General features: G+C 73.7%; 63 protein-coding genes, 4 tRNA genes and 1 pseudogene (1 of these 68 only partly in view). 40 read left to right on the forward strand and 28 right to left on the reverse strand.

What is annotated here, in order from left to right; all coding sequences use genetic code 11:
• The coding region (locus PKE99_RS11705; RefSeq protein WP_271214875.1) for a hypothetical protein at positions 1-269 on the reverse strand (269 nt) is incomplete at its 3' end.
• A gap of 312 nt (positions 270-581) precedes the next feature.
• Here PKE99_RS11705 and PKE99_RS11710 point away from each other — a divergent pair.
• Positions 582-704, forward strand: coding sequence for a hypothetical protein (locus PKE99_RS11710; protein ID WP_269322992.1), 123 nt, complete (start codon positions 582-584; stop codon positions 702-704).
• 62 nt (positions 705-766) lie between these two features.
• Here the strand turns inward: PKE99_RS11710 and PKE99_RS11715 are convergent, their stop codons facing one another.
• Positions 767-1,258, reverse strand: coding sequence for a YajQ family cyclic di-GMP-binding protein (locus tag PKE99_RS11715; RefSeq protein WP_037046008.1), 492 nt, complete (start codon positions 1,256-1,258; stop codon positions 767-769).
• Positions 1,259-1,349: 91 nt separating this feature from the next.
• Between PKE99_RS11715 and PKE99_RS11720 the strand changes: the two genes are divergently transcribed.
• Positions 1,350-1,431: transfer RNA gene (locus tag PKE99_RS11720), tRNA-Tyr, on the forward strand.
• Positions 1,432-1,564: 133 nt separating this feature from the next.
• Positions 1,565-1,924, forward strand: a complete 360-nt coding sequence (locus PKE99_RS11725; protein ID WP_037046010.1) for an MmcQ/YjbR family DNA-binding protein — start codon at positions 1,565-1,567, stop codon at positions 1,922-1,924.
• A 19-nt stretch (positions 1,925-1,943) separates the two neighbouring features.
• Here the strand turns inward: PKE99_RS11725 and PKE99_RS11730 are convergent, their stop codons facing one another.
• The 3 genes from PKE99_RS11730 to PKE99_RS11740 all read right to left on the reverse strand — a co-directional run bounded on the left by PKE99_RS11730 (position 1,944) and on the right by PKE99_RS11740 (position 3,964).
• Entirely contained in the window at positions 1,944-2,606 is a 663-nt protein-coding gene (locus tag PKE99_RS11730) for a VC0807 family protein (RefSeq protein WP_037046011.1), read from the reverse strand.
• A complete protein-coding gene (locus PKE99_RS11735; RefSeq protein ID WP_197040647.1) occupies positions 2,603-3,199 on the reverse strand; it encodes a TetR/AcrR family transcriptional regulator in 597 nt (198 codons plus the stop codon). The genes PKE99_RS11730 and PKE99_RS11735 overlap by 4 nt, the downstream gene beginning before the upstream one ends.
• 264 nt (positions 3,200-3,463) lie before the next feature.
• Positions 3,464-3,964, reverse strand: coding sequence for a GNAT family N-acetyltransferase (locus tag PKE99_RS11740; RefSeq protein ID WP_037046014.1), 501 nt, complete (start codon positions 3,962-3,964; stop codon positions 3,464-3,466).
• Positions 3,965-4,006: 42 nt separating this feature from the next.
• On the opposite strand from PKE99_RS11740, the gene PKE99_RS11745 reads away from it, so the two are divergent.
• Together PKE99_RS11745 and PKE99_RS11750 are read left to right on the forward strand one after the other, a co-directional pair.
• Positions 4,007-4,720 carry a carbon-nitrogen hydrolase family protein gene (locus PKE99_RS11745; RefSeq protein WP_051737474.1) on the forward strand — a complete coding sequence of 238 codons (714 nt, stop codon included), beginning with the start codon at positions 4,007-4,009 and terminating at the stop codon, positions 4,718-4,720.
• Positions 4,721-4,762: 42 nt separating this feature from the next.
• Positions 4,763-5,161 (forward strand): TOBE domain-containing protein, encoded by a 399-nt coding sequence (locus PKE99_RS11750; protein ID WP_037046016.1) that lies wholly within the window; start codon positions 4,763-4,765, stop codon positions 5,159-5,161.
• Here the strand turns inward: PKE99_RS11750 and PKE99_RS11755 are convergent.
• A complete protein-coding gene (locus tag PKE99_RS11755; RefSeq protein ID WP_037046018.1) occupies positions 5,121-5,921 on the reverse strand; it encodes a putative protein N(5)-glutamine methyltransferase in 801 nt (266 codons plus the stop codon). The two genes, PKE99_RS11750 and PKE99_RS11755, sit on opposite strands and share 41 nt — an antisense overlap.
• Positions 5,922-5,940: 19 nt before the next feature.
• Here PKE99_RS11755 and PKE99_RS11760 point away from each other — a divergent pair, with 19 nt between their 5' ends.
• Positions 5,941-6,384 carry a protein-tyrosine phosphatase family protein gene (locus PKE99_RS11760; protein ID WP_037046019.1) on the forward strand — a complete coding sequence of 148 codons (444 nt, stop codon included), beginning with the start codon at positions 5,941-5,943 and terminating at the stop codon, positions 6,382-6,384.
• A 5-nt stretch (positions 6,385-6,389) separates the two neighbouring features.
• Here PKE99_RS11760 and PKE99_RS11765 read toward each other — a convergent pair whose 3' ends face one another.
• Genes PKE99_RS11765 through PKE99_RS11775 form a run of 3 tightly spaced genes read right to left on the reverse strand, consistent with a single transcriptional unit; the run spans position 6,390 to position 8,113 of the window.
• A complete protein-coding gene (locus tag PKE99_RS11765) occupies positions 6,390-6,659 on the reverse strand; it encodes a hypothetical protein (protein ID WP_037046021.1) in 270 nt (89 codons plus the stop codon).
• A 46-nt stretch (positions 6,660-6,705) separates the two neighbouring features.
• The gene (locus PKE99_RS11770; RefSeq protein WP_037046023.1) at positions 6,706-7,011 is read right to left on the reverse strand and encodes a cupin domain-containing protein; all 306 of its coding nucleotides are present in this window, start codon (positions 7,009-7,011) and stop codon (positions 6,706-6,708) included.
• 19 nt (positions 7,012-7,030) lie between these two features.
• Positions 7,031-8,113: a patatin-like phospholipase family protein gene (locus tag PKE99_RS11775; protein ID WP_081924159.1), complete on the reverse strand. Its 1,083-nt coding sequence runs from the start codon at positions 8,111-8,113 to the stop codon at positions 7,031-7,033.
• Positions 8,114-8,159: 46 nt separating this feature from the next.
• Here PKE99_RS11775 and PKE99_RS11780 point away from each other — a divergent pair, with 46 nt between their 5' ends.
• From PKE99_RS11780 to PKE99_RS11805, 6 genes are all read left to right on the forward strand, one after another.
• Complete coding sequence (locus PKE99_RS11780) at positions 8,160-8,936, forward strand: enoyl-CoA hydratase/isomerase family protein (protein ID WP_063739763.1); 777 nt, start codon at positions 8,160-8,162, stop codon at positions 8,934-8,936.
• Positions 8,937-9,072: 136 nt separating this feature from the next.
• Complete coding sequence (gene lipP1 / locus PKE99_RS11785; protein ID WP_037046024.1) at positions 9,073-9,996, forward strand: LipP1 family hormone-sensitive lipase; 924 nt, start codon at positions 9,073-9,075, stop codon at positions 9,994-9,996.
• Entirely contained in the window at positions 9,993-11,450 is a 1,458-nt protein-coding gene (locus tag PKE99_RS11790) for a flavin-containing monooxygenase (protein ID WP_037046026.1), read from the forward strand. The genes lipP1 and PKE99_RS11790 overlap by 4 nt, the downstream gene beginning before the upstream one ends.
• Before the next feature lie 122 nt (positions 11,451-11,572).
• A complete protein-coding gene (locus tag PKE99_RS11795) occupies positions 11,573-12,853 on the forward strand; it encodes a PucR family transcriptional regulator (protein WP_156067621.1) in 1,281 nt (426 codons plus the stop codon).
• 21 nt (positions 12,854-12,874) lie between these two features.
• The gene (locus tag PKE99_RS11800) at positions 12,875-14,110 is read left to right on the forward strand and encodes a serine hydrolase domain-containing protein (protein ID WP_037046031.1); all 1,236 of its coding nucleotides are present in this window, start codon (positions 12,875-12,877) and stop codon (positions 14,108-14,110) included.
• 73 nt (positions 14,111-14,183) lie between these two features.
• Complete coding sequence (locus PKE99_RS11805) at positions 14,184-14,603, forward strand: phage holin family protein (RefSeq protein WP_051737476.1); 420 nt, start codon at positions 14,184-14,186, stop codon at positions 14,601-14,603.
• Between the two features lie 48 nt (positions 14,604-14,651).
• Here the strand turns inward: PKE99_RS11805 and tenA are convergent, their stop codons facing one another.
• Positions 14,652-15,320, reverse strand: coding sequence for a thiaminase II (tenA, locus tag PKE99_RS11810; protein ID WP_037046033.1), 669 nt, complete (start codon positions 15,318-15,320; stop codon positions 14,652-14,654).
• 244 nt (positions 15,321-15,564) lie between these two features.
• Between tenA and PKE99_RS11815 the strand changes: the two genes are divergently transcribed.
• A complete protein-coding gene (locus tag PKE99_RS11815) occupies positions 15,565-15,783 on the forward strand; it encodes a hypothetical protein (RefSeq protein ID WP_037046035.1) in 219 nt (72 codons plus the stop codon).
• 15 nt (positions 15,784-15,798) lie between these two features.
• On the opposite strand, the gene PKE99_RS11820 is transcribed toward PKE99_RS11815, so the two are convergent.
• From PKE99_RS11820 to PKE99_RS11850, 7 genes and pseudogenes are all read right to left on the reverse strand, one after another.
• The gene (locus PKE99_RS11820) at positions 15,799-16,017 is read right to left on the reverse strand and encodes a hypothetical protein (protein ID WP_156067624.1); all 219 of its coding nucleotides are present in this window, start codon (positions 16,015-16,017) and stop codon (positions 15,799-15,801) included.
• 278 nt (positions 16,018-16,295) lie between these two features.
• Positions 16,296-17,486 carry a vWA domain-containing protein gene (locus PKE99_RS11825; protein ID WP_037046038.1) on the reverse strand — a complete coding sequence of 397 codons (1,191 nt, stop codon included), beginning with the start codon at positions 17,484-17,486 and terminating at the stop codon, positions 16,296-16,298.
• Positions 17,483-18,406, reverse strand: coding sequence for an AAA family ATPase (locus PKE99_RS11830; protein WP_037046501.1), 924 nt, complete (start codon positions 18,404-18,406; stop codon positions 17,483-17,485). Before PKE99_RS11830 ends, PKE99_RS11825 begins: the two co-directional genes overlap by 4 nt.
• Before the next feature lie 195 nt (positions 18,407-18,601).
• Positions 18,602-19,303: pseudogene (locus PKE99_RS11835) on the reverse strand (XdhC family protein); the annotation flags it as partial.
• Complete coding sequence (locus PKE99_RS11840) at positions 19,300-21,666, reverse strand: aerobic carbon-monoxide dehydrogenase large subunit (RefSeq protein ID WP_037046040.1); 2,367 nt, start codon at positions 21,664-21,666, stop codon at positions 19,300-19,302. The pseudogene PKE99_RS11835 and the gene PKE99_RS11840, both read right to left, overlap by 4 nt.
• Positions 21,663-22,157 carry a (2Fe-2S)-binding protein gene (locus PKE99_RS11845; protein WP_037046042.1) on the reverse strand — a complete coding sequence of 165 codons (495 nt, stop codon included), beginning with the start codon at positions 22,155-22,157 and terminating at the stop codon, positions 21,663-21,665. Before PKE99_RS11845 ends, PKE99_RS11840 begins: the two co-directional genes overlap by 4 nt.
• A 1-nt stretch (position 22,158) precedes the next feature.
• The gene (locus tag PKE99_RS11850; RefSeq protein WP_037046044.1) at positions 22,159-23,034 is read right to left on the reverse strand and encodes an FAD binding domain-containing protein; all 876 of its coding nucleotides are present in this window, start codon (positions 23,032-23,034) and stop codon (positions 22,159-22,161) included.
• Between the two features lie 124 nt (positions 23,035-23,158).
• On the opposite strand from PKE99_RS11850, the gene PKE99_RS11855 reads away from it, so the two are divergent.
• On the forward strand, positions 23,159-24,106 hold the full coding sequence (locus PKE99_RS11855) for a LysR family transcriptional regulator (RefSeq protein ID WP_037046045.1): 948 nt from the start codon (positions 23,159-23,161) through the stop codon (positions 24,104-24,106).
• A 91-nt stretch (positions 24,107-24,197) separates the two neighbouring features.
• Here PKE99_RS11855 and PKE99_RS11860 read toward each other — a convergent pair whose 3' ends face one another.
• From PKE99_RS11860 to mrf, 5 genes are all read right to left on the reverse strand, one after another.
• The gene (locus tag PKE99_RS11860; RefSeq protein WP_037046046.1) at positions 24,198-25,835 is read right to left on the reverse strand and encodes a class I adenylate-forming enzyme family protein; all 1,638 of its coding nucleotides are present in this window, start codon (positions 25,833-25,835) and stop codon (positions 24,198-24,200) included.
• A complete protein-coding gene (locus PKE99_RS11865; protein WP_037046047.1) occupies positions 25,832-27,124 on the reverse strand; it encodes a cytochrome P450 in 1,293 nt (430 codons plus the stop codon). The genes PKE99_RS11860 and PKE99_RS11865 overlap by 4 nt, the downstream gene beginning before the upstream one ends.
• Positions 27,125-27,176: 52 nt before the next feature.
• A complete protein-coding gene (locus PKE99_RS11870) occupies positions 27,177-30,308 on the reverse strand; it encodes a helix-turn-helix transcriptional regulator (RefSeq protein ID WP_425566513.1) in 3,132 nt (1,043 codons plus the stop codon).
• Positions 30,309-30,366: 58 nt separating this feature from the next.
• Positions 30,367-30,552 carry a hypothetical protein gene (locus tag PKE99_RS11875; RefSeq protein ID WP_037046049.1) on the reverse strand — a complete coding sequence of 62 codons (186 nt, stop codon included), beginning with the start codon at positions 30,550-30,552 and terminating at the stop codon, positions 30,367-30,369.
• 129 nt (positions 30,553-30,681) lie between these two features.
• A complete protein-coding gene (gene mrf, locus PKE99_RS11880) occupies positions 30,682-31,941 on the reverse strand; it encodes a ribosome hibernation factor-recruiting GTPase MRF (protein WP_037046050.1) in 1,260 nt (419 codons plus the stop codon).
• A 100-nt stretch (positions 31,942-32,041) separates the two neighbouring features.
• Here mrf and rpmG (PKE99_RS11885) point away from each other — a divergent pair, with 100 nt between their 5' ends.
• From rpmG (PKE99_RS11885) to PKE99_RS11930, 10 genes are all read left to right on the forward strand, one after another.
• Positions 32,042-32,191 (forward strand): 50S ribosomal protein L33, encoded by a 150-nt coding sequence (gene rpmG / locus PKE99_RS11885; RefSeq protein ID WP_269323010.1) that lies wholly within the window; start codon positions 32,042-32,044, stop codon positions 32,189-32,191.
• A gap of 8 nt (positions 32,192-32,199) precedes the next feature.
• On the forward strand, positions 32,200-32,499 hold the full coding sequence (locus tag PKE99_RS11890) for a bS18 family ribosomal protein (protein ID WP_037046053.1): 300 nt from the start codon (positions 32,200-32,202) through the stop codon (positions 32,497-32,499).
• Between the two features lie 4 nt (positions 32,500-32,503).
• Positions 32,504-32,740, forward strand: coding sequence for a 50S ribosomal protein L28 (gene rpmB / locus PKE99_RS11895; protein WP_037046054.1), 237 nt, complete (start codon positions 32,504-32,506; stop codon positions 32,738-32,740).
• Entirely contained in the window at positions 32,740-33,045 is a 306-nt protein-coding gene (gene rpsN, locus PKE99_RS11900; RefSeq protein ID WP_037046056.1) for a 30S ribosomal protein S14, read from the forward strand. Before rpmB ends, rpsN begins: the two co-directional genes overlap by 1 nt.
• Before the next feature lie 390 nt (positions 33,046-33,435).
• Positions 33,436-33,511, forward strand: a tRNA-Thr gene (locus PKE99_RS11905).
• Positions 33,512-33,538: 27 nt separating this feature from the next.
• Positions 33,539-33,611: transfer RNA gene (locus tag PKE99_RS11910), tRNA-Met, on the forward strand.
• A gap of 48 nt (positions 33,612-33,659) precedes the next feature.
• A complete protein-coding gene (rpmG, locus tag PKE99_RS11915; protein ID WP_037046058.1) occupies positions 33,660-33,827 on the forward strand; it encodes a 50S ribosomal protein L33 in 168 nt (55 codons plus the stop codon).
• Between the two features lie 5 nt (positions 33,828-33,832).
• On the forward strand, positions 33,833-34,270 hold the full coding sequence (locus tag PKE99_RS11920; RefSeq protein ID WP_037046059.1) for an FAS1-like dehydratase domain-containing protein: 438 nt from the start codon (positions 33,833-33,835) through the stop codon (positions 34,268-34,270).
• Positions 34,267-34,698, forward strand: a complete 432-nt coding sequence (locus PKE99_RS11925; protein ID WP_037046061.1) for a MaoC family dehydratase — start codon at positions 34,267-34,269, stop codon at positions 34,696-34,698. Before PKE99_RS11920 ends, PKE99_RS11925 begins: the two co-directional genes overlap by 4 nt.
• Before the next feature lie 97 nt (positions 34,699-34,795).
• Positions 34,796-35,005, forward strand: a complete 210-nt coding sequence (locus PKE99_RS11930) for a hypothetical protein (protein ID WP_037046063.1) — start codon at positions 34,796-34,798, stop codon at positions 35,003-35,005.
• A gap of 59 nt (positions 35,006-35,064) precedes the next feature.
• On the opposite strand, the gene PKE99_RS11935 is transcribed toward PKE99_RS11930, so the two are convergent.
• On the reverse strand, positions 35,065-36,303 hold the full coding sequence (locus tag PKE99_RS11935; protein ID WP_037046064.1) for a pyridoxal phosphate-dependent aminotransferase: 1,239 nt from the start codon (positions 36,301-36,303) through the stop codon (positions 35,065-35,067).
• Between the two features lie 199 nt (positions 36,304-36,502).
• On the opposite strand from PKE99_RS11935, the gene PKE99_RS11940 reads away from it, so the two are divergent.
• The 5 genes from PKE99_RS11940 to rplA all read left to right on the forward strand — a co-directional run bounded on the left by PKE99_RS11940 (position 36,503) and on the right by rplA (position 39,249).
• Positions 36,503-36,578 (forward strand) — tRNA-Trp (locus PKE99_RS11940).
• A 61-nt stretch (positions 36,579-36,639) separates the two neighbouring features.
• Positions 36,640-36,990, forward strand: a complete 351-nt coding sequence (secE, locus tag PKE99_RS11945) for a preprotein translocase subunit SecE (RefSeq protein ID WP_037046065.1) — start codon at positions 36,640-36,642, stop codon at positions 36,988-36,990.
• Positions 36,991-37,056: 66 nt separating this feature from the next.
• Positions 37,057-37,971, forward strand: a complete 915-nt coding sequence (gene nusG / locus PKE99_RS11950; protein WP_081924160.1) for a transcription termination/antitermination protein NusG — start codon at positions 37,057-37,059, stop codon at positions 37,969-37,971.
• Positions 37,972-38,036: 65 nt separating this feature from the next.
• Positions 38,037-38,468: a 50S ribosomal protein L11 gene (gene rplK / locus PKE99_RS11955; protein ID WP_037046066.1), complete on the forward strand. Its 432-nt coding sequence runs from the start codon at positions 38,037-38,039 to the stop codon at positions 38,466-38,468.
• A gap of 64 nt (positions 38,469-38,532) precedes the next feature.
• A complete protein-coding gene (gene rplA, locus PKE99_RS11960; RefSeq protein WP_037046067.1) occupies positions 38,533-39,249 on the forward strand; it encodes a 50S ribosomal protein L1 in 717 nt (238 codons plus the stop codon).
• A 61-nt stretch (positions 39,250-39,310) separates the two neighbouring features.
• On the opposite strand, the gene PKE99_RS11965 is transcribed toward rplA, so the two are convergent.
• Together PKE99_RS11965 and yczR are read right to left on the reverse strand one after the other, a co-directional pair.
• Positions 39,311-40,405 carry a CaiB/BaiF CoA transferase family protein gene (locus tag PKE99_RS11965; protein WP_231498214.1) on the reverse strand — a complete coding sequence of 365 codons (1,095 nt, stop codon included), beginning with the start codon at positions 40,403-40,405 and terminating at the stop codon, positions 39,311-39,313.
• Between the two features lie 88 nt (positions 40,406-40,493).
• Positions 40,494-42,002 (reverse strand): MocR-like transcription factor YczR, encoded by a 1,509-nt coding sequence (gene yczR / locus PKE99_RS11970; RefSeq protein ID WP_051737478.1) that lies wholly within the window; start codon positions 42,000-42,002, stop codon positions 40,494-40,496.
• A gap of 33 nt (positions 42,003-42,035) precedes the next feature.
• Between yczR and PKE99_RS11975 the strand changes: the two genes are divergently transcribed.
• Positions 42,036-42,260 carry a hypothetical protein gene (locus tag PKE99_RS11975; protein ID WP_156067626.1) on the forward strand — a complete coding sequence of 75 codons (225 nt, stop codon included), beginning with the start codon at positions 42,036-42,038 and terminating at the stop codon, positions 42,258-42,260.
• Here PKE99_RS11975 and PKE99_RS11980 read toward each other — a convergent pair.
• From PKE99_RS11980 to PKE99_RS11990, 3 genes are all read right to left on the reverse strand, one after another.
• Entirely contained in the window at positions 42,229-42,540 is a 312-nt protein-coding gene (locus PKE99_RS11980) for a hypothetical protein (protein WP_037046070.1), read from the reverse strand. The two genes, PKE99_RS11975 and PKE99_RS11980, sit on opposite strands and share 32 nt — an antisense overlap.
• Before the next feature lie 109 nt (positions 42,541-42,649).
• A complete protein-coding gene (locus PKE99_RS11985; protein WP_037046071.1) occupies positions 42,650-43,060 on the reverse strand; it encodes a sterol carrier protein in 411 nt (136 codons plus the stop codon).
• A 101-nt stretch (positions 43,061-43,161) separates the two neighbouring features.
• Positions 43,162-43,821 carry a response regulator gene (locus tag PKE99_RS11990; protein ID WP_037046072.1) on the reverse strand — a complete coding sequence of 220 codons (660 nt, stop codon included), beginning with the start codon at positions 43,819-43,821 and terminating at the stop codon, positions 43,162-43,164.
• A gap of 232 nt (positions 43,822-44,053) precedes the next feature.
• Between PKE99_RS11990 and PKE99_RS11995 the strand changes: the two genes are divergently transcribed.
• From PKE99_RS11995 to PKE99_RS12040, 10 genes are all read left to right on the forward strand, one after another.
• Complete coding sequence (locus PKE99_RS11995; RefSeq protein WP_231498215.1) at positions 44,054-45,400, forward strand: sensor histidine kinase; 1,347 nt, start codon at positions 44,054-44,056, stop codon at positions 45,398-45,400.
• Between the two features lie 114 nt (positions 45,401-45,514).
• Positions 45,515-46,621: an NDMA-dependent alcohol dehydrogenase gene (locus PKE99_RS12000; protein WP_037046073.1), complete on the forward strand. Its 1,107-nt coding sequence runs from the start codon at positions 45,515-45,517 to the stop codon at positions 46,619-46,621.
• A gap of 43 nt (positions 46,622-46,664) precedes the next feature.
• On the forward strand, positions 46,665-47,621 hold the full coding sequence (locus PKE99_RS12005; RefSeq protein WP_037046074.1) for a R2-like ligand-binding oxidase: 957 nt from the start codon (positions 46,665-46,667) through the stop codon (positions 47,619-47,621).
• Positions 47,618-48,577, forward strand: coding sequence for an oxygenase MpaB family protein (locus PKE99_RS12010; RefSeq protein ID WP_063739764.1), 960 nt, complete (start codon positions 47,618-47,620; stop codon positions 48,575-48,577). The genes PKE99_RS12005 and PKE99_RS12010 overlap by 4 nt, the downstream gene beginning before the upstream one ends.
• Positions 48,578-48,834: 257 nt before the next feature.
• Entirely contained in the window at positions 48,835-50,028 is a 1,194-nt protein-coding gene (locus PKE99_RS12015; RefSeq protein WP_271214876.1) for an ABC transporter ATP-binding protein, read from the forward strand.
• 112 nt (positions 50,029-50,140) lie between these two features.
• Positions 50,141-50,932 carry an MlaE family ABC transporter permease gene (locus PKE99_RS12020; RefSeq protein WP_051737480.1) on the forward strand — a complete coding sequence of 264 codons (792 nt, stop codon included), beginning with the start codon at positions 50,141-50,143 and terminating at the stop codon, positions 50,930-50,932.
• Between the two features lies 1 nt (position 50,933).
• Positions 50,934-51,761, forward strand: a complete 828-nt coding sequence (locus PKE99_RS12025) for an MlaE family ABC transporter permease (RefSeq protein WP_037046075.1) — start codon at positions 50,934-50,936, stop codon at positions 51,759-51,761.
• Positions 51,758-53,152: an MCE family protein gene (locus PKE99_RS12030; RefSeq protein WP_037046077.1), complete on the forward strand. Its 1,395-nt coding sequence runs from the start codon at positions 51,758-51,760 to the stop codon at positions 53,150-53,152. The genes PKE99_RS12025 and PKE99_RS12030 overlap by 4 nt, the downstream gene beginning before the upstream one ends.
• Positions 53,149-54,330 carry an MCE family protein gene (locus tag PKE99_RS12035; RefSeq protein WP_037046078.1) on the forward strand — a complete coding sequence of 394 codons (1,182 nt, stop codon included), beginning with the start codon at positions 53,149-53,151 and terminating at the stop codon, positions 54,328-54,330. Before PKE99_RS12030 ends, PKE99_RS12035 begins: the two co-directional genes overlap by 4 nt.
• Positions 54,330-54,447, forward strand: the beginning of a protein-coding gene (locus tag PKE99_RS12040; RefSeq protein ID WP_037046079.1) for an MCE family protein. The gene runs 854 nt beyond the window's last position; 118 of the gene's 972 nt are visible here — the first part of the coding sequence; the start codon lies at positions 54,330-54,332; its stop codon lies off the right edge, out of view. The genes PKE99_RS12035 and PKE99_RS12040 overlap by 1 nt, the downstream gene beginning before the upstream one ends.

Raw genomic sequence — 54,447 nt, forward strand, 5'->3', positions numbered from 1 at the left:
GCGCGGCGGGTCCAGGCCAGGGCGGCGCGGACTTCGTCGGACCAATCGCGTTCGCTCCAGCCGGGTTGGGTGGGGTCGTCGGTGCCGAGGGCGACCAGGGCCCGGTAGAACCCGGCCCGGGAGTGGCTGTGCTGGCGGTGCCAGGCCTCGACCACGGTGAGCCGGTCGGGCAGCGGCAGGGTGATCGGGTCGATCGCGGCGAGGGCAGCGGCGAGCGCGGGGCCGGGCGGGAGGTCCGCCAGGTCCTGGATCAGCTCGGCCTGCTGCACGCGTCGAACATACATTCGACCACCGACAAGATCGGGTCCTCTGCGGGCGTCTCGATGAACTTGTTGCCTCATCTGCGCAGATCGGTGAAGCAGTGGGCGTGGAGATGCCGGCGTGGTGGCGACCGGAGTACGCGACGTGCGGCCTCGGCTCAGAGAGTCGCGGTGCCGAAGCTGGTCTTGGCTGAGCTCGTCCGCATCGTCACGAATCGGCCTCCTCGGTCCGAGCGATGTGCCGCGGGCTCGTCAAGTGGGGCGGCAGCCCGCATACGCCAGGTCTACGACTGGTCGGCCGCCGAGCGGGGCCTGCCCGGCGTGCGCGACCTCCTGACCGACGGCAGCCCGTACTACGCCTGGCCCGCCGACGACCGCCGGCCCTGGTTCCCGAGACCGGGCGTCCTGGCCCGGGCGGGACGACGGGCCCTGCCCCCACCCTGAGGCCGGACAGGGCCGACTCCGCCGCTGAGGCCGGACGGGGTCGACCCCGTCCGGCCCGACCCTCAGCGGTAGTTCGTGAACTGCAGGGCGATGCCGAAGTCCTTGCTCTTCAGCAGCGCGATGACGGCCTGCAGGTCGTCCTTCTTCTTGCCCGAGACGCGCAGCTGGTCGCCCTGGATCTGGGCCTGCACGCCCTTCAGCTTCTCGTCGCGGATGGTCTTGCTGATCTCCTTGGCCTTGTCCGAGGCGATGCCCTGCAGGATCTTGCCGGTGACCTTGTAGATCTTGCCGGACGGCGCGGGCTCGCCCACCTCGAACGCCTTCAGCGAGATGTTCCGCTTGATCAGCTTCTCCTTGAAGACGTCGACCGCGGCCTTCAACCGCTCCTCGGTCCCGGACTCGAGGGTGATCGCCTCCTCACCGGCCCAGCTGATCGAGGTGTCGGTCCCCCGGAAGTCGAACCGCTGGGAGAGCTCCTTCGCGGCCTGGTTGAGGGCGTTGTCGACCTCCTGCCGATCGACCTTGCTCACCACGTCGAACGACGGGTCGGCCATGGGCTCCTCCTTGCTGGCGGCCCCCCTCGTGGGGGCCGGATCTCGCTGTCGTATCCTTCTCCCTGCACGTCGGCGAGGCCGACGGCACCCCGGCAGGTTGCCCGAGTGGCCAAAGGGAGCGGACTGTAAATCCGTCGGCTTAGCCTACGAAGGTTCGAATCCTTCACCTGCCACACCCTCGGGGTACGGCCCCTGACCAGCGGAGACGCGGGTCAGGGGCCGTTCTCGTATGCCGATGTCCTCCGACGGTCGATGACTCCCGCCCGCCGCCGCGGTCCTGTGTAGGCGACGCAGGGAGGCGATTCCGTGGCGGTGATCGAGGACGTCCGGTTGCTGGGCACCGAGCTGGAGCGCTCGTACCAGGTGTACGTGCGCGGCCGATTGAAGTTCCGCGTCAAGCAGATCGTCTACGTGGCGTTCTCCCTCGACGAGCGCGAGATGGGCTTCGCGTTCCCCAAGGAGGAGCGGGCGGCGCTCGTCGCGAGCGAGCCGCACAAGTTCCGGCTGCCGTCGGCGTCGGACATGCGCTTCAACTGGGTCCACGCCGACCTCGCGGCACTGGACGCGACCGAGGCCCGGGAGCTCGTCGTCGACGCGTGGCGGATGGTCGTGCCCAAGAAGGTCTCGCGGGCCTACGACCTCACCCATCCCGGCGGCCCGGGCTGACCCGGCCCGGGCACCGTGCTCACGCCTCCAGGCCCTCCTTGCGCAGGTACCAGACGTGCCAGGCGATCAGGCCGGCCAGCGCGGCGAACCACACGACCGTGGTGACCAGGGCGATCAGGTCGATCGGCAGGGTGTAGACGAGCACGACGTGCACCACCGCGTTCGCCAGCAGCACCGCCCCCCAGGCGGCCGTGTCGATGCGCAGCCCGCGCCGGAACCGCGCGTCGGTGTCCCAGCGGGCCGCCCAGGTGGCCGCGCCCTCGGCGCCGCGCTTGATCTCCGCGATCGTCCGGCCCAACGTCAGCTGGGCCGGCCTGCCGACGACGACCGACACCAGCATCCAGAGCCCGAACAGCCCGCCGAGGGCGGCGGTCCAGCCCTCGCGGATCGCGAGCGTGCGGGGGTCGTCCGACAGCAGGCCGAGCACGACGGACAGCACCAGGACGCTCAGCGTGACCAGCGCGACGAGGTCGATCCGGCGGTTGCGGACGACCGTCCACGCCACGTACGGGGCCGCCACGAGCACCCCGGCCATCAGCGCCCACCACTGGCTCACCCCCGCCGCGCGCAGCCCGTAGAAGAGCGCCATCGGCACGAGGACCTCGAACACCACGGTCAGCACGTTGGCCCGGACCACCCGGCGCAGGCCCGCGTCCGAGGCAGGCCTCCCCTCGACCGTCACGCCGATTCCCCTTCGGATGTGGTCGCGCGGACGTAGAGGTCGGCGAGCTCGCGGCCCAGGCGGGCGAGCTCCGCGGGGCCGGGCGGGTCGGCGGCCGCGGTGGCGACGACGGCGTCGAGCCCACTGGTGAGCGCGATCGTCACGGCCCGGACGTCGAAGGGGCGGAAGACGCCCGCCTCCTGCCCGGCGCGGAAGTGCTCCTCGAACACGGCCGGGCGGCCGCTGACGCCCGGGCTCGTCGCAGCGCCGTTCCGCACGATGTCGATCAACGCCCGGACGGCGGCGGGGTGCTCGCCGACGAGCGCGACGTTCGACTCGACGTAGGCCCGCAGCTGCGCGACGTGCCCGTCCGCGCCCTCGAGATAGGGCTCCATGAACGACCCGGTCACCCGCTCGATCTCCGCGACGCAGGCCGCGAGCAGGTCGTCCTTGCCCGCGAAGTGGTAGCTGATCATGCCGGTGCTCGACAGCCCGGCGTGCGTCGCGATCCGGCTGAACGACGCCTTGGCGTAGCCGACCTCGGCGATCACCTCGATCGCCGCCGTGACGATCTGGGCGCGCCGGCTCGTCTCCGTGAAGGTCCTTGCTCGCACGAGCAAAAATTAGCTCGGCCGAGCAAGTCGCGCAAGGGTGGGGCTACGGCAGGAGCACGAGCGTGCCCGTGCCGGCCGTCCGTTCCAGGAGCTCGTGGGCGCGGCGGGCCTCGACGAGCGGCAGCCGCTCCGCCACGACCGGGATGGATCTTGTCGGCGCGCAGAGCTCGAGCAGCGTGCGGACGTCCTCCCGGAACGCGTACGGATCGCGAGGATCCCGCCGCCGCGCGCCACGACGGGACGCGGCCCGGGATCGAGCCGGAGCTAGATGCCGAACGGCGCGGCGTACCTGACCGTCCCCGCCGGCAGGGGGTCGTCGGTGAGGGAGAGGGCCATGAGCGCCTCGTCCGGTACCTCGGCGGGGAGCCGGATGCCGTGGGTCGATGCCCGGCCGAAGCCGAAGCGCGGGTAGTAGTCCGGGTGCCCCAGCACGATCACGAACCGCTCGCCCCGCTCCCGCGCCGCCGCCAGCACCGCACGGACGGCGGCGGACCCGGCGCCCGACCGTTGGTGGACGGGCAGGACGGAACAGGGGGCGAGGCAGAGTGCCGGGACCTCGTCGACGTGACAGCGGGTCAGCAGGGCGTGCCCGACGATCTCCCCGTCCGGCGACTCGGTGACCACCGACAGCCCGTCGATCCATGCGGGATCGGTGCGGAGGGCGTCGACGAGGTCGGCCTCTCCGGGGGCGTCGAAGGCGGCCAGCACGACCCGTCGCACCGCGGGCGCGTCCTCGGGTGCCTCCGGCCGCGTGGTCCAGTGCATGCGGTGATCCTCCCAGCGGGGGCCACCGGATACCGTGCGGCCGTGCCTCCGAGGCTGCCCCTGACCGTCGTCGCCGCCCAACCGCCCTGCACCGCGCGGGACGTCGCGGCCAACGTCCGCGCCCACGCCGACACGGTCCGCCGGGCCGGCGCGCGGCTGGTCGTCTTCCCCGAGCTGTCGCTGACCGGCTACGAGCTCGACGCCCCCGCCCTCGATCCCGCCGATCCCCGGCTCGCGCCGCTGGTCGAGGCGTGCGCCGACAGCGGTGCCCTCGCCCTCGCCGGCGCCCCGCTGCCCCTCGGGGGCGGCGGCCGCTCGCTCGGTGTGCTGGCCGTCGACGGCGCGGGAGCGCGGATCGCCTACCGCAAGATGTGCCTGGGCGGGGCGGAGCCGGCGCACTTCACCGCCGGGGCCGGACCCGGCGTCGTCGAGGTCGACGGCTGGCGGCTCGGTCTCGCCGTCTGCCGGGACATGGGCGTGCCGGAGCAGGCCGCGCGCACGGCGTCGCTCGGCATGGACGCCTATGTGGCCGGTGCCGTGGACACCCCGGACGACGCCGCGGTGCAGGAGGAACGGGCCCGGCGGATCGGGCGCGACCACGGCGTCCCGGTCGTCGTGGCCAGCTTCGCGGGTCCCACCGGGGGTGGCTACGACCGCACCGCGGGCCGCTCCGGGATCTGGGCGGCGGACGGCACGGTGCTCGCGCGGTGCGGGTCCGGGCCGGGTGAGACCGCCCGCGCCGTGCTCGTCGCCTGACCGGCGGAGACGCGGCGGCCGGGCCGCCGTAACATCCGCGCGGTGGCGGAGTACAGGATCTCGGAGGTCGCGGGCCTGCTCGGGGTCAGCGACGACACGGTGCGCCGGTGGATCGACGCCGGCACGCTCCCGGTGCACCTCGACGCCTCGCGACGCAAGGTCGTCGACGGGGCCTCGCTGGCGGCGTTCACCCGGGAGCACGCGACGGCGGCGCCGGACCCGTCGGACGTGCACACCTCCGCCCGCAACCGCATGGTCGGCCTGGTGACCGAGGTTGTCACGGACAAGGTCATGGCCCAGGTCGAGATGCAGTGCGGGCCGCATCGGGTGGTGTCGCTGATGAGCCGGGAGGCGGTCGAGGAGCTCGGGCTGCAGCCCGGCTCGCTCGCCGTCGCGGTGATCAAGTCGACGAACGTCGTCGTCGAGACACCCCGACGCTGATCCCGATCACGACGGTGGCGTCGAGCTCCTCGGAGCGGGTCATCGCGGTGCCCATGCCGTGCACGACCATCGCCGCCGCGGTGCCCGGCGCCTGCCGCCGGGAGGTCTCGATCAGCAGGTACCCGCCCGGGCGCAGCCACCGGGGTGCGAGCGCGGCGATCCGCCGGTGCAGGTCGAGGCCGTCGGCGCCGCCGTCGAGGGCGGTGAGCGGCTCGTGGTCGCGGGCCTCGGGCGGCATCAGCGGGACCTCCGCCGTGGGCACGTAGGGCGCGTTGGCGAGCAGCAGGTCGACGCGTCCGCGCAGTTCGGCGGGCAGGGCGGCGTCGAGGTCGCCCTCGTGGACGTGCCCGCCGCGCGGTTCCAGGTTCCGGCGTGCGCAGCGCACCGCCGCGGGGTCGACGTCCGCGGCGTGCACCTCGGCCCCCGGCAGTTCCGCGGCCAGTGCGGTCGCCACCGCCCCCGACCCGCAGCAGAGGTCCACGACGACGGCGTCCCGAGGAGCCAGCGCCAGCCCCTGCTCCACGAGCAGCTCGGTCCGCCGGCGCGGCACGAAGACCTTCTCGTCGACGACGATCCGCAGCCCGCGGAACTCCGCCCACCCCACGACGTGCTCCAGCGGGACGCCCGCGACGCGCCGGGCCAGCATCGCCTCCAGCTCCTCCGCGGACCCCGCCGACGCCGCCAGGACCTCGGCCTCCTCCTCCGCGAACACGCACCCCGCGGCGCGCAGTGCCCCGACCAGGGCCTCGCTCGATCCCACGGAGGGGCATTATCACGGAATGATCCAGCTGGACGGCGCGGTCCTGCTCCCCGACGGCACCCCGGTCCGCGGCCGGGGCCGCCGTGACCCCCTGCCGGACGGGCCGCTGCCCGAGTTCTCCCTCTGCCTCGGCCGCCCCGGGCACGACGACGAGCCGGACTGGCCCGCGGCCTGGATCGTCTGGCCGGACTTCCGCGTGCCCCGCGACCGGGACGGCGCCACCGCCGCGATCGTCGACGCCTACGAGCGCGCCCGTTCGGGCGTGCGGGTGGAGGTCAGCTGCACGGGCGGGACCGGCCGCACGGGCACGGTGATCGCGTGCATGGCGGTGCTGGCCGGACATCCCGGCGCCGAGGCCGTGGCCTGGGCCCGGGCGCACTATCGGCCCCGGGCCGTCGAGACTCCCTGGCAGCGGCGGTGGGTCCGGGCGTTCGCCGAACGGGTGGCCCGGCGCGCGAGCTGAGGTGCTCACCGCGGACCGGCGGTGAGTCCGCGTTCAGCAGCACCGGGGAGTCGGGTCCGGCGCCGCCCGTAGTCCGAGGCCAGGCGGGTGCGGGCGGTGAACAGGTGCCGCGCCACCTCGGCGGTGATGCGGTCCGCGTCGGCGGAGCAGCGCCCGGCCCATTGGTCCTCCGGCAGCCCGCGGTAGGCCGAGGTGAGCTCCTCCAGCGCGCCGAGCAGGTCGGCGATCGCGGCGGACCGCGACTCGGCCTGAGCGACGGTCAGGTCGATGGTCATGCCGCCCAGGGTCGCGCGTGCAGGTGTCCGGCGTGGTCCCTCGACGTCACGAACCCGTGACCTCCGCCGCGCACCCGTCTCCGCGCGAGACGGCGAGGATCACCGCCGGGACCGCGCCCGGGTTGTGCACCGTGCGCAGGTTCAGCCCGGTGAACCACAGCACCGAGCCCGCGGCGAACCGCCGGCGCCCGCCCGCGTGGCAGCGCAGTTCGATCTCCCCGGCCTCGAGGACGACGAGTACGCCGCGCCACTCCGCCTCCACGTGCGGTCGCGACTCGCCCGGGGCGATCTCGATCCGCCGCCGGCCGAAGCGGCGGCCGGGTGACTGCGTCGCACCGCCTCTGCCACCCATGCCGCCTCCCCCCCACGACTCACGCGGGCCGGTCGCTCCCGGTCCGTCGTGGGGTGGACCGCAGTGCGTCCCGGAAATCATCGGGGGCGGCCGGATCGTCCGGAACGCCGCTGCGCTGGTGGGCGAGGACGAGCCCGGGGTCGACCGTCCGCAGCACGGCCGCGGCGGCGTCGTGGCCGAGCCGGGAGGCGAGCTCGACGCGCGGGACGTCGATCGTCAGGCCGCGGATGCCTGCCGACCGCTCCGGTGAGATGGCGAACAGGTGGCTGCCGGACCGGCCGGGGTGGGCGGCGTCGGAGAGCAGGTCGAGGCTGTCCGCGTGCCGCCGGACGTCCTGGGTCATCGCGCCGAGCCCGGGGGCGAGCAGGTCGATCGACCGCGCCCACCACGGCGTGCGGCCGGTCGGGTCGGAGCGGCGCAGCTCGGGGACGGTGCGGGTGAGCAGGACCAGGACGTGCGTGGCCCCGTCCCGCAGGGCCCGCGCCACCGGCAGCGGGTCGCCGATCGAGCCGTCGATCCAGCGCCGCCCGTGCAGCTCGACCGGCGGCCCGGTGAGCAGCGGGATCGCCGCCGTCGCGCGCATGGCCAGCCGCCAGTCCGCGGCGGTGGTGAGCCCGCCGAGGGCATGCGGCGTCATGTCGTCCGCGTCGGTGACCAGGACCCGCAGCGGGGCTGGGCTGTCCCGCAGCGCCTCCCAGTCGGTGGGCTTGCTGTGCACCAGGATCTCGTCGATCAGGTGGTCGAGCGAGACCATCGGCCGGCGCGTGCGGAGCCGGCGCGGGTCGACGAAGGCGCGGGTGGCCATGTCGTCGGGGAAGATCCGGGAGGCCTCGTAGCCGTGCCCGAGCAGCAGCGCGGTGGCCACGAAGGCGCCGGCGGAGCTGCCGTAGGCCACGTCGAAGGCCGGGGCCAGTCCCGCCTGCTCGAGGGCCCACACCATGCCGCCCGCGTAGGCCCCGCGCATCCCGCCGCCGCCGACGACGAGGGCGATCCGGTGCCCGTCCGTCCGGGCGCCGGGGCGGCTGCCGGAGTCCCGGCGGCGGAACAGGGCGTGCAGGACCTCGGCGTCGCCCTGGAGATCCCCTTCGGGCAGGTCCCCCATGACCCTCATCATGACCCGGTGGGAGCGCCGCGGTCAGGATGACCGGATGAACGTCACCGACGACGGCCCGGTGCGCCGGATCACCCTCGACCGGCCCGAGGCGCGCAACGCCCTGACCGCGGGCGACGTCCGCGACCTGCACGCCGCCCTCGACCTCGGCCCGGACAGCCGGGCCGTCGTGGTCGACGCCGCCGGTCCCGTGTTCTCCGCCGGCATGCACGTCGACGAGTTCCTGGCCCTCTCCTCGGTCGCCGACGCGGAGGCCTTCATCGCGCGGCTGCGCGACCTGCTGCGGGCGGTCCGGACGGCGCCGGTGCCGGTGCTCGTGGCCGTCGACGGGCCGTGCATCGGCGCGGCGTTCGAGCTCGCCCTGGCCGCCGACCTCCGGGTGGCGACCACGCGGGCGGCGTTCGGGCTGCCGGAGGTGAAGCTGGGCATCCCCTCGGTGGTCGACGCGGCGCTGCTGCAGCAGCACGTCGGGCTGGCGTTGGCCAAGGAGATCGTGCTGACCGGGGACCTCTACCCGGTCGAGCGGCTCGGCACGCTGTGCAACGCGGTCGTCGAGCCGTCCGGGCTGGCCGGTGCCGTCGAGGAGCTGCTCGCCAAGGTCCGCGGGCACACCCGCACGGTGCTCGCGGCACAGAAGCGCCTGTTCGAGACGTGGCAGAACACCGGGCTGGCCGAGGGCGCCGACCGGAGCGTGCAGGAGTTCGCCGGCGTCTTCGCGGAGGAGGAGACGCGGGAGGTGCTCGCGGCCTACCGGGCCCGGCTCGGCCGGCGGGGAGCCTCCCGCGACGGCTCAGGCAGGCGTACCGACGGCTGAGGCAGGCGTATCGACGTGCCGGGGAGACGAAGACGGCGGCGGGTTTCGTACCCCCGGCACGAAGGTCGATCGCGTGACCGATGTCACGGTGCAGGGGACACCCCGAGCCCGTCCGCATCGGACCCAGGAGGCAGCGTTGCCCGTCCACCCCGAAGCCCAGACCCTGCTCGACGCCCTCGCCGAGCAAGGCATGCCGCCGTTCCCGCAGATGACGGTGCCGATGGCCCGCGCCGCGGCGAAGGGCTTCCTCGACCTGCAGGGCGAGCCGGAGTCGATCGCGGTCGACGAGCGCCGCATCACGGGGCCCGCGAGCCAGATCCCGGTCCGGATCTACACCCCCGACGGTGACGGCCCCAAGCCGCTGGTCGTGTACTTCCACGGCGGCGGCTGGGTGATCGGCGACCTGGACATCGTCGACCGCCCGCTGCGCAGCATCGCCAACCGCAGCGGCGCCGTGATCGTGTCCGTCGACTACCGGCTGGCGCCCGAGCACGTCGCGCCCGCCGCGTTCGACGACTGCTACGCGGCCACCGTGTGGGCCGCCGAGAACGCCGCGGAGCTCGGCGCCGACCCGGACCGGCTGATCGTCGCCGGCGACTCCGCGGGCGGGCACCTGGCCGCGTCCGTCGCCCAGGCCGCGAAGGACCGCGGCGGCCCCGCGATCGCCGCGCAGCTGCTGCTCTACCCGGTGACCGACTTCGACTTCTCGACGCCGTCGTACGAGGAGAACGCCGACGGCTACCTGCTCACCCGCGGCGCGATGGAGTGGTTCTGGGCGCACTACCTGGGCGCGCAGAGCGACGACCTCGACTACCTGTGCCCCGGCCGCCGAGAGGACGTCTCCGGCCTGCCGCCGGCCTACGTCGCGACGTCGGAGTTCGACCCGCTGCGCGACGAGGGCGAGAACTACGCCCGCAAGCTCGAGGCCGCCGGCGTGCCCGTCACCCTGAAGCGGTTCGACGGCATGCTGCACGACTTCCTGTGGACCCTCGGCGCCACGCCGTCGGGTGCCGGGATCATCGACGAGATCGCCGACGCGGTGCGGAAGGCCGGCGCGTGACGCAGCGGGTCGAGGTCGCCGTCCTGGGAGCGGGACTCGGCGGCCTCGGGATGGCCGAGCGGCTGCTGCAGTCCGGCGAGGAGTCGTTCGTGCTGCTCGAGAAGGCGGGCGACTGGGGCGGCACCTGGCGGGACAACACCTACCCCGGCGCCTCCTGCGACGTGCAGTCGCACCTGTACTGGTTCTCCTTCGACGAGCAGCCGGACTGGAGCCGGGTGTTCGCGTTCCAGCCGGAGATCAAGGCGCACATCGACCGCCTCGTGAACCGGCTCGGCCTCGCGCCGCGCATCCGGCTCAACACCGAGGTGACGGCGGCGCACTGGGACGAGGCCGAGGGCGTCTGGCGGATCGCGGTGTCCGAGGGCGAGGACGTCGTCGCCCGGGCCCTGGTCACGGCGTGGGGCCAGCTCAACCGGCCCACCTTCCGCGACATCGCCGGCCGGGAGACCTTCCGCGGCGAGTCGTGGCACTCGGCGCGCTGGAACCACGACGTCGACCTGCGGGGCAAGCGCGTCGCGTGCATCGGCAACGGGGCCAGCGCGGCGCAGCTCATCCCCGAGGTGGCCGAGGTCGCCGGCGAGCTGCTCGTGTTCCAGCGGACGCCGAACTACGTGGTGCCCCGCGAGGACCGCCCGTACGACCCGGAGGAGCGCGCACGGTACCGGCAGCGGGAGTTCCTGCAGGAGAGCCGCGACGGCTTCTACTGGGAGCACGAGGGCTGGATGGGGGCGATGAAGCAGGGCACGGACGTGGCCGCCGAGTTCACCGCCGCCGCCCGCGCCCACCTCGAGGCCCAGGTCCCGGACGAGGAGCTGCGCGCCAAGCTCTGGCCGGACTACCCGATCGGCTGCAAGCGGATCATCATCGCGGACACCTTCTACCCGGCGCTGGTGCGCGACAACGTGCAGCTGGTGACCGAGAAGCTCGAGGGCGTGGAGCCCGAGGGCGTGCGGACCGCCGACGGCGTGCTGCACGAGGTGGACGTGATCGTCTACGCCACCGGGTTCGAGACGCTGTCCTTCAACTGCGCGCTCGACGTCCGCGGCCGCGACGGCCTGCAGCTCGCGGAGGCCTGGCGGGACGGCCCGCAGGCCTACCTCGGGATCACCGTCACCGGCTTCCCGAACCTGTTCATGCTCTACGGCCCGAACACGAACCTCGGCCACAACTCGATCATCGCGATGCTCGAGTGCCAGTTCGAGTACGTGCTGCAGGGCCTGGCCGTGGGGAAGGAGAAGGGCGCGGCACTCGCGGTCCGGGCCGAGGCGCAGGACGCGTACAACGCCGAGCTGCAGCGCGAGCTGCGGGACAGCTCCTTCGCGGGCAGCTGCAACAGCTGGTACAAGACGGCCGACGGACGGATCACCAACAACTGGAAGGGCAGCGTGGAGGACTACCGGGCGGCCACCCGGGAGCTCGACGTGGCGGACTACGACCTCGTGCCCACCCCCTGACCAGGGCACTCCGCACCGACCTCCGGCCGGGTGCGACGCGGGCAACGGCGCCGGCGTCGCACCCGGCCGGGCTCGTCCGTGCGGAGACTTGTCAAACGTTCGGCAGAACGTACTGTGTGGGGGTGCCGCCATCGTCGACGGACGTCTCCCCGGCCGGTCTCGCCCAGGTGGGCGGCTGCGTCCGGGCGATCGCCGTCGCCCTGGGCCGGCGGGTCGTCGAGATCGCGCTCGACCTCCGCCAGCTGATGGCCACCGAGATCGCCGAGCTCGACGGCGACCCCCGGATCGTCGAGCTGCTCGGCGCCTCCGTCGAGGGCAACGTCGAGACGATCCTGCACATGCTGGCGCACGAGATCCCGGCCGAGCGGATGGAACCGCCGTCGGCCGCCTTCGAGTACGCCCGCCGGCTCGCCCAGCGCGGGGTCCCGGTCAACGCCCTGCTCCGCGCCTACCGGGTGGGCCACGACCGGCTGCTGCGCTGGATGTTCGCCGAGCTCGACCGGCGCCGGGAGGACCCGGTGGTGGCGCTCGGCGTCGCGCGGCGGATGGTCGGCGACACCTTCGGCTACGTCGACTGGATCTGCCAGCAGGTCGCCGAGGTCTACGAGGAGGAGCGCGAGCGCTGGCTCGCCAACCGGGACACGCTGCGGGCGGGCCGGGTCCGGGCCCTGCTCGACGGCGACGGCCCGGCCGACCTCGACGCCCTCGAGACCACCCTGGGCTACGGGCTTCGCGGGCGGCACCTCGCGCTGGTCGCCTGGTCCGGCGAGGGGGAGGGCGCGGCCGTCGTCCGGCTCGTCGGGACGCTGGCCGACCGGACCGGCTGCCGCGGCCGCCCGCTCTGCGTGGCCTACGACCATGCGACGACCTGGGCCTGGCTGCCGCTCGGCCGGGACTCCTCGGTGGGGGACCTGACCAAGGCGGTCGAGGCGCTCGTCGAGGAGAACGGGCAGGCCGTGCGGATCGCCGTCGGCGAACCCGGGACCGGGGTGGCCGGGTTCCGGGAGAGCCACCGCCAGGCCGTCCGCGCGCAGACCGTGGCCCTCGCCGCGGGCGACGACGCCCGGACGATCACGACCTTCGCCGACGTCGGCGCCGTCGCCCTGCTCTGCGCGGATCTCGACGCCGCGCGCATCTGGGTGGCGGACACCCTCGGCGGTCTCGCCGCCGACGACCCGCAGCGCGCCCGGCTGCGCGAGACCCTGCGCGTGTTCCTCGCGGCGGGCGGCAGCTACACCACGGCGGCCGATCACCTGACCATGCACAAGAACTCGGTGCGCTACCGGGTGAGCCGGGCCGAACGGGAGCGCGGGCGGCCGCTGACCGAGGGCCGGATCGATCTCGAGCTGGCGCTGCTGGCCTGCCGCTGGCTCGGCCGCGCGGTGCTCACACCCGCCCGGTGATCGTGGGTAGTGTCTCTGGTCGTGAGCGCTCTGAAGACCGAGGTCGAGCCGGACGAGGTCGGGCTCGACGCGCAGCGGCTGGACCGCATCGAGTCGCACTTCGCGAAGTACGTCGACGCCGGCAAGCTCGCCGGCTGGTCCGTCGCCGTCGCCCGCCGCGGGAAGGTCGCGTACGTCGCGCACCACGGCCTGCGGGACGTCGAGGCCGGGCTCCCCGTCACCGACGACACGATCTGGCGCATCTACTCGATGACCAAGCCGATCACCTCCGTCGCCGCGCTGATGCTGTGGGAGGAGGGGGCGCTCGAGCTCACCGACCCGGTCTCGCGTTACATCCCGTCCTTCGCCGACACCCGCGTCTACCGCTCCGGCTCCGCGCTCAACCCCGGCACCGAGCCCGTGGTCGAGCCGGTCCGGGTCCACCACCTGCTCACCCACACGTCCGGGCTCACCTACGGCTTCCACCACGCCCACCCCGTCGACGAGATGTACCGCGGCAAGGGCCACGAGTTCGGCGCCCCGCGCGGGCACGACCTCGCCACCGCCTGCGACACCTGGGCGAGCCTGCCGCTGCTGTTCCAGCCGGGCAGCGAGTGGAACTACGGCGTCTCGACGGACGTGCTCGGCCGGGTCGTCGAGGTCGCCTCCGGCATGTCGCTCGACGCCTTCTTCCGCGAGCGGATCCTCGACCCGCTCGGCATGACCGACACCGGCTTCCACGTCTCCGGCGAGGAGGACCTGGCGCGGCTCGCCACGCTGTACGTGCCGAAGCCCGGCGGCGGGCTGGTCCGCAGCGGGGCGATGGCCGAGGCGATCACCCGCGAGCCGACCTTCCTGTCCGGCGGGGGCGGGCTGGCGTCGACGCTGCACGACTACCACCGCTTCACCCAGATGCTCGCGCGCGGCGGCGAGCTCGACGGCGTGCGCCTGCTCGGCCCGCGCACCCTCGCCTACGCCACGCGCAACCATCTGCCCGGCGGCGCGGACCTGGAGACCGTCGGCCGGCCGATCTTCGCGGAGTCCACCTACCAGGGGACGGGCTTCGGGCTGGGGTTCTCGGTCGTCGTCGACCCGGCGGCGGGCAAGCAGCTGCAGGGGCTCGGGGAGTACGGCTGGGGCGGGCTGGCCAGCACGGCCTTCTACATCGACCCGGTCGAGGAGCTCTCGGTGGTCTTCATGACCCAGCTGATGCCCTCGAGCACCTACCCGATCCGCCCGCAGCTGCGGGTGCTGGTGTCGCAGGCGGTGGTCTCGTGAGCGAGCTCGCGAGCTCATCGTTCCCCACCGCAGCGCCGCGAACGCGACCGACGAGCGCCGGCGAGAAGGGGTCATGAGCTGGGTGGACGAGCGCGAGGGCTCGTGGGTCCTCGCGTTCGTCATCCGGGTGGTCGTGGTCGCGATCGCGCTGTGGGTCGCCACCTGGCTGGTCGACGGCATCGAGCTCGGCGGGACCACCACGGGAGCCCGGGTGGGCACCCTGGTCGTGGTCGCGCTGATCTTCGGCCTGGTCAACGCCTTCCTCAAGCCCGTGATCAAGATCCTCAGCTGCCCGCTGTACATCCTCACGCTCGGGCTGTTCGGCCTGGTGATCAACGCCCTGCTGTTCTGGCTGGTCGGCTCGTTCGCCTCGCGGATCGGCCTGCCGTTCGTGGTCGACGGCTTCTGGCCGGGCTTCTGGGGCGCCATCGTCGTCGCGATCGTCGGCTTCGTCCTGCACCTGCTGATCCCGGACCGCTTCGACCAGCGCTGACGTGCGGGGTGAGTGGTGCCGGAGCACCGCTCACCGCGCACGGCGGGCTCAGACGGGCCAGGTCTCCTCGCGGTAGCCGCCGTCCCAGAACATCCACTCGTACCGGCTGGTCGTGGTGAAGTGCGCCCGCATCCGGGCGAGCTCGGCCTCGGAGACCGACTCGCCGATCCGGTCGGTGGCGGCGAGCACGGCGTCGACGACGGCCTGGAACTCCTCGCCGCCGTAGGTGGCGATCCAGCGGGCGTAGAGCGGGTCGGGGGAGCCGGCCTCGAGCAGGTGCTCGCCGACCTTCGCGTAGATCCAGTAGCAGGGGAGCACCGCCGCGACCGCCTCCGCGTACGAGCCGGAGTACGCGGTGGCGAGCAGGTAGCTCACGTACGCCTGGGTGGCGGGCGCGACCGGCAGGGCCGCGGCCTGTTCGGCGGTCAGATCCAGCTTGCCGAGCAGCTCGGCGTGCAGCTCCTGCTCCGCGGCGATCGCACCGGCCGCGTGGGCGCAGAACATGGCGAGGTCGTCCTCGTCGGGCGCCTTGGCCGCGCACAGCGCGAGCGCGCGGGCGAACCCGCGCAGGTAGTGCGAGTCCTGGACGATGTAGTGCCGGAAGGCCGAGTGCGGCAGCGTGCCGTCGGTCAGCCCGGTGACGAACGGGTGGGCGAGGATCGCGGCGTGGACGCCCTCGACGTCGCTCCACAGGACGTCGGTCGTGCGGGTGCTCATGCCCGGAACCGTAGGGCCCGCGGAACGACCGTCGGTGTGGCGTGGACCACCCATGGAGTGATCATGTGCGCGAGGGGTAGTCGCGTTCTGACAGTTCGTGCGCTCAGAGTGAGACACTGGTCACTCTTCGGGTAGGATGACACCTGCCGGTAAACGGGGTGAGTCACGATGGAACACCACGGATGGCGACTCAGCGCTGAGCGCGCGCCGGCCCGCACGTCCTTCCTTCACGGAGGTGAGTGGAATGAGTCCCGTCCCCATGGACCATCACGAGAAGATGCGGCTGCGCGCTGCCGCGTTCCGGGTCACCCGCCTGTACCCCGGTCCCGTCGGTGAGGTGCTCTCCCGGGAGCTCCTGACCTGGGAGGAGTTCGGGTACCGGCTCGGCGGCGGTCAGCTCGTGATGCGGCTGGTCGACCACGTGCTCAAGACCCCGCTCAACCAGGACGGCGTCGCCGCCTGACTCCCCGGGCCCGTCCTACGGGGCGGGCTCCTGCAGGGTCGTCACGGTCGTCGCCGCCGGACCGCTCGGCACCGTGCCGTCGGCCGACGCGGCCACGGCACCGCCCAGCACCAGCATCGCCGCGAGTGTCGCGAGGCTCCCCGCCCGTGCAGCGACCGTGTAGGCCGCCGAGGCGGCGCCGTGCAGCGCCGGGGAAACCCGGCGGTGCCCCCGTTCGACCTGCTGTGCCGGCACGCGGCGCAGCACTTCCTCCACCGGTGCCGCCGGGATGCGGTCGGGCCGGTGTACGCCCTGGGTGTGCGAGCGGCCAGGGTGCGCTCGGCGGTTCTCACCGCGACCCCCACCGTGCCGCGGACCGTGCTGACCCGGAACCGCCGGAAGGGCGACGGTCCGCTCCTCCGGTCCGCCGCCGCGCGGAACCGGCACGGGGCGAAGGGCCGGGGCGGCGGGGAGCACGGTCACGCCCGGTTCATCGTGACGTCACACACCTCCGTTAACGGACCCTGCCCGCCTCACCCGATCGGAGTCCTCGCACCGCGGACGACCGGCGGACCCGGCCGACCGGCGAGGGCGGCCAGCAGCGCGTCGAGCGCGTCGAGGCTGTGCGCGCTGACGACCGCGTCGCAGTAGGGCCAGGCGGCGGCCATCCCGCCGGTGAGCGGGCGGAAACCGGCGTGCCGGGTCCGTGGGTTGGCCCAGACGATCCGGTGGGCGCGTCGGCGGAGCCGGGCCATGGCGCGGGTGAGCACGGCCGGGTCGCCGGTGTCCCACCCGTCGCTGACCACGAGCACGACCGCACCCCGGCCGAGCGCGCCGCCACGCACCGTGAGGAACCGCTCCAGCGACTCACCGATCCGGGTGCCGCCGGACCAGTCCGGGGCCAGTCGTCCGGCGCGTTCCAGCGCGAGGGCGGGGCCGGTCCGGGCGAGGGCGCGGGTCAGCCGGGTCAGCCGGGTGGCGAAGGTGAACACCTCGGCGCGCTGCGTGCCCGCGGCGCAGTAGAGCAGCTGGAGCAGGGCGCGGGCGTACGGCTCCATCGATCCGGAGATGTCGCAGAGCACGACGAGCGGGCGCGGACGTCGGTGCCGGGCCCGCCGGGCCAGCCGGACGGGTTCCCCGCCGGTCCGCCTGGCCTCGCGGAGGCTGCGGCGCAGGTCCACCCCCGGACCGTGGGACGCCCGGCGGGTTCGGCGGGTGGCGCGCAGCGGGGTGGCGATCCGCAGCCGTCGCATGGCCTCCACCAGCAGCGCGAGCTCGGCGGGGCTGAGTGTGTCGAAGTCGCGCCCGCCCAGCCGTTCGGTCGCGGAGGCGACGGCGGGGGAGGGCACGGCGCGCCCGGCCCCGTTCGCCGCGCCGTCACCCCGTGGCGGCCCCCCGCCCGCCGCGGCGGCCCCGGCAAGGCCCGTCGTCCGGCCGGTGGGCGCGGGGTCCGACCCGCTCGTCGTCGGACCGCCGCGGCGCGCTGCGGCCGGATCGGTCACCCCGGTGAAGACGGCGGCGAACACCCGCTCCAGGGCGGGGAGCTGGGCCGGGTCCGAGACGAGCGTCGCCTGCGCGCACGCCCGGAGCCTGTCGAGCCCGGCCGGTTCGACGGCGACGATCGCCCGGGCGAACCGCTCGGTGCGGTCCGGGTCGACCGCCAGCCCCGCCGTCCGGCAGGCCTCGGTGAACCGGGCGACCAGGACGGCCAGATCGGCCTTCACGGCGACGCGAGCAGGGTCGCCAGGCCCGCGGCCCGGACGGCCTGCACGTCCTCGTCGTACTTCAGCACGGCTCCGAGGCTGCGTTCCGTGGCGGCGAGCAGGGCGGGCTCCGCCCCGGACCCGTCCGTGCCGATCTCGTCCGCGTCGACGCCGAGCACGTGCAGCGCGTTCGCCCAGCTGATCGCCTCCGCCACCCCCGGCGCCTTGAGCAGCTCCAGGCCTCGGATCCGCTGCACGCTCCCGGCGACCCGGGCTGCCAGCCAGTCCGCGGCCTCGGGCACCCGGCGCCGGACGATCTCCGCGACCCGGTCCGGGCCGGGGTGCGCGATCCAGTGGTAGAGGCAGCGCCGTTTGAGGGCGTCGTGCAGGTCCCGGGTGCGGTTCGAGGTCAGCACCGCGACGGGCGGGACCGCCGCACGTCGCGTGCCCAGCTCGGGGATGGTTACCGCGGATTCGGCGAGCAGTTCGAGCAGGAACGCCTCGAACTCGTCGTCGGCCCGGTCGATCTCGTCGACCAGCAGCACCGCCGGGCGCGGGCCCGGATGCTCGATCGCGGCGAGCAGCGGCCGCGCGAGCAGGTGCTCGGGCGTGAACAGGTCCGCGTCGGAGAGCTCCGCGTGGCGGGACTCCGCGAGCCGGATCGACAGCAGCTGCCGCGGGTAGTTCCACTCGTAGAGCGCCTCGGCCGCGGTGATCCCCTCGTGGCACTGCACCCGCAGCAGCGGCGTGTCGAGCACCTCGGCCAACGCCTTCGCCGCCTGCGTCTTCCCGACCCCCGGCTCGCCCTCCAGCAGAATCGGCTGGCCCAGCCGGACGGCCAGGAACAGCGCGGTGGCCAGGGCGTCGTCGGCGAGGTAGCCGGTCGCGTCGAGCCCCGCACGCAACGCGTCGACGTCGACCGGCAGCCCCGGCGCGGTCATCCGGCGCAACCTCGCCGGGTCGGCGAGGAAGGCGTCCCGGCAGCCGGTGCCGCAGAAGTGGACCGTGCGGCCGTCGTGCACGAGCGGGACCCCCGCCGGGCCGGTGGCCACCGCCATCCCGCAGACCGGGTCCGTGGCCGTCGGTACCGCCGCCTCCGCCTCTCCGGCCGGCCGGCTCTCGACGAGCTGCGCGTAGATCGACAGGGCGATCTCCGCCGGGGTCCGGGCCCCGATGTCCAGACCCGCCGGCGCGTGCACCCGGGCGACGTCCTCGGCGGGGACACCGCGTGCCGCGACCTCCGCCAGCACCCCGGCCGCGCGCCGCCTGCTCGCGACCAGCGCCACGTAGGGCACCCCGGCGCGCAGCGCGGCGGTCAGCACCTCGGGCTCGTCCCGCCCGTGGGAGGCGACGACGACCGCGGCGGTGTCCGGCGGCAGCGGCGCGGCCGGATCGGTGACGACGCGGACCTCGTGGTCGGCCGCCGCGCCGATGCGCACCAGGGCCCGGGCCACCGGCGCGTCGCCGAGGACGAGGACCAGCGCGGCCGGCAGCACCGGCTCCAGCAGGAGCTCCAGCGCGCCGCCCGACAGGCACGGGTTGTCCACGGTGCGCACCCCCGGTGGCGCGGGAACCCGTGCGCCGCCCGGCCTGATCCAGAGCAGCCCCGGCTCGCCGCTGGCGAGCACCCGCAATCCCTCGACCCGCGTGGTCGACTCCGCGCAGGTGCCCCCGACGAAGCCCTCGATCGTGCCGTCCGCCAGCACCAGCGCCCGGTCGCCCGGGCGGGCGCTGGCCGGGCGTTCCACCCGCACCACGGTCGCGAGCACGTAGGGCGTCCGTCCGGCCCGCAGCTCGTCCGCCCGGCCGAGGAGCTCCGGGTCGCCCACGGCGGTCACGTGACCGACAGGTCGGTGCGGAGCGGTCTGCCCTGCATCGCCCGCCAGACCTGGGCCGGGGTGAGCGGCATGTCGGCGTGCCGCACCCCGATCGCGTCCAGCACGGCGTTGACCACCGCCGGCGGCGAACCGACCGTCGCCGACTCCCCGACGCCCTTCGCGCCGATCGGGTGGTGCGGCGACGGGGTCACCGTCTCGCCCAGCTCCCAGGACGGACACTCCAGCGCGGTGGGCAGCAGGTAGTCCATGAACGACGCGCCCAGGTGGTTGCCGTCCGGGTCGAACGCGAGGGCCTCCATCAACGCCATCCCGATGCCGTCGGCGAGGCCGCCGTGGATCTGCCCCTCGACGACCATCGGGTTGATCCGCACCCCGCAGTCGTCGACCGCGACGAACCGGCGCACCGTCACCTGCCCGGTGCCCGGGTCGACGTCGACGACGCAGACGTAGGCGCCGCACGGGTAGGTCAGGTTCGGCGGGTTGTAGACGCACGTGGCGTCCAGGTGGCCCTCCACGCCCTCGGGCAGTTCGAGGGCCGAGTGTGCGGCCATCGCGATCTCGGCCATCGACGCCGACGCCGCCGGGTCCCCCCGGACCTCGAACCGGCCCTTGACGAACTCCAGGTCCGACGGCGCGACCTCCAGCATCGCCGACGCCACGATCCGGGCCCGTTCCCGGACCTTGCGCGCCACCAGCGCGGTCGCCGCCCCCGAGACCGGGGTCGAGCGGGAGCCGTAGGTGCCTAGCCCGAACGGCGTCTGGTCGGTGTCCCCCTGGACGACCTCGACGTCGTCCGGCGAGATGCCCAGCTCCTCCGCGACGATCTGGGCGAACGTCGTCTGGTGGCCCTGGCCCTGGGTCATGCACGACAGCCGCAGCACCGCCTTGCCGGTGGGGTGCACGCGCAGCTCGGCGCCGTCCGCCATGCCGAGGCCGAGGATGTCCATGTGCTTGCGCGGGCCCGCGCCGACGGCCTCGGTGAAGAACGAGACGCCGATGCCCATCAGCTCGCCGCGGGCCCGCTTCTCGGCCTGCTCGCGGCGCAGCTCGGCGTAGCCGGCCAGGTCCAGCGCGGTGCGCAGGGTCTTCGGGTAGTTCCCGGAGTCGTACTCCCAGCCCAGCGCGGTCCGGTACGGGAACTGCTCGGGCCGGATCAGGTTCTTCATCCGCAGCTCCGCCGGGTCCCAGCCCTGGTCGCGGGCGAGCACGTCCACCAGCCGTTCGATCAGGTAGACGGCCTCGGTGATCCGGAACGAGCAGGCGTAGGCCACCCCGCCCGGGCACTTGTTGGTGTAGACGCCGGTGACGGAGCAGTGCGCGGCGCGCAGGTCGTAGGACCCGGAGAAGACGTGGAACAGCCCGGCGGGCAGCTTCGACGGTTGCGCGGTGCCGTTGAACGCCCCGTGGTCGGCGAGCACCTTCACCCGCACCCCGAGCAGGGTGCCGTCCTTCGTGGCGGCGATCTCGCCGTGCATGTGGTAGTCGCGGGCGAAGGAGGTGCTCATGAGGTTCTCGGAGCGGTCCTCGACCCACTTGACCGGCCGGCCGGTGACGATCGACCCGACGACGGCGCACACGTAGCCGGGGTAGATGCCGACCTTGTTGCCGAAGCCGCCGCCGATGTCCGGCGCGATGACCTGGATCTTGTGCTCGGGGATCCCGGCCACCAGGGCGTAGACCGTGCGGTGGGCGTGCGGTGCCTGGGTGGTGGTGTGCACGGTGAGCTTGCCGCTGACCGGGTCCATGCTCGCGATCGAGCCGCACGTCTCCATCGGGGCGGGGTGCGAGCGCGGGTAGAGCAGGTCGCACTCGGCGACGACGTCGGCACGGGAGAACACCTCGTCGGTGGCGGCGGCGTCGCCGGCCTCCCAGTCGAAGATGTGGTTGTCCGTGCGGTGCAGGTCGTCACGGATCACGGGCGCGTCGGGATCGAGGGCGTGGGTGGCGTCGACGACGGCGGGCAGCGGCTCGTACTCGACCTCGATGAGCCCCAGGGCGTCGCGGGCGGCGTAGCGGTCCTCGGCGACGACGAAGGCGACCTCCTGGCCCTGGAAGCGCACCTTGTCCGTCGCCAGCACGGCCTGCACGTCGTGGCTCAGCGTCGGCATCCAGGCGAGCCCGAGCCCGGCGAGGGTCTCGCCGGTGATCACGGCCTCGACCTTCGGATGGGCCTCGGCCGCGCTCGTGTCGACGGACACGATCCGGGCGTGCGCGTACGGGCTGCGCAGGATCGCCGCGTGCAACATCCCGGGCAGCACGATGTCGTCGAGGTAGCGGCCCGCGCCGCGGAGGAAGCGGGCGTCCTCCTTGCGCCGCATGGAGCCGAAACCCAGGGGCGTGCTGGCCGCGGCGTGGGTGGTCATGACGTCACCGTCCCGGCTGCTGTCCCCGCTTCCGCGGCTCGGTCGGCGGCCGCCCGGACGGCACGCACGATGTTCTCGTAGCCCGTGCACCGGCAGACCTGGCCCGAGATCGCCTCGCGGATCTCCGCGGGCGACGGGTCCGGATTCCGGTCGAGCAGGGCCCGGCTGGTCAGCAGCATGCCCGGCGTGCAGAACCCGCACTGCAGGCCGTGCATGTCGCTGAACGCCTGCTGCACCGGGTCCAGCCCGTCCGCACCGGCCAGGCCCTCCACCGTGCGCACCTCGTGCCCGTCGGCCATCACGGCCAGCACCGTGCACGACTTGGCCGGCAGCCCGTCGAGGAGGACCACGCAGACCCCGCAGTTGGAGGTGTCGCAGCCCCAGTGGGTCCCGGTGAGCCCCAGTTCGTCGCGGAGGAAGTGCACGAGCAGCAGCCGGGGCTCGACGTCACGGGTGTACTCGACGCCGTTGACGGTGACGGTGATCTGCATGTCAGGCCTCCCGACCGCGGGCGCGTGCGGCGGCCCGGCGCAGCGAGCGGGCCGTCAGCTCGCCGGCGAGGTGCCGCTTGTAGTCCTCCGGTCCGCGCTGGTCCGCGACGGGCCGGCAGTGCTCGGCCGCGATCCGCCCGGCCTCGGCGAAGTTCTCCTCGGTCGCCGGCGCGCCGCGCAGGAACTCCTCGGCCTGCGGCGCCCCGAAGTGGTCGGCCCCGACGGCGGTCAGCCCGAGCCCGACGTCGGCGACCCGCTCGCCCTCCAGCCAGAGCGCCGCCCCCGCGGCCGCGACGGCCCAGTCCCCGGCGCGGCGCTCCACCTTCGTGTACGCGCTGCCGCCGCCGGGCCGGACCGAGACCCGGATCTCCACGAGGATCTCCGTGTCCCCGACGACCGTCTGGTACGGCCCGACGTGGAACTCGCGGACGGGCACGGTCCGGCGGCCGTCCACGCCCTCGATCACCGCGACGGCCCGCAACGCGGTGAAGACCGCCGAGAGGTCCTCGTTCGGGTCCGCCTGGCAGAGCGAGCCGCCGACCGTCCCCCGGTTGCGCACGACGGGATCGGCGATGACGCGCTCGGCGTCCCGGAACATCGGGAAGTGCTCGCCCGCCACGGCCGAGGCCATCAGCTCGGCGTGCCGGACCAGCGCGCCGAGGCGGAGCTCACCGCCCTCGAGGCTGATCGTCCGGAGCTCGTCGAGCCCGTTGATGTCGATCAGCGTCTCCGGGTTGGCGAGGCGCAGCTTCATCATCGGGATGAGGCTGTGCCCCCCGGCGAGCAGCCGCGACTCCGGTCCGTACCGCTGGAGGAGCGCGACGGCGTGGGCGACGCTCGTCGCCCGCTCGTACTCGAACTGCGCAGGCACCTGCATGGCGCCCCCCGAAGTCGGACGTCCGAGGTGGACGTGAGCCATGGTGGCGGATCATTGTGAGGTCAATCACAATCAGGCGGCAACGGCGGATTAAGCGTTCGCTTAGGGGACGGGGGGCCTCGCGATGACGCTGACCCAGTTGAGCGTGTTCGTCCTCGCGGCCCGCCTGGGGTCGGTCAAGGCCGCCGCGAGCACCCTCGGGGTGAGCGAACCGGCCGTCTCCCAGGCGCTCGCCGCGCTCCGCAAGCACTTCGGGGACCCGCTGCTCACCCGGGGCGAGGCCGGCATGGCCCTGACACCCGGGGGGAAGCGGCTGCTGCCCATCGCCGCCCAGCTGGTGGGGCTCGGCGCGGAGGCCGAGGCAGCGGTGCGCTCGGCGCTCGGGGCGCCCGAGCAGGTTCGGCTCGTCGCGCCCAGCGACGTCGTCGAGTTCGTCGCCGGGCCGCTGGCGGCCGCGTTCGGGGCGCGGACGGCCGGCTCCGCGGAGCTGACCGCCGGCGTGGCCGGGACCGGTGAGATGGCGGCGCTGGTCGCGCAGCGGCTCGCGGACATCGCCCTCGGCCCCCGGCTCGCCACGGACCGCGGCCTCGGCCTCGTCAGTGAGCCGATCGTGAAGTGCCGGCTGGCCGTCCTGGCCGCGCCGGGTGCCGTGCCCCGCGGCACCCCGGCCCGGTGGGACTGGCTGATCGACCCGTCCGGCACGGACCCCGAGAGCGACGTCGGTCGCCTGCTCGCCGTGCTCGGCGTGCCGGACTCCCGCCGGAGCGTGTTCCCCAACCAGACGGCGGCCTGGGACGCGGCGATCATGGGTCGGGGCGTGGCCACGGGGCTGACCCATCTGGCCGTGCACCACCTGCGCCGGCGGGAACTGCAGGTCGTGGACGTGCCGGGCACCCCTGTCGAGCTGTGCTGGCACGCCACGATGCTGCCCGCCGACCGTCGCGCTCCCGGGGCGACCACGCTGCGCCGGTTCCTCGGCACCCCGGAGGCGACCAAGCTGCTGCGCTCCCCGGGGACGGGGGTGCCGCCGTCCCGCTTCCGCCCGCCGGTCTACGTGACGATCTGGAGCTGACCCGGCCTCGGATCCGACGTGCGGATCGCGGCCGGCGGGGCGAGCGCCACGCGGCCGACCGGCCGGAGCCGGTCGGCCGCGACGACCTTCCTTACAGGCGCTCCCGCAGCTCCCGCTTGAGCACCTTCCCCGCCGCCGACACCGGGATCTCGTCGACGAGCCGGATCTCGCGCAGCCGCTTGTAGGGCAGGACCTGCGCGTTCACCGCCTCCATCAGCTCGGCGGCCTCGGCCTCGGTGCGGCCCGGCGCCACCACGAACGCCACCGGCAGCTCGCCGACGTTCACGTCCGGCCGGCCCACGACCGCCGCCCCGACCACGCCCGGCTGCCGGAACAGCAGCTCCTCCAGCTCGCGGGGGTACACGTTGTAGCCCTTGTAGAGCAGCATGTCCTTCTTGCGGTCGACGATCCGCAGGTACCCGTCCTCGTCGAGGACGCCGACGTCGCCGGTGTGCAGCCAGCCCTCCCGCAGCGCCGTCGCGGTCTCCTCGGGCCGGTCCTTGTACCCGACCATGACCTGCGGCCCGCGGATGCAGACCTCGCCCTCGGTGCCCGTGGGCACCGGGTTCCCCTCGTCGTCGACGATCCGGACCTCGGTGTCGGCGACGGGCGGGCCGACGCTCCCGGCCTTGCGCACCGCGGAGCGCGCGGACGGGTTCTGCGTGGCGCCCATCGTGACCTCGGTGAGCCCGTAGCCCTCCACGATCACGAGGTCCTCGCCCAGCCGCCGCTGCAGCGCCTCGATCAGCTCGACGGGCAGCGGGGCCGCGCCCGAGCTGAGCGCCCGGACCGACGACAGGTCCCGCGTCGCGAAGTCCGGGTGCCGCAGCAGCGCGGCGTACAGCGGCGGGGCGCCGCCCATCGAGGTGGCCCCGAAGCGCTCGACGTCCGCCAGGTAGGCGGCCGGGTCGAAGCGCTCGTGCAGCACGCTGGTGGTGCCGGACAGCAGCGGGATGTTGAGCCCGCCGACCGTGCCCATCGCGTGGAACCAGGGCGTGATGTTGACGACGACGCCGGTGCCGAACCGCACCGGGAACTCCTCGGCCGGGCCCTGGTCGGCCAGCACGAGGCCACCCTGGTCGTCGAGCTCGGGCCGGGCGCCGGAGCCCGCCACGGCGTACTGCAGGACGTTGACCACCACGTTGCGGTGCGGCAGCTGCACGCCCTTGGACCGCCCGGTGGTACCGCCGGTGTAGGCGAGATGGGCGAGGTCGCGGTGGACGTCGATCTCCACGGCCGGCGGCTCGGTGGGCGCCTGCGCGTGGAACTCCTCGAAGTCCGTCGCGCCCTGCGGGGTGAGCCGCACGGCGGGGTCGACGGCCTGCTCCCGGTTCGTGACCAGCGCGAACTTGACCCGCGTCTGGTCCCGCACCGCGGCGAACGCGGGGTACGCCGCCTCCCAGCTGACCAGGGCGACGGCGCCGGCGTCGGCCAGCTGGGCCGCGAGGTCCGCGGGCGGCAGCAGCGGGTTGGCCGGCGTGAACGTGGCCCCGGCGAGCTGGATTCCGTAGTAGGCGATCGCGTACTGCGGGCAGTTCGGCAGGTGGATCGCGACCACGTCGCCCCGGCCGACGCCCTGCTCGCGCAGGGCGTGCGCGAACGCCGAGGCCCGGGCGAACAGCTGGGCGTAGGTCAGGTCGCGGCCGTAGTAGTGCACGGCCACGCGGTCGCCGTAGCGGCGCGCCGAGCCGGCGAGCACCGCGCCGACCGGCACCTCGGGGTAGTTCACCGGGCCCCTCCGGCGGTGAAGGCGACCGGCAGGTGCTTGATGCCGTTGATGAACATCGACCGCAGCCGCTGCGGCTCCCCGGTGACGTGGATGTCCGGGACGCGGGTGAGCAGCTCGCGGAACATCACCGCCATCTCCCGGCGGGCCAGGTGGGCGCCGAGGCAGAAGTGCGGGCCGGGTCCGCCGAAGCCGACGTGCGGGTTCGGCGAGCGCCGGACGTCGAACCGGTCCGGGTCCGGGAAGTGCGCGGGATCGCGGTTCGCCGCCCAGTAGAAGAGGGCGACCTTGTCACCCGCCGTGAGCTCCTTGCCGCCGAGCACCGCGTCCCGGGCCAGGGTGCGCCGCATGTAGATGACCGGCGAGGCCAGCCGGACGATCTCGTCGATCGCGGTCGGGGTGACGCCGTCGAGGTCGGCGAGCCAGGCCGCGCGCTGCTCCGGGTTGTCCGTGAGGAACTTCAGGCCCCAGCTGATCGCGTTGCGGGTGGTCTCGTTGCCCGCGACCACCAGCAGGACGAAGAAGCTGGCCAGCTCGTCCGGGGTGAGGCGCTCGCCGTCGATCTCCGCGTTGACCAGCGCGGACGTGACGTCGTCCGTGGGGTTCTTCTCCCGCGCCGCGCCGAGGTCCTTCATCAGCGCCGCGAGCTCGCCACCCGCCGTGAGCAGGGCGGTGATGACGTCCGTGCCCTCCGGGACGTACTCCGGGTCCTGCGCCCCGAGGATCACGTTCGTGCGGTCGAACACGAAACGGTGCTGGCTCTCGGGGATGCCCATCATGTCGCAGACGATCTTCAGCGGCAGCCGGGCCGAGATCTCGGTGACCGCGTCGCACTCGCCGCGGTCGATGACGTCGTCGACGATCCGGGTCGCCGACCGCTGCACGTCCTCGGTGAGCTGGGCGAGCCGGCGCGGGGTGAAGCCGCGCGAGACGATCCGGCGCAGCCGGGCGTGCCGCGGGTCATCCATGTTGATCATCGAGCCGAAGAACTCCGCGAACTCAGGCGGCTGGTCGACGACCGAGGTGGAGCCCGAGCCCGAGGTGAAGACCTGCGGGGTCCGGCTGGCCTCGACGACGTCGTCGAGCCGGGTCAGTGCGAAGAAGCCCGGGCCCGGCTCCAGGTGGCCGAAGTCCGGCTCGGGGTAGAAGGGGATCGGCTCGTTGGTGCGCAGCCACGCGAACGCGGCGGCGCGCTCCTCGACGGGCACGGTCCAGAACCCCTCGACGTCCGAGAGGTCCGGGCGTCCCGGGTCGAGGGCCGTGTGATCCGTGGTGGTCGCGTCAGTGGACATGCATGCGGTCCCTCCTGCCGGTCCGCGGTGACCGGCGCCTCGCACACCATAGTTACTGAACGGTAGATCGGGGAGGGATGAGACCCCGTTCGTACCCGATCGCCACCGCGTCCGTGCGGCCCGTGGCGCCGAGCTTCGCCATGACCCGCGAAAGGTGGACGCTCACGGTCTTCTCGCTGATGTAGAGCGCCTCGCCGACCTGGCGGTTGGTGCGCCCCTCGGCCACCAGGGCCAGGACGGCGGCCTCCCGCGGGGTGAGCGGTCCGGCTCCGTCCGCGCCGGGCTCCGACCGCGTCCGCCGTGACCCTGCGCGCTCGCGGAGGTGGGTGGCCCGCGCCCGGAGCGGTTCGGCGCCGAGCCGCTCGGCCACCCCGATCGTGGCGTCGAGGTCGGCGACGGCCTCCTCCCGCAGCCGGGCGGCCGCCGCCCGGTCCTCGGTGCGGGCCGCGCCGGCCAGCTGCGCCTCGGCCCGCCGGACCCGTGCCTCGGCCTCCCGGTACGGCTCGCCGTAGCCGAACGCCTCGAGCACCCGGGTCCAGGTGGCGGCGTCGGCCTCGCCGCGCACGCGGTCCCGCTCGGCGCGCGCCCGCGCCAGCCACGCCCGCCCTTCGACGCCCAGTGAGCCGGACCGCGGGATGCCCTTCTCGGCGGCCTCCTCCGCCGCGCCGAGCAGGCGCTCGGCCTGCTCGTGGGCCCCCTCGGGGACGGCGGCGAGGCCGAGCGCGGCGAGCATGATCGCCGCGATGTGGTGCGGGAGGAGCCGCTCCAGGTCGGCCAGGGCGGTCTCCGCCCGGCGCAGCGCCTCCTCCGGCGCGCCCCGCCAGAGGGCCGCCTCGACGCCGGCACCGCCGAGGAGGAGGACCACCTGGTCGTCCTCCTGCTCGCGGGAGTCGAGCTCCGCCCAGCGCTGCTCGGCCTCCGCGAGCCGGCCCCGGGCGACCTCGACCAGCAGGCCGGCGGCCGCGAGCCGGCCCGCGACCACCGGGGCCACCATCGCCCCGCCGAGCCGCGCGGTGTGTTCCGCGGCCTCCCAGTCGCCGGCGACGAACTCGCTCATCAGCCGGGCGACCCGCAGGTCCATGCCGTAGCCGCTCCAGGTGGTGCCGGTCTCGGTGGCCCGCCGGCCCCCGGCCGCGAACTCCGCCGCCGCGGCCGCCGCGGAGCCCTCCTCGAGGAACGACATCCCGCGGTTGTAGAAGATCCGCAGCTCCACGCCGATGTTCCCGGAGCCCCTGGCCAGCGGCAGCGCCTCGGACAACAGCTCCCGGCTGCGCGGGCCGCGGCCCTCGAACTCCTCCGCCACGGCCAGGCTGATCAGCGCGTCCGCCTCGACGGCCGCGACGTCCTGCAACGCCTCCGCGAGTGCCGTGTCCGGGTCCGCGTCCCCGTGTTCGCCGTGGGGCTCGGCGGTGCCGGCGCGCAGGGCCGCGGCGGCCTCCCGCGCGATCCGCAGGGCGGCAGCGCCGTGCTCGCGCACGCCGGGCACGTCGTCCGTCCGCCAGAGGGCGCGGGCCAGGATGGCGTGCGCCCAGGCGAGGTCGGCCGTGGGCGGCCCGTCCCGGAGGAGGTCGACGGCCTCCCGGACGGTGGCCGCCGCGGCCGCGGTGGCCTCTGTGCGCTCGAGCAGGCGGATGGCGTGCCGGACCCGGACCTCGCCGGCGCGCCCGCGGTCAGTGCCGGCGTCGACCAGCTCGAGGGCGCGGGTGCTCAGGGCGATGCCGCGGTCCGGGTCCCCGGTCGCGCTCGCCGACCAGGCCGCCCAGAGCGTGACGGTGATCTCGTCCGCGCCCGCGACCGCCGCGGCGTCGGGCACCGCGGACCACAGCTCGACGGCGCGTTCGGCGTGCCGGAGGACCTCGGCGGGAGCTCCCACCCGGTCCGCCTCGCGGGCCGCGCGCACCGACGCCGCGAGCGCACGGGGCAGGTCGTGGGCGGCGAGGGCGTGGTGGGCGAGGGCGGCGGGGGAGGTGCCGACGGGCGAGGGCCGGCCGGGCGGGGCGGGCTGCGCCAGCCGCGCGGCGAGCAGGTCGGCGTAGCGGGAGTGGAGCCGCGCCCGCTCGCCGGGCAGCAGGTCGCCGTAGACCGCCTCGCGCAGCAGGGCGTGCCGGAAGGCGAGGTCGCCCCGCTCGTCCGGCACCAGGACGTGGTGGGCCACCGCCTCCCGGACGGCCTCCTCGAACTCGGCCGTGTCCAGGCCGCTGACCTCGGCCAACGTGGCGTCGGCGACGCTGCGCCCGGCCACCGACGCGACCCGCAGCACCTGCCGCGCGGGTGCGGGCAGCCGCTCGAACCGCGCCAGCAGCACGTCCGTGAGCGCCTCCGGCAGGCCGGCGCCGCCCCCGGCGGCCGACACGAGCTCTTCGGCGAAGAAGGCGTTGCCCTCGCTGCGCCGGGCCAGCCGGTGCAGCTCGCGCTCCTGCAGCCCGAGGTCACCGGCGAGGGCGGTCACCAGCGCGAGCGCGTCGGCGGGCGGCAGCGGCGCGAGCTCCAGCCGCTCGACGGCGGGCAGCCGCACCAGCTCGGCGAGCACCGGCCGCAGCGGGTGCCGGCGGTGCAGGTCGTCCGCCCGGTAGGTGGCCACGACGAGCAGCCGCCCCGCGCCGAGCCGGGACAGCAGGAAGACGAGGAGGTCCCGGCTGGAGCGATCGGCCCAGTGCAGGTCCTCGAGCACCAGCAGCACGGGCGGCCCCGCGGCCGACACCGTCTCCAGGGCGGACAGCAGTGCTTCGAAGACCTGCAGCTGGCCCAGCTCGCGCCCGCCCCGCTCCGCGGACGACTCGCCGGGGACGAGCCGCAGCAGCCCGGGATGCCGCTCGGCCAGCTCGGGGTGCTCGGCGAGCAGCCGGCCGACGATCTCGGTGAAGGGCAGGTACGGCAGCTCCACGCCGGCGGTGTCGATGCACCGCCCGAGCAGGACGAGCGCGCCCGGCCCGGACGACCCGGCCCCCTCGGACGACCCGGCCCCCTCGGACGACCCCGCCTCCTCGGACGACCCCGCCTCCTCGGACGACCCTGCCGCCTCCGCGGACAGCTCCGCGATCAGCCGAGACTTGCCCACCCCGGCGTCGCCGGACAGCAGGACGCCCGTGCCCCGCCCGGAGCGCGCCCTCTCGAGCGCACGGGCGAGGACGGACCGCTCGGCCCCCCGGCCGACCAGCCCGATCCCCACCCCCGGACGTGGCACGGGCGTCATGCTCGCACGGACCCCCGACGGATCCGGGCGAGTTCCGCGGGCGTCCCCCTCACGCCGCGCGGCACTGCCCGGTGACCGCGGACTTCTCGTGCGGCACCGGCGGGGGTACGGGGATGCGCGGCGGCTCCCGCCGCCCCTTCCGCCAGAGCCGGGCCAGCCGGGCCGTGCGGATGCGTTCGGCCTCCGCGAGGAGGGCGCTGCGGTGCTCGTCGACCATCGTCTCCAGGAAGAGCATGACGATGACACTCCGCCTGAGGGGTGCCTCCGGACATCGGTCGGTCACGCCGTCCCGGGCCGTCGCCGCGCACCGCGGCTGAGGGCTCGCCTTACCCCGCGGGGCCCATCAGGCCTCGCCCCTCCACCGTCAGGACTCCTCTCCTCGGGACCGCTCGGCCTCCCGGCCGGCCGGTTCGGGGTGGCCGCAGGGGTCGGTGTGCCAGAAACCGAAGGGATCGGGCAGCGCCGGCCAGGTCTCCTCGCCCGCGGCGAGCTCGGCGTCGGTGAGCAGGGCGGACCGCAGGCCGGCCTCGACGGCGTCGAGGCCGTCGGCGTCGAGCGCATGGGCCAGCACGACGACGTCCTGCGCCCGGTCCCCGAAGCGCGGGTGCCAGCCGAGCGCGGCGAGCGCCCGCCGCTCGTCGGACACGTCGTCCCAGGCCGCGGGGTCCTGCCCGGCGAGCCACTCGCCGGCCTGCCCGATCCGCAGGCCGCCGCCGGCGGACTCCAGCCACAGGACGTCGTCGGGCCGGGTGGCGAGCCAGATCCGCCCGCGGGTCCGCACCACGCCGTCGAGCAGCAGGTCGATGGCCTCGTGCAGGCGGTCGGGGTGGAAGGGCCGGCGCGCGGAGAAGACGAGCAGCCGCACCCCGCAGTCGGTGGTCAGCGGCGGGGCGCCGCGCAGCAGCGGGCCGTGGACGTCGTCGGGTCGGCCGCGGCGGGCCTGCGCGTGGGTGCGGCGCAGGAGGACCGCGTCGTCGTCGAGCTCGGCGAGCCGGGACCGCAGCGCCGTGGGGGCCAGCCGCTCCAGGACGGCGTCGACCCGGGCGTGCTCCCAGGCCGGCGCGGAGCCGGTGTGCACGACCAGGTCCGCGAACTCCGCCTGCGCGACGGCGACCTGGGCGACCGTGCGCTCGTCGTCCGGGAGGTCGGCGAGGCCGCGCCCGGTGACGGGCTCGTCGCCGGTGGCGTCGTCGAGCCAGCCGGCGGCGTCGACGGCGGTGATCACCCCGCGCAGGTCGACGAGGTCGGTGAGCACCACGCCGTGCCCGGGGTCGGCCCCGCCTCCGTCGACCAGGACGTGCGCGAGCGCCCAGCACACCTGCTCGGGCTCGAGGGCGGGATCGAGGTGCAGGACGACGCGGGGAACCCGGCCGGCGAGCCCGCGCAGCGTCGGCAGGAGGTCCTCGCGCAGCGTGCAGGACACGCAGCCGTGGGCCAGCTCGAGCTCGGTCCACGTGTCGCCGTCGCGGTCCCGGATCCGGCGGTGCAGCCGCCCGCGGGCGATGTCGCGCAGGTCGTGGTGCACGACCACGACGTCGGGATCGGCGGTGCGCAGCCGGGCGAGGACGCGTTCCACGCCCTCGGTGCACAGGCCCGTGACCACGAGCAGTTCGGTGTCGGGCATGGGCCCTCCTCGGGAAGGGGTCGGGGTCGGCAGGTGTTACCGTAAATGACAATCGTTCCCGATACGAGAGGAGGGTGGCGTGGCCGCCAAGTCCGCCGCCGTGCGTCCCGTGGTCAAGATGCGGTCGACCGCCGGCACGGGCACGACCTACGTGACCCGCAAGAACCGCCGCAACGACCCCGACCGGCTCGTGCTGCGCAAGTACGACCCGGTGGTCCGTCGGCACGTCGAGTTCCGAGAGGAGCGCTGAGGCCGAGCATGCGAAGCCGACCACCAGCGCAGGCGGCGCGCCCCGTCCGGTCGCCGCGGAAGAAGGTCAAGCCGTCGCACGCCCGCGGCCTCACCGAGGTCGACGGGAAGGACACCGCGCTCCTGCGGACCTTCGCCTCCGACCGCGGCGAGATCCGGGCGCACAACGCGATCGAGCTTGCGAGATCGCCGTCGACACAGCACCGGCGAAGCAGTCTGGCGCCGCAGCAGCAGCGGCAGGTCGCCGTCGCGATCCGCAACGCGCCGGAGATGGCCCTGCTGCCGTACCCGCACGCGGGGCGGGGGTGAGCGCATGTCCCGCAGGTGTCAGCTGACCGGCCGCGAGCCGGGCTTCGGCCGGACGGTCTCGCACTCGCACCGGCGCAGCCCGCGCCGGTTCGAGCCCAACGTGCAGGACCGGCGGTACTGGCTGCCGTCGGAGAACCGGCACGTCCGGCTCCGGCTGTCGGCCAGGGCGATCGAGCTGGTCGACCGGATCGGGGTCGAGGCCGCGGTGGCGCGCATCCGCGCGCGGGGGGAGAAGGTCTGATGGCGACGACGGCGAAGATCGCCCGCAACGAGCGGCGCGAGGAGGTCGTGGCCCGCCACGCCGAGCGGCGCCGGGAGCTGAAGCGGATCATCGCCCGGCCCACGACTCCGGACGCCGAGCGCGAGGCGGCGCTGCGCGAGCTACGCCGCCAGCCCCGGGACGCGAGCGCGACCCGGGTGCGGAACAGGGATTCGACGGACGGCCGGCCGCGCGGGTATGTCGGCAAGTTCGGCGTCTCCCGCGTGAAGCTCCGTGAGCTCGCCCACGCCGGCATGCTCCCCGGGGTCACCAAGTCGTCCTGGTGATCCACCCGGGCCCGCCCGCCGGCCCGCTGCGTGCGCGCCACGCGGTGGGGAGGTAGGCGGCGCTGCGCGGCGCAGGCGGGGTGGCGCAGGCGGGTCCTGATCTCGCGGCACACCCGAAGGCGCGTGACACGGGCCGTCGACCGGGTGCGCCGCCGACCTTCCGGATGTGCCACCCCGCCGGTGCGGGTGTACGAGGCGTCGGGGCGGGTGTGCCAGGCGGCGCTCCGCGAGCGGCCGCTGCATCCCGCCCGCGCGCGGCCGGCCCGCTCCAGCGCCCCACCGGGTGGGGAGCTGCGGAAACGGGGAGGGGGACCCCCGGGTTGGCGGCCCGTCGCGGGGGTTGTGTAGAGTTCTGCAGGTCCAACGGGGAAGTCCCCGGAGGGCCGTGCCGCCCCTTTAGCTCAGTCGGCAGAGCGTCTCCATGGTAAGGAGAAGGTCTACGGTTCGATTCCGTAAAGGGGCTCCAGCGAGGTAGGTGTGACCGGCTTCGCGAGGCGGTGTAGCTCAGTCGGTAGAGCAAGCGGCTCATAATCGCTGTGTCGCCGGTTCAAGTCCGGCCACCGCTACACACACGATCCGAGCTCGAAGCAGGAATTAAGCAGGAGGCACCCGCGATGGCGAAGGCCACCGACGTCCGGCCGAAGATCACGCTGGCGTGCGAGCAGTGCAAGCACCGGAACTACATCACCAAGAAGAACCGGCGCAACGACCCCGACCGGCTCGAGGTCAAGAAGTTCTGCCCGAACTGCGGCACCCACCGCGCCCACCGCGAGACCCGCTGACGGCAGTGCCCGACGAGTCCTTCGTCGGCCGTTCCCTCCCGGCCGCCGGTCCCTTCCAGGTCGGCCGGGAGAAGATCCGCGAGTTCGCCGCGGCGATCGGGGACGCCTCCCCGCTGAGCCGTGATCTCGACGTCGCGCGCGCGGCCGGTCACCCCGACCTGGTCGCGCCGCCGACGTTCTCGACGACGTTCACCATGCCGCTGATCGAGGCGTTCCTCCGGGACCCCGACTTCGGCTGGGACTACACGCGGATGGTCCACGGCGACCAGCGCATCACCTTCCACCGCGCGATCCACGGCGGCGACGAGCTGTTCACCACGATCCACGTCGACGAGCTGCGCACACGAGCGGGCAGCCACATGCTGACCCTGCGCTGCGAGGTGGCCGACGCCGCGGGCGAGCCGGTCGCCACCACGAGCTCGCTGCTGGTCACCCAGGCATGAGTACCCCGCAGAACGCCGCGAAGGGCGACGAGCTGCCGCCGCTGCGGCTGCACCTCACCCGGGCCGACCTGGTCCGCTACGCCGGCGCCTCCGGCGACTTCAACCCGATCCACTGGAGCGACCGCGTCGCGGGCCTCGCCGGGCTGCCCGGCGTGATCGCGCACGGGATGCTCACGATGGCCGTGGCCGGCCGGGTCGTCACCGACTGGGTCGGCGACCCCTCGCTCGTGCGCAGCTACAGCACCCGCTTCACCCGCCCCGTCGTCGTCCCGGACGACGACACCGGGGCCCTCGTGGAGATCACCGGGACGGTCGCGGACGTCACCGAGTCGGACGGTGTGCGCATCGCCCGGATCGACGTCAAGGCCGTGTTCGACGGCAAGTCCGTGCTGGGCAGGGCCACCGCGGAGGTCGTCCTCCCCGGCTGAGCCGGCGGGCGTGTCCGGTTGCCGTGATCGCCGAGTGGGTCGATGCTGCCTGCGTCCCGGGTCCGCACGGGCCCGCGCCACACGGAGGGAGCACCACGTGAAGTTCGGGAAGCTGGTGGACAAGGCCTGGGAGGAGAAGACGGCCGCAGAGGTCCTCAAGGCCCCGCCGTCGGCCCTCGAGGGTCTGACCGAGAAGCACGACGAGGCGCTGGCCGCCCTCGGCATCAAGTCGGTCGGCGACCTGGCGAAGTGGAAGTACTTCCAGCGCGCCTCCGCGCTCGCCGCCCTGGCCGACCTCGACAAGTAGCCCCGACGCCACGAGGGGCGGGTGCCGTCGGCACCCGCCCCTCGTGTGTGTCCGGGTCCTTACTGGGCCTCGCGCAGCAGCGCGCCCATCCGCTCGACGCCGGTGCGGAGGTCGTCGTCGCCCAGGGCGTAGGAGAGGCGGAAGTAGCCCGGGGTGCCGAACGCCTCGCCGGGCACGACGGCCACCTCGGCGTGCTCGAGCACGGCGGCGGCCAGGTCGAGGCTGGTCTCGATCTTCTGCCCGCGGATCTGCTTGCCGAGCAGCTCGCGCACGTCCGGGTAGACGTAGAAGGCGCCCTTCGGTGTGGGGCACTGCACGCCGGGGATCGCCGAGAGCAGCTCGACGATGGTGCGGCGGCGGCGGTCGAAGGCGGTGCGCATCTCGGCGACGGCGTCGAGCGGGCCGGTGAGGGCCTCGACCGCCGCGCGCTGCGACACGTTCGCGACGTTCGACGACAGGTGGGACTGCAGGTTCGTCGCCGCCTTGATGACGTCCGTGGGGCCGGCCATCCAGCCGACCCGCCAGCCGGTCATCGCGTAGGTCTTGGCCACGCCGTTGAGCACCACGGTGGTGTCGGCCAGCTCGGGGACGGCGACGGGCAGCGAGACGGCCTCGGCGCCGTCGTAGACCAGGTGCTCGTAGATCTCGTCCGTGACCACCCAGATGCCGTTCTCGAGGGCCCACCGGCCGACGGCCTCGGTGAGCTCGCGCGGGGCGACGGCGCCGGTCGGGTTCGACGGCGAGCACCACAGCAGCACCTTGGTGGCGGGGGTGCGGGCGGCCTCGAGCTGGTCGACGGTGGGCAGGTAGTCCTGCTCCGACCCCGTGACGACGACCTCGGTCACTCCGCCGGCCAGGGCGATGGCCTCGGGGTAGGTGGTCCAGTACGGGGCGGGGAGGATGACCACGTCGCCCGGGTCGAGCAGCGTCGCGAAGGTCTCGTACACGGCCTGCTTGCCGCCGTTGGTCACGAGGACCTGGTTCGCGGCGATCTCGTAGCCGGAGTCCCGCTTCGTCTTCTCCACGATCGCGGCCTTGAGCTCGGGGAGCCCGCCCGCGGGGGAGTAGCGGTGGTTCTTCGGGTCCTGCGCGGCGGCGACGGCGGCCTCGACGATCGGCTGCGGCGTGGGGAAGTCCGGCTCGCCCGCGCCGAAGCCGATCACCGGGCGGCCCTCGGCCTTGAGCGCCTTGGCCTTCGCGTCGACGGCGAGGGTGGCGGACTCGGCGATGTTCCCGATCCGGGTGGAGATCCGGGGCTTCTGCGACGTTCCAGCGGTCGATGCTGTCGGTGCGGACATGGCCCTCATCCTCGCGCACCGCGCGTACCCTCGCGCGAGCGGGTTTCGGCCCGCGGACCCGCGCGGATCTCTCCCGGGGGGCCGCGGGTGAAGGGCCCGGGAACGGGTGCCGTACACTCGATTCGCCGGGCGCACCGGATCTTCCGGTGTGCCTGCTCCGAACCCGTCGTGTCCCCGACGCGGCGGGCCGGGGCAGCGTAGGGGTGTAGCTCAACTGGCAGAGCAGCGGTCTCCAAAACCGCAGGTTGCAGGTTCAAGTCCTGTCACCCCTGCCACCTGGGACGACAGCAGGAACGAGACGAGGTGCGGGCGTCCGCCCGCCGGTGAGGACGAGCGGTGAGCGACGAGCGTGAGCCCGGGCGGGAGCGCCCGACGTCCGCGGCCGACCGCCGCGGGCGGCGCACGTCGCCGTCGTCGTCCGGTGCCGGCGCGGTGACCACGCCGGGCAAGGGCCGCCCGACGCCCTCGCGCGGCAGCGGGGCGCCCCGCAAGGCGTCGCCGTTCGCCAGGCTGGTCCGCTTCCTCCGCGAGGTCGTGGCGGAGCTGCGCAAGGTCATCTGGCCCACGCGCAAGCAGCTGGTGACCTACACGATTGTCGTGCTCGTCTTCGTCGCCTTCATGGTCGCGCTGGTGTCGCTCCTGGACTGGGTCTTCGGGCTGGGCGTGGAAGCCCTGTTCGGCGCCTAGCCCGCAGGTGAGCCGGGACCGACCCCGATCGAGCACGACGACGCTGACGAAGGAAGCGAGAAGCACGTGACCTCCCCAGACGGCCGACCGGCCGAGGACGAGACGACGGTGCAGGACACCGACGTCGAGGTGGCGTACGGCGCCGAGGCCTCCGACAGCTCGGACAGCACCGTCGACGCCGACACCGACACCGCCGCCGAGGCGGTGGAGGCCGAGGAGGCGGAGGACGCCCTCGAGGACGACACGGCGGAGGTCGACTTCGGGTCGGAGGCGGCCGCGGCCGTCCCCGCCACCGACGAGCAGGCCGACCCGGGCGATCTCGAGGCCGGCGCCGACGCCGCCGGTGCCGAGGAGGAGGTCGACCCGATCGAGGAGATGACGGAGGCGCTGCGCCGCGCCCCCGGCGACTGGTACGTCGTCCACTCCTACGCGGGCTACGAGAACAAGGTGAAGCAGAACCTCGAGACCCGGGTGCAGACCCTGGACGTCGAGGACTACATCTACCAGGTCGAGGTGCCCACCGAAGAGGTCACCGAGATCAAGAACGGCCAGCGCAAGCAGGTGCAGCGCAAGGTGCTGCCCGGCTACATCCTGGTCCGGATGGAGCTCAACGACCAGTCGTGGGGCGCCGTCCGCAACACCCCGGGCGTCACCGGCTTCGTCGGGGCCACGTCGCGGCCCTCGCCGCTGACCCTGAACGAGGTGCTGAAGTTCCTGCTGCCGAAGCAGGAGGCGCCGAAGGAGAAGGCCGCCGCCGCGTCCGGTGCGGGCGGCGCGGCCGCCGCCACCGGCGGTGCGGCCACGGTCGAGGTCGACTTCGAGGTCGGCGAGTCGGTCACCGTCATGGACGGCCCGTTCGCGACCCTCCCGGCCACGATCAACGAGGTCAACGTCGACGCGCAGAAGCTGAAGGTGCTCGTGTCCATCTTCGGCCGCGAGACGCCCGTCGAGCTGGCCTTCAGTCAGGTCTCCAAGATCTGACGGTGCACGAACTCCGTCGCGGCGGGCAGGTCCGCGGCGCGTAGGACGATCACGAGGAATCAAGGATGCCACCCAAGAAGCGGAAGCTCTCCGCGATCATCAAGCTCCAGATCAAGGCCGGCGCGGCCACGCCGGCCCCGCCGGTCGGCCCCGCGCTGGGTCAGCACGGCGTCAACATCATGGAGTTCTGCAAGGCGTACAACGCCGCCACCGAGGCCCAGCGCGGCGACGTGGTGCCGGTCGAGATCTCCGTGTACGAGGACCGCTCGTTCACGTTCGAGCTCAAGACCCCGCCCGCGGCCAGGCTGCTGCTGAAGGCGGCCGGCGTGGAGAAGGGCTCCGGCGAGCCGCACAAGACCAAGGTCGCCTCCGTGACCATGGACCAGGTGCGGGAGATCGCGCAGACCAAGATGCGCGACCTCAACGCCAACGACCTGGACCAGGCCGCGAAGATCATCGCCGGCACCGCCCGGTCGATGGGCATCACGGTCAACTGACCCCACCCGAACGCGTGGGAGAGCCGGGCGCGGCTCCTACCACGATCTTCGCGAAGGACTGAAGATGGCAAAGCGCAGCAAGATCTACGAGCAGGCCGCGGCCAAGATCGACCGCGACGCCCTGTACTCCCCGCTCGAGGCCGCCAAGCTGGCCAAGGAGACCTCGAGCAGCAAGATGGACGCGACCGTCGAGGTCGCCATGCGGCTGGGAGTCGACCCCCGCAAGGCCGACCAGATGGTCCGCGGGACCGTGAACCTGCCCCACGGGACCGGTAAGACCGCCCGGGTCATCGTGTTCGCCGTCGGCGACAAGGCCGCCGAGGCCGAGGCCGCCGGTGCGGACGTCGTCGGCGCCGAGGACCTGATCGAGCGGATCCAGGGCGGCTGGCTGGACTTCGACGCCGCGATCGCGACCCCCGACCAGATGGCGAAGGTCGGCCGCATCGCCCGCATCCTCGGCCCGCGCGGCCTGATGCCGAACCCGAAGACCGGCACCGTCACCCCGGACGTGACCAAGGCCGTCAACGACATCAAGGGCGGCAAGATCAACTTCCGGGTGGACAAGCAGGCCAACCTGCACCTCGTCATCGGCAAGGCCTCGTTCGACACCGAGAAGCTGGTGGAGAACTACGGCGCCGCCCTCGACGAGATCCTGCGGGCCAAGCCGTCCGCCGCGAAGGGCCGCTACATCAAGAAGATCACCGTCTCGACGACCACGGGCCCGGGCATCCCGGTCGACCCGAACCGCACCCGCAACCTGCTGGTCGACGACACCGTCTGATCGTCCGCACGCACGAAGGCCCCCTCCGGATCTTCCGGAGGGGGCCTTCGTGTCTCCGGGGTCAGGACCAGTCGGCCAGGATCTGGTCGACGGACTCCGGCTCGGCCGGGCGGCCCGGCACCTCGGTCCGGGTGCGGGAGAAGCGCGGCGCGGGCGCGGCCTGCGGGGTGTCGTCCGGGCTGACGATCGTGTTCCGGGCGGCCATGTGCGGATGCTGCGCGACCTCGCCGAAGGCCAGGACCGGGGTGGTGCAGGCGTCCGTGCCGTCGAAGATCGCGGCCCACTCGTCGCGGGACTTGGTCTTGAACACCTCGGTGAAGCGCGCCTTGATCGCCGGCCAGGACGGGATGTCCATCTGCGCCGGCAGGTCGGCGGGGTCGATCTCCAGGCCCTTGAGCAGCTCCGCGTAGAACTGCGGCTCGATCGCCCCGACGGCCATGAACTTCCCGTCGGCGCAGGCGTAGGTGTCGTAGAAGGGGGCGTAGCCGTCGAGCATGTTGCTGGCCGGGGCGTCCTGCCAGAACTTCTGCGCGAGCATCCCCCACATCATCTGCACGAGGAGGCTGGCGCCGTCGACCATGGCGGTGTCGACGACCTGGCCCTCACCGGAGCCGCGGGCCTCGTAGAGCGCCGCGAGCACGCCGATGACCAGCAGCATCGAGCCGCCGCCGAAGTCGCCGACCAGGTTCAGCGGCGGCACGGGGCGCTCGCCGTTCCCGCGACCGATGGCGTGCAGCGCACCGGTGAGCGAGATGTAGTTGATGTCGTGGCCCGCCCGGTCGGCCATCGGCCCGTCCTGGCCCCAGCCCGTCATCCGGCCGTACACGAGCTTCGGGTTGCGGGCGTGGCAGTCCGCGGGGCCGACGCCGAGCCGCTCGGTGACGCCGGGCCGGTAGCCCTCGAGCAGCACGTCGGCCTTCTCGACGAGCTTCAGCACGGTCTCGCGACCCTCGGGGGTCTTGAGGTCGGCGGCCACCCGGCGCCGTCCGCGCAGGGTGGGGTCGACGTCGCCGCCGATCCTCAGGCCGCCCGGCCGGTCGATCCGGACCACCTCGGCGCCCAGGTCGCCCAGGATCATCGCCGCGTGCGGCCCCGGTCCGATGCCGGCGAGCTCGACGACCCGTACGCCCGCGAGGGGTCCGCTGCGAGTGCCCACTTCCATCCTCCTCATCGATCGATCGTTCAGGACTCTACGGGTCCGCGGGCCCTGGGTCAGCGGCCCAGGCCACAGGACAGCGTCCCGGCTACGCCACGGCGATCTGGTCCGCCGCGCCGCCGTCGGGCTGGTGCCGCAGACCCTGCCAGGCCGCGGTGAGTCGTTCGAGCGCAGCCGCGGCGGGTTCGGGCCGCAGTGTGTAGGGCAGCCGGATGTAGCGCTCGAAGGCTCCGTCGACGCCGAAGCGGGGCCCCGCGGCCAGCAGGACGTCGTGCCGGCGGGCGGCCCCGGTGAGCAGGCTCGACACGGGCTCGCCGAGGTCCACCCACAGGCTCAGGCCGCCCGACGGGTCGTTGGGCCGCCACTGCGGGAAGTCCGCGGCGAGGCGGCGGCGCAGGTCGGCGCGGGCGGCGCGCAGCGACTCCTGCCGTTCGGCCACCACCGCCTCGACCTCGCCGAGCAGGCGGGCCGTGACGATCTGGTCGAGCACGGCGCCGCCGAGGTCGATCGACGGCCGCAGCGCGGCCAGCCGCCGCACCAGCGACGCCGAGGTGCGGATCCAGCCGATCCGCAGCCCGCCCCAGAACACCTTGCTCGCCGAGCCGATCGTGATCAGCAGGGGCGAGTCGGGCGCGTGCCGGGCGACCGGCTCCGGGGCCGGGACGTCGAGCGGCAGCTCGGTCAGGGTCTCGTCGACGACGAGCGGGGTGCGGGTCCGCCGCGCCAGCTCGACCACGCCCGCGCGGACCTCCGGCGGCATCACCGCGCCCGTCGGGTTGTGGAAGTCCGGCACCAGGTAGCAGAGCGCGGGACGGGTGTCCCGCACGGTGGCGGTCAGCAGGTCGAGGTCCCACGCCGGCTCCCGGCCGTCCGGGCCGAGCGGCACGGGGACCGGTCGGGCACCGCGGCCGCGGATGGCGTCGAGCGCGTTCGGGTAGGTCGGGTGCTCGACGACGACGCGATCGCCCGGGCCCGCGAGCAGCGTGAGGACCAGCGCGATCGCGTGCTGCGCCCCGGAGGTGACGAGGACCTGGTCGGGGCTGGTCGGGACGCCGCGCTCGGTGAAGCGCCGCGCCACGGCCTCCCGCATCACCGGGATCCCGGCGAGGGTGTAGCCGTGGCCGCCGATCTGCCCGTCGAGCTCGGTGACGGCGGCCGCCGCGGCCCGCCGGATCGCGTCCGTGGGGGCGGGCAGCGCGGCGTGCGCGAGATCGGTCAGGCCACCGCCCGTGAGCGGCGAGAACGGGGTCTCGGGGGTCGCCCCGCCGGTCGGGCCGGGCACGCGGGTCCAGCTGCCCGAGCCGCGGCGACTCTCGAGGAACCCGTCGGCGCGCAGCGCCTCGTAGGCCGCGGCCACCGTCGTCCGGCTGACGTCGAGGGCGCCGGCGAGCTCGCGCTCGGCCGGAATCCGGCTGCCGAGCGGCAGCCGGCCGTCCAGGATGAGGAGCCGGACGCGCTCGGTCAGCGCGGACGCGAGGCCGCCGCGCTGGTCCGCCGGGCGCCAGCTGCCCAGCAGCCGGGCGAAGCTCGTACCGCCGATCCGGCGGGTGCCGGGTTCCAAGGGGTCCAACCGGTCCACCTCCGCGAAATTGGCCATGGAGAATCAGGCCAATAGTGCCAGAGTGGAGTCATGACAGCGACGATCCTGCTCTCGGTCCTGACCCTCATCGCGATCCTGGCGCCGCGCTACGGCGCCGACAGCCGCTCGCTGCGGGAGCGGCCGTTCTACACGGCGACGCCCTGGGGCGACGTGAAGAAGTTCCTCCGCCGGCTCGAGGAGGCGGCGGCGCGCCCACAACGCGCCGGACCGCCGTTGCGGCGGCTCAGGTCCGGTACTCCCAGTGGTTCTGCATGAGCACCTGCTCGGTGCGGTCGGCCTCGTCCCGGACCTCGGCGCGGTAGTAATAGCGACCCGGCTGCCAGCCGTCCTGCTCCGCGACGACCTGCAGGTACTCCGTGGCCCACCGGTGCCATTCGTCGGTGTCGCGGGGAGCCGGATCCGGGGCGTCGCACACCACGGTCGTGAAGTCGTGGAGCCGGCCACGCAGCGAGGTCCACATCTGCACGTCGATGTTCAGGGTCTCGGGCAGCCCGTCCGGGGTCCGCTCGCCGGACCCGGTCCGCTCACCGCTCACGCCGCGCCTCCCTGGCGGGCCCGTGGTGGGCCCGCTGGGAGTATCGATCTTCGGTGAGGTCCGGACCCGCCGGGCGCCCGGACCTCACCGGATCAGGCGACGCGGGGGATCAGGCCGCCAGCAGGTCGCTGCGGCCCTTCTCCTCGAGCATCGCCTTGTACGGACCGAACAGGCCCTTCGCCAGGGGCAGCACCTTGAGCAGCTTGGCGACCGGGCCCTTCGCGCGGACCTGACCCTTGGCCAGCGCCACCGGCAGCACGACCTTGCCGAGCCAGAACCTGTTGCCGGTGTCGGCGCTCATGAACAGCTCGACGTTCGGCTCCGGGCCGTTGCCCGCGCCCTCGTGGATCTCCGAGTTCGGCATGTCCACGGTGAGCACGGCCTCGGGGTCGGTGTACGTGATGCGCAGGACGACCCCGGACGGCTTCAGCTTCTCGACCAGCGCCACGTCCTCCATGCCCAACCGGAAGACCCCGCCCAGGTACTCGTAGACCTCGGCCTCGTTCTGGAACGCCGCCACGTCGCAGCCCCTTTCGCTCGCTTGCCGGGGGAGTCTGGCCCGCCCGGGCCACCGGCGGCGACTCCCCGGCCGGGCCACGCCTGGCCCGCACGGACCGGTCCTCAGGGGCGCTGCTCGTCGAGCAGGCCCGCCCGGCCGGCGAGCGCGGCCGCCTCGATCCGGTTGGCCGCGCCGAGCTTGTGCAGCAGCGAGGCGATCATCCGCTTCGCCGTGCGCTCGCTGACCAGCATCGGGCGGGCGATCTCGCTGGTCTCCAGCCCGCGGGCGAGCAGCCGCCACAGCTCGACGTCCCGCTCGGAGAGGGTGTCGAGCACGCCGTCGGCGGTGCGGTCCGCCGACGCCAGCAGCGCCTCGAGCAGCTCGCCGCGGACGACCTTGACCCCGGCGAGCAGCGACAGCAGCGGGGCGACGAGCACCGCGGGATCGGCGGACTTGCCGAGGTACCCGTCCGCCCCGGCGCGCAGCGCGGCCGCGGCCAGGTCCAGGTCCTCGGTCCCGGACAGGGCGAGCACCTTCGTGCCCGGGTAGGCCGCCTTGACCCGGCGGATCGTCTCGACCCCGCCGAGCGGCGGCAGCGCCAGATCGACGACGGCGATGTCCGCGCGGTTCTTCCCGACGAGCGCGACGGCCTCCTCGCCGGCCGTCGCGGACCCGGCGACCCGGAAGGTGTCGCCGGCGCGGGACTCCAGCAGGAGGGCCAGGCCCTGGGCGAACAGCGCGTGGTCGTCCACGATGACGACGGTGTGGGGCCCCTCCTGCACGGCCCGGAGCCTAGGCCGTGTCTCCCAACCCGCCACCACCGCTCCCGGCGCCCACGCCGTCCCCGCCGGCGTTGCCGGCCACCCGAATACGCCCGGTACGAGGGCGACCCGGCTGCCTTGCCGGGAACGACGTGGATCACCGGGCCCGGCGGCGCCAGGTTGAGAGACACGGCCTCATCGGACCTACTCTCCGTACAGCGCTCGACCTGCACCGACGGCGAGGGGAGGTCCGGTGACGAGCCCGACCAACGGCAGGGTGGACCCGCTCGCGGAGGCCATGACCGATCCCGGCGCGCTGCGCTGGGACCCCTGGACGCGGCGATCCGACTCCGCCGAGGAGCGGGCCGCGGTGGTGATCCGCGCGATCGTCGTGGTCGCCGTCGGGCTGGCGCTCGCGGTGGGGCCCGAGCTCGCCCGCGGCCGCCCGCTGGTGGTGTGGGGCATCGTGATCGGCACGGCGCTCTACGCCGCCGCGCTCGTGGTGACCGAGTGGGCGGAGTGGCAGCTGCCCGTCCGGCCCGCCGTGATCACCGTGGTCGACGGCGTGCTGGTCCTGGTGGCCTGCGGGCTCACCGGGGGCGCGGACAGCATCTTCGTCGCGGTGCTGCCGCTGATCGCGATCGCGATGTCGCTGCGCAGCGGGCCCGTGCTGGGGCGGCTCGGCGCCCTCGGCGTCGGGATCGGGTTCACCGTCGCGTGCCTGCTCGGCTCGGACCCGGAGGTCACGGTGGCCGAGCGGCTGCTGACGGGGGCCTGGTGGAGCGGGTTCCTGGTCGCGGCCGCGGTGCTGGTCGGCGTGCTGGTGCGGATGCTCGAGCGGCAGCTGCAGGAGGCCGCCGACTCGCGGGCGCGGGCGGCGGCGGAGCACGAGAAGCTGCTCTCGGAGCGGGAGCTGCGGGCCCGGCTCGTCGCGGCGCAGCAGGCCCGGCTCGACGGGGTGCGCGTGGTGCTGCACGAGTTCCGCACGCCCGTCGCCTCGCTGACCGCGCTCACCACGGACCTTGCGAAGGGCGCACTGTCCCCGGAGGCCTCGCGCACCGCGACCCGGCTGCTCGCCGAGCACGCGGTCCACCTGCAGGACATGCTCGAGGGCCTCGCCGACCTGGCCGTGCGGGACGGCAGCCCGCTCGGCCGGGTCACCGACCGGCGGGTCGTGCTGGCCGAGCTGGCCGAGGCCGTGCTCGACGCGGCCGCGGTCGCGCCGGGCCGTCGTCGGATCACGGTGGCGCCGCCGGGGGCGTCCGTGCGATGCGACCCGCAGCGGCTCCGCCGGGTGCTCACCAACCTCGTCGAGAACGCCGCCCGGCACAGCGGGGAGGAACCCGTCGAGCTGGACCTGGGCCACGCCGACGGCACGCTGGTCGCCGAGGTCCGCGACCGCGGTCCCGGCCTCCCGCCGGGCCAGGAGGGCCTGGTCACGGCCAAGGGCGTGGCGCTGGGGGAGCGCCGCGGCACCGCGGGGCTGGGGCTGTGGATCGTCGAGGCCCTGGTCGGGGCGATGAACGGCGAGCTCACCCTGCTCCCGCGCGAGGGCGGGGGCCTGGTCGCCCGCCTCACCCTCCCCCTCGCCCCCGCCTGATCTTCCGCGAGTTGCGCTGTGGGCTTCGGCGAGTCGGGGGCTGGCACGCGGGGGACAGGGCGGGAACTCGCGGCCCGCTGTGGTCCGGGGTGACGCGGGTCATGATCGACGCCCATGAAGACCAGAGCAGCGGTGCTGTGGGAACTGGGCGGCAAGTGGGAGGTCGAGGAGGTCGAGCTCGACCCGCCGGGCCCCGGCGAGGTCCTGGTCGAGCTGGCGGCGTCCGGCCTGTGCCACTCCGACGAGCACCTGGTGACCGGCGACCTGCCCGTCGCCTACCCGATGGTCGGCGGCCACGAGGGCGCCGGGCGCGTGCGCGAGGTCGGCCCGGGCGTGACCGAGGTGGAGGTCGGCGACCCGGTCGTCATGACCTTCCTGCCGAGCTGCGGGCGCTGCTCCTACTGCGTCCGCGGCATGACCAGCCTGTGCGACGACGGCGCGGGCGCCACCCTCGGCCCCCAGCTCGACGGCACCTACCGCTTCCACGCGCGCGGCGAGGACGTCGGGCAGATGTGCCTGCTCGGCACGTTCAGCCAGCACACCGTCGTGCCGGTGAAGTCCGTCGTGAAGATCGACGAGGGCTTCCCGCTCGAGCTCGCCGCGCTGGTCGGCTGCGGCGTCACCACCGGCTTCGGGTCCGCGGTCCGCACGGCCGACCTGCGGGCGGGCGACGCTGCGGTCGTCATCGGGATCGGCGGCATCGGCGCCAACGCGATCCAGGGCGCGGTCAACGCCGGCTGCCGGTACGTCGTCGCCGTCGACCCGGTGGAGTTCAAGCGGGACAAGGCGATCGAGCTCGGCGCCACCCACGTCGCGGCGAGCATCGACGAGGCCTGGCCGATCGTCTCCGAGCTCACCCGCGGCCAGCTGGCCGACGCCGCCATCCTCACGACGGGCATCGCCGAGGGCGACGACCTGCAGCCCGCGCTGCAGCTCGTCGGGAAGCGGGGGCGGGTCGTGGTGACCGCGCTGGGCAAGGCCGAGCAGGAGACGGCCTCGCTGAGCCTGCTGGAGCTCACCCTCTACGAGAAGCAGATCCGCGGCGCCCTGTTCGGCAGCTCCAACGGCCAGCACGACGTGCCGCGCCTGCTCGAGCTGCACAACCTGGGCCGGCTCAAGCTCCGCGAGCTGGTCACCAAGGAGTACACCCTCGACCAGGTGAACGAGGGTTACGAGGACATGCGGTCCGGCCGCAACATCCGGGGCCTCATCCGCTTCTGACGGCGCACCCCACCACCAGCCTCGACCGGCAAAGGAGCCGACCATGCGCACCATCGAGCACGGCAAGCGGGACGGGTTCGCCTCCCTCGGGGCGGGCGGGCTGAAGCAGGAGTCCTTCCCGCTGCGCCTGTTCGCCAAGGGGAACGCGAAGCACTGGAACCCGGCGGACATCGACTTCTCGCAGGACGCGAAGGACTTCGCGGCCATGACGGACGACGAGCGGTGGTGGACCTGCGCGCTCGCGGCGCAGTTCCTGGCGGGCGAGGAGTCGGTGACCCAGGACCTGCAGCCCTTCGTGGCCGCGATGGCCGCCGAGGGCCGGTTCGCCGACGAGATGTACCTGACCCAGTTCGTGTACGAGGAGGCCAAGCACACGCAGGCCTTCCGGCTGTGGTTCGACGCAGTCGGGATGACCGGCGACCTCCACGAGTACATCGAGTTCAACGACGCCTACATGGAGATCTTCACGAAGCAGCTGCCGGACAGCCTGTACGCGCTGCAGCACGACCCGAGCCCGCGCAACCAGATCCGCGCCTCGGTGACCTACAACCACATCGTCGAGGGCACCCTCGCGCTGACCGGCTACTTCGCCTGGCAGAAGGTGTGCGCGAGCCGCGGGATCCTGCCCGGCATCCAGAAGGTGATCAAGCACATCGGCGACGACGAGCGCCGCCACATGGCCTGGGGCACCTTCACCTGCCGCCGGCACGTCGCCGCCGACGACGCGATGTTCGACGTGGTCGACGAGCGCATGCAGGAGCTGATGGTCCCGGCCATGGGTGTGGTCACCGCGACGTTCGACAGGTACGAGGGCGGCGAGCCGCCCTTCGGCGTCGACATCTCGGAGATGGCCGAGTACGCCATGGACAAGCTGGGCCGCCGGCTCGGGGCGATCGAGTCCGCCCGCGGCGCCGACCTGCTCGCGATCGACGTCGACGCCTCGCCCGAGGCGCTCGAGGAGAAGTTCCACGCCGAGGACCAGCTGGAGTTGGCAGGATGACCCGCGCAGGACGCTACGACCGGCTCCGCGAGATCGAGCTGCTGGACCCGGAGACCGACCACCTCGAGATCTACCGGCTCATGTCGATGTACGAGTTCCCCTGGGACATCAACCAGGCGCTCTCGTTCGCGCTGTTCCGCACCTACGCGGTGCCGACGATCGGCAAGCTGCTGGCAGAGACCGGCGAGTTCACCGAGCGTGTCCAGAAGCGCTACGACGACACCGGGCTGATCCTCGAGGCCGTCCTCGAGCACGGGTTCAGCGGCACCGGCAAGGACGCCGTCCGCCGGATGAACCAGATGCACCGCAGCTACCCGATCAGCAACGACGACATGCGGTACACGCTGTGCACCTTCGTGGTGTCGCCGATCCGGTGGATGGACGCCTACGGCTGGCGGCCCTTCTCCGAGACGGAGAAGGTCGCGAGCGCGAACTACTACCGCGAGCTCGGCCGGCACATGGGCATCAAGGACATCCCGGCCACCTGGCAGGAGTTCTGCGAGGTGCACGACGCCTACGAGCGCGAGCGCTTCGGCTACGACCCGGGCGGCCGCGCCGTCGCCGACTCCACGCTCGCGCTGCTGTGCACATTCCCGCCGAACGACAAGGCCCCGGCGGCGCTGATCGACGCCTTCTCCCGCTCGCTCATGGACCCCCACCTGCGGGAGGCCTTCCGGTACGAGGCCCCGCCGCGCTGGTTCCGCGCGCTGTCCCGGGCCGCGCTGCGGCTGCGCGGCCGGGTCGTGCGGGCGATGCCCGTGCGCACGCGGCCGAAGTTCGTGCGGGATCTGCCCAGCATCCGCAGCTACCCGAACGGCTTCGACGTCCGGGAGCTCGGGACCTTCCCGCAGGGCTGCCCCGTGCCCCACGGGCGGACCTCCGCGGCGGCCGCGACGGACGGGGACACGTACTCCGATCGAGTGGTATCGCCGCAGGTCACTCCATCCGGAGCCTGAGACCCGGGTTGTACCGGCATGGGGCCGGTCGGAGTAACACGGTGCGACGGCCGACGCTCCGCGGACCGAGATCGACGACGGTGTGTCGATCTCGCTTCACGGGGCGTGTCCGTCGTTCTCAGGAACGGCCCGGCGGCCGTCGCCGCCGCGGAATACCCGGCAGTAACCAGACTGCGGCGTGGTCGTTGGGCGCTGCAGGACGAGTGCGTGCTCCGGCAAGGACCGGTGCCGCAGGCTCGAGTGCGCGAGGAGGCGACGTGCCCGGTGTCGAGGTGAGGGTCGAGGGACTGACGAAGTCCTTCGGGCGCGCGAACATCTGGTCGGACGTCACGCTGACGCTGCCGCCCGGCGAGGTCAGCGTGCTGCTCGGCCCCTCCGGCACGGGCAAGTCGGTGTTCCTCAAGTCGCTGATCGGGCTGCTCAAGCCGGAGAAGGGCTCGATCGTCATCCACGACACCGACCTCGTGCGGTGCAGCGAGAACCGGCTCTACGAGATCCGCAAGCTGTTCGGGGTGCTGTTCCAGGACGGCGCGCTGTTCGGCTCGATGAACCTCTACGACAACATCGCCTTCCCACTGCGCGAGCACACCAAGAAGTCGGAGTCGGAGATCCGCGACATCGTCGCGGAGAAGATGGACATGGTCGGGCTCAAGGGCGACGAGAAGAAGCTGCCCGGGGAGATCTCCGGCGGCATGCGCAAGCGCGCCGGGCTGGCCCGGGCGCTGGTGCTCGACCCGGAGATCATCCTGTTCGACGAGCCGGACTCCGGCCTGGACCCGGTGCGCACGGCCTACCTGAACCAGTTGATCATCGACCTGAACGCGCAGACGGACGCGACGTTCCTGATCGTCACCCACGACATCAACACCGCGCAGACGGTGCCGGACAACATCGGCATGCTCTACCGCAAGCACCTGGCGATGTTCGGCCCGCGCGAGGTGCTGCTCACCAGCGAGGACCCGGTGGTGGCGCAGTTCCTCAACGGCCGCCGGCAGGGCCCGATCGGCATGTCGGAGGAGAAGGACACCGCCCAGGCGGCCCGGGAGATGGCCGAGGTCGACGAGCTGTCCGGGCTGCCCCCGATCAAGCCCCAGCTCGACGCCACCGCGGGCCTGCCCGAGCGCAAGGCCGTGGCGCGGCGGCAGAAGCGGGTGGCCGAGATGATGCACACCCTGCCGCCCGCCGCGCAGGAGGCGATCCGCCGCTCGCAGGCCGAGAGCGGGCAGGCGGCGCAGCAGCCGGCCCGCCAGCAGGCCGCCGGCGCGGCGCCCTACGGTCGACCCGACGCCCCGCCCGCCGACGCCCCGACCCAGAGCATCCCGCGGGTGCAGGACGCGCCGCTCGGCCAGCCCACACCCCCGCAGAACCTGCAGCACAACCCGCCGCAGAACCCGACCGGCCGCGCCCCCGGCGGTCCGAGCTCCGGCCCCGGCCGGCACCGCTTCCGCTAGCCCCGCACGCCGCCCCGTCGCGGCTGGACGGCCCCCACCGCCCGCCCGCGAACCTGCTCCCCCCGCCGCCCCCGCGCAGCTCCCCACTGCCGTCCGACACAAGGACTCCGCCGTGTCCGCTCCCCAGGCCGGCCCCAGCCCCCTGACCCGCGCCCTCACCCCCGTCGGGCGCCTGTTCGGGCTGGGCGTCGACATCGTGAAACAGACCTTCCGGCCGCCGTTCCAGCTGCGCGAGTACATCGAGCAGACCTGGTTCGTCACGAAGGTCTCCGCGCTGCCCACGGCGCTGTTCACGATCCCGTTCGGCGCGACGATCGCGCTGCTGCTGGCCGAGCTGACCCGCCAGTTCGGCGCACAGAGCCAGACCGGCGCGGGGTCGGTGCTCGCGATCGTGCAGCAGGCCGCCCCGATCGTCACGGCGCTGCTGATCTCCGGCGCCGGCGGCAGCGCGGTCTGCGCCGACCTCGGCGCCCGCACCATCCGCGAGGAGATCGCGGCCATGGAGGTGCTCGGCATCTCGCCGATCCAGCGCCTCGTGGTCCCGCGGGTGCTGGCCATGGCCACCACCGCGCTGGTGCTCAACGGCCTCGCCACGGTGGTCGGCGTCGGCGGCGGCTACTTCTTCAACGTCATCATCCAGGGCGGCACGCCCGGCGCGTACATCGCGAGCTTCTCGGCGATCGCGCAGGTCAGCGACATCGTGGTCAGCGAGGTGAAGGCGGCCCTGTTCGGGTTCACCGCCGGCATCGTCGCGGCCTACCGGGGGCTCAACCCGCCCCCGGGGGCGAAGGGCGTCGGCGACGCGGTGAACCAGTCCGTCGTCATCTCCTTCGTCCTGGTGTTCCTGATCAACCTGGTCCTCACCGCGCTCTACCTCGAGCTCGTCCCGCCGAAGGGGATCTGAAGTGGCCCGAGTCAGCACCCTGGTGCGCAGGCCGGTCGACCAGCTCGAGGAGCTGGGCGAGCAGCTGGGCCTCTACGCCCGCGCGATCGCCTGGGTCCCGCGCACGCTTCGCCGCTACCCGAAGGAGATCTTCCGGCTGCTGGCCGAGGTCAGCTTCGGCTCCGGCGCGCTGATCGTCATCCTCGGCACCGCGGGCGTCATGGCGGCCCTGTCGCTGTTCGTCGGCTCGCTCGTCGGCCTCCAGGGCTTCCGGGCCCTGGACTCGCTCGGCGTGGAGGCCCTGACCGGCTTCATCACCGCGTACTTCAACACCCGCGACATCGCCCCGCTGGTCGCCGCCTCGGCGCTCACCGCGACCCTCGGCGCCGGCTTCACCGCCCAGCTCGGCGCCATGCGGATCTCCGAGGAGGTCGACGCGCTCGAGGTCATGGCCGTGCCGTCCGTGCCGTTCCTCGTGACCACCCGCGTGATCGCCGGGATCCTGGCGGTGATCCCGATGTACACGATCGGCCTGCTCGCGAGCTTCGCCGCGGCGCGGATCAACGTCACGTTGATCAACGGCCTACCGGGCGGGACGTACGACCACTACTTCGACCTCTTCCTGCCCGTCGGGGACATCTTCGCCTCGTACCTCAAGGTGATCATCTTCGCGACGGTGGTCATCCTCATCCACTGCCACTACGGCTACCACGCCAAGGGCGGCCCGGCGGGCGTCGGCGTGGCGGTCGGCCGGGCGGTGCGGCTCTCGATCGTCAGCACGGCGATCCTCGACTTCTTCCTCACCCTCGTGCTCTTCGGCACCTCCACGTCGGTGCGGGTGGCCGGATGACGGGGCACGACACGAAGAAGGTCACCCTCGGCGTCGTCTTCATCCTGGTCATCGCGCTGCTGATCGGCCTGGCCGTGGCGCAGTACGCGGGCGCGTTCCGCTCCGGGGTGCCGGTGACGCTGAAGGTCGACCGGGTCGGCACGCAGCTGAACGAGCGCGCGGACGTCAAGATCCGCGGGCTGATCGTCGGCACCGTCGACCGGATCAGCACGGACGGCGACGGCGCCACGATCACGATGTCCATGAACCCGGACCTGATCGACCAGATCCCGGACAACGTCACGGCGCGGCTGCTGCCGAAGACGCTCTTCGGCGAGAAGTACGTGTCCCTGGTCCCGCCGGACCGGCCGGGCGCCATCAAGCTCGCCGCCTACGACACCATCCGCGAGGACCGCAGCGTGGCCGGCATCGAGGTCGAGCGGGTGCTCGACGACCTGCTCCCGCTGCTGCAGGCCGTGCAGCCGCAGGACCTCGCCACCACCCTCGGCGCGCTGTCGCAGGGCCTCGCCGGCCGCGGCGAGCAGCTCGGGCAGACGCTGGAGCGGCTCAACACCCTCACCGCGGGCCTGCAGCCGGCCATCCCGGACCTGCAGGAGGACATCACCCAGCTCGCGGACTTCTCGGAGAACCTGTCGAACTCCGCGCCGGACCTGCTCGACGCGCTCGACGACCTCACGGTCACCAGCCGCACGGTCGTCGAGGAGTCGCAGAACCTGCGCGACCTGTACCGGTCGGTGACCGGGGCGTCGGACGACCTGCGGGCCTTCCTCGACGCCAACAAGGACAACCTGATCGGGCTGGCCCACGCGAGCCGGCCGACGCTGGAGACGCTCGCGCGCTACGCGCCGGAGTTCCCCTGCTTCTTCCAGCAGGCCAGCCGGCTGATCCCGTACCTGGACCAGGTGTTCGGCAAGGGCACGGACGAGCCGGGCGTGCACATCACGCTGGAGATCGTCGCGAGCAACGGCAAGTACATCCCGAACCAGGACGAGCCTGCCTACTCCGACGACCGCGGCCCGCGGTGCTACCCGATCATCATGCCGGGCCCGCAGTACCCGCCGGACGGCCCGTTCCGGGACGGTTCGGTGCCCCCGCCGCCGCCGGCGGGACAGCCGATCGGCCCGCCCGGCAAGTTCGGGGTCGAGGACTACGGCACGTTCGACGGCACGTACTCCTGGGACCTGATCCCCGGCTTCGAGTGGAGCCCGAACAGCCACGCCGGCGCCAAGCCTGCCGCATACGACATGGGCATCACCAACTCGCCCGGTGAGCAGCAGCAGGTCGCGGAGCTGGTCGCGGCGCGCACCGGCACCACGCCGGCGGCGGTGCCCGGCTGGGGCAGCGTGCTGGTCGGCCCGCTCTACCGCGGGACGGAGGTGCGGATCGCATGAGCCGCGTCCCGATCGGCCCGCTCACCAAGTTCCTGGCGTTCGCCCTGGTCACCGCGCTCGCGACCACGGTCCTCGCGCTCACCATCGCGAACAGCCAGGGCGGCGACAAGACGACCTACTCGGCCCGCTTCACGGACGTCAACGGCCTGCTCCAGGGCGACGACGTCCGGATCGCAGGGGTCATCGTCGGCTCCGTCGACAAGATCGAGATCGTCGACCGGCGGCAGGCCCGGGTCGAGTTCAGCGTGGACTCCGCGCTGAGCGTCCCGGCCTCGGCCACCGCGGCGATCCTCTACAAGAACCTCATCGGCCAGCGGTTCCTCTCGCTGGGGCAGGGGACCGGGGGCGGCGGCCGGCTCGAGCCGGGCGGCACCCTCCCGGTGCAGCAGACCCGCCCGCCGCTGGACCTCACCACGCTGTTCAACGGGTTCAAGCCGCTCTTCCAGGGCCTCGACCCGGAGCAGGTCAACAAGCTGTCCCAGGAGATCGTCTCGACCCTGCAGGGCGAGGGCGGCACCGTGGACAGCCTGCTCGCCAGCACGGCGTCGCTGACCAGCACCATCGCCGACCGTGACCAGGTCATCGGGCAGGTCATCGACAACCTCAACGGCGTGCTGCAGACCGTGAACAGCCACGACGAGAACCTGAACCAGCTGATCACCTCGCTGCAGCAGCTCGTGTCCGGGCTGGCCCAGGACCGCGAGCCCATCGGCGACGCGATCTCCTCGATCGCCGACCTCACCCAGGTCACCGGCGGCTTCGTCGAGGAGGCGCGGCCGCCGCTGAAGGCGGACATCCGGGCGCTCGGCGACCTCGCCGGCCAGCTCGACCAGGCCCGCCCGACGCTGGAGCACCTGCTGGAGTTCTCGCCGTACAAGCTGAACAAGATCAGCCGCGCGGCGAGCTACGGCAGCTGGTTCCAGTTCTACCTGTGCGGGCTCTCGGGCTCGGTCGGGCTCGGCGACCTCATCCCGCGCCAGGAGATCCCGGTGTTCAAGTCCGACGCCCCGCGGTGCGGCGCCGACCCCGACGGCGTCGAGGGCCAGCAGGCCCCGCTCGTGCCGGGCGTGCCGCCGGCGGTGGACCAGCTCGTCAACGGCGTGCTGCCGAACGGCCTGCCGGAGGACGCCCCCGCCCTGCCGATCTTCGGCACGCTCCCGACGGGGGGTGACCGCTGATGGCCGCCACCGGCGCGCGCCGCCCGGTCCCGCTCGCGATCGCGGGCCTGGTGCTGATCGCCGTGCTCGCCGTCGTCGCCTTCCAGGCCCCGTCGATCTTCGGCGGCGCGACCTACC

This window comes from Pseudonocardia halophobica (assembly GCF_027922425.1).
Lineage (GTDB): Bacteria > Actinomycetota > Actinomycetes > Mycobacteriales > Pseudonocardiaceae > Pseudonocardia > Pseudonocardia halophobica.

Coding starts and splice junctions, on each gene's coding strand:
- PKE99_RS11715 (WP_037046008.1), bottom strand. CDS start 1,258: ATGGCCGACCCGTCGTTCGACGTGGTGAGCAAGGTCGATCGGCAGGAG.
- PKE99_RS11740 (WP_037046014.1), bottom strand. CDS start 3,964: ATGCACTGGACCACGCGGCCGGAGGCACCCGAGGACGCGCCCGCGGTG.
- PKE99_RS11760 (WP_037046019.1), top strand. CDS start 5,941: ATGATCCAGCTGGACGGCGCGGTCCTGCTCCCCGACGGCACCCCGGTC.
- PKE99_RS11765 (WP_037046021.1), bottom strand. CDS start 6,659: ATGACCATCGACCTGACCGTCGCTCAGGCCGAGTCGCGGTCCGCCGCG.
- PKE99_RS11770 (WP_037046023.1), bottom strand. CDS start 7,011: ATGGGTGGCAGAGGCGGTGCGACGCAGTCACCCGGCCGCCGCTTCGGC.
- PKE99_RS11775 (WP_081924159.1), bottom strand. CDS start 8,113: ATGGGGGACCTGCCCGAAGGGGATCTCCAGGGCGACGCCGAGGTCCTG.
- PKE99_RS11780 (WP_063739763.1), top strand. CDS start 8,160: ATGAACGTCACCGACGACGGCCCGGTGCGCCGGATCACCCTCGACCGG.
- PKE99_RS11805 (WP_051737476.1), top strand. CDS start 14,184: ATGAGCTGGGTGGACGAGCGCGAGGGCTCGTGGGTCCTCGCGTTCGTC.
- tenA (WP_037046033.1), bottom strand. CDS start 15,320: ATGAGCACCCGCACGACCGACGTCCTGTGGAGCGACGTCGAGGGCGTC.
- PKE99_RS11815 (WP_037046035.1), top strand. CDS start 15,565: ATGAGTCCCGTCCCCATGGACCATCACGAGAAGATGCGGCTGCGCGCT.
- PKE99_RS11830 (WP_037046501.1), bottom strand. CDS start 18,406: ATGACCGCGCCGGGGCTGCCGGTCGACGTCGACGCGTTGCGTGCGGGG.
- PKE99_RS11840 (WP_037046040.1), bottom strand. CDS start 21,666: ATGACCACCCACGCCGCGGCCAGCACGCCCCTGGGTTTCGGCTCCATG.
- PKE99_RS11845 (WP_037046042.1), bottom strand. CDS start 22,157: ATGCAGATCACCGTCACCGTCAACGGCGTCGAGTACACCCGTGACGTC.
- PKE99_RS11850 (WP_037046044.1), bottom strand. CDS start 23,034: ATGCAGGTGCCTGCGCAGTTCGAGTACGAGCGGGCGACGAGCGTCGCC.
- PKE99_RS11855 (WP_037046045.1), top strand. CDS start 23,159: ATGACGCTGACCCAGTTGAGCGTGTTCGTCCTCGCGGCCCGCCTGGGG.
- PKE99_RS11865 (WP_037046047.1), bottom strand. CDS start 27,124: ATGTCCACTGACGCGACCACCACGGATCACACGGCCCTCGACCCGGGA.
- PKE99_RS11875 (WP_037046049.1), bottom strand. CDS start 30,552: ATGCTCTTCCTGGAGACGATGGTCGACGAGCACCGCAGCGCCCTCCTC.
- mrf (WP_037046050.1), bottom strand. CDS start 31,941: ATGCCCGACACCGAACTGCTCGTGGTCACGGGCCTGTGCACCGAGGGC.
- PKE99_RS11890 (WP_037046053.1), top strand. CDS start 32,200: ATGCGAAGCCGACCACCAGCGCAGGCGGCGCGCCCCGTCCGGTCGCCG.
- rpmB (WP_037046054.1), top strand. CDS start 32,504: ATGTCCCGCAGGTGTCAGCTGACCGGCCGCGAGCCGGGCTTCGGCCGG.
- rpsN (WP_037046056.1), top strand. CDS start 32,740: ATGGCGACGACGGCGAAGATCGCCCGCAACGAGCGGCGCGAGGAGGTC.
- rpmG (WP_037046058.1), top strand. CDS start 33,660: ATGGCGAAGGCCACCGACGTCCGGCCGAAGATCACGCTGGCGTGCGAG.
- PKE99_RS11925 (WP_037046061.1), top strand. CDS start 34,267: ATGAGTACCCCGCAGAACGCCGCGAAGGGCGACGAGCTGCCGCCGCTG.
- PKE99_RS11935 (WP_037046064.1), bottom strand. CDS start 36,303: ATGTCCGCACCGACAGCATCGACCGCTGGAACGTCGCAGAAGCCCCGG.
- rplK (WP_037046066.1), top strand. CDS start 38,037: ATGCCACCCAAGAAGCGGAAGCTCTCCGCGATCATCAAGCTCCAGATC.
- rplA (WP_037046067.1), top strand. CDS start 38,533: ATGGCAAAGCGCAGCAAGATCTACGAGCAGGCCGCGGCCAAGATCGAC.
- yczR (WP_051737478.1), bottom strand. CDS start 42,002: ATGGCCAATTTCGCGGAGGTGGACCGGTTGGACCCCTTGGAACCCGGC.
- PKE99_RS11975 (WP_156067626.1), top strand. CDS start 42,036: ATGACAGCGACGATCCTGCTCTCGGTCCTGACCCTCATCGCGATCCTG.
- PKE99_RS12000 (WP_037046073.1), top strand. CDS start 45,515: ATGAAGACCAGAGCAGCGGTGCTGTGGGAACTGGGCGGCAAGTGGGAG.
- PKE99_RS12005 (WP_037046074.1), top strand. CDS start 46,665: ATGCGCACCATCGAGCACGGCAAGCGGGACGGGTTCGCCTCCCTCGGG.
- PKE99_RS12010 (WP_063739764.1), top strand. CDS start 47,618: ATGACCCGCGCAGGACGCTACGACCGGCTCCGCGAGATCGAGCTGCTG.
- PKE99_RS12030 (WP_037046077.1), top strand. CDS start 51,758: ATGACGGGGCACGACACGAAGAAGGTCACCCTCGGCGTCGTCTTCATC.
- PKE99_RS12035 (WP_037046078.1), top strand. CDS start 53,149: ATGAGCCGCGTCCCGATCGGCCCGCTCACCAAGTTCCTGGCGTTCGCC.